A 56494-nucleotide genomic window follows, 5' to 3' on the forward strand; every position below is an offset into this window, starting at 1 on the left:
CCTTGAGGTCGGCGTCGGCGTGCCACAGGCTGACCGCCTCGGCCCCGACACTCCGCGCCGCCCGGGCGGCGTCGACGCCGTGGTGGTGCCGGGAGGGTTCTCCTATGGCGACTACCTGCGGGCGGGGGCGATCGCCCGGTTCGCCCCAGTGATGGGTGAAGTGGTGGCCGCCGCGAATCGCGGCATGCCAGTCTTGGGCATTTGCAACGGATTTCAGGTGCTCTGCGAGGCCGGGCTGCTTCCCGGGGCGCTGACCCGCAACATCGGGCTGCACTTCGTCTGCCGCGATGTGTGGTTGCGGGTGGCGTCGATCTCGACGGCCTGGACGTCGCGTTTCCAGTGGGGTGCTGAGCTGCTGGTGCCGCTGAAGTCCGGCGAGGGCCGCTACGTGGCCCCCGACGATGTGCTCGACGAGCTGGAAGGGGAGGGCCGGGTCGTATTCCGCTACCTCGACAACCCCAACGGCTCCCTGCACGACATCGCCGGAGTCAGCTCCGCCAACGGCCGTGTCGTCGGACTGATGCCGCACCCCGAGCACGCCATCGAAGCGTTGACTGGCCCCTCCGACGACGGCTTGGGCCTGTTCTATTCGGCGCTGGACGCGGTGCTTTCGGTCTAGGCGGAAATCCCTGCGGCTGACCGTAATTCGGCGAATGCTGCGCTGATGGCGTCGGTCGCTTCGTGTGGGTCGTCGAACGTCTGATCGTCGGTGAGCACGGCGACGCCGAGCTGGTCGACGTAGCTCCACACGGTGATATTGACCGGGGCGCCCGGCGACAAGACCCCGGTTGAGTAGATCTCGCTGACCGCCGCGCCGCCGAAGTGCCCGCGCTCACGCGGGCCCACCACGCTGGAGACAGCGACGTTCATCAGCTTGTTCGGCGCGTCGCGCCGCCCCAGCCACCGGAAAGCGGCCGGGGCAGCGGCGGTCGGCAGGTAGGCCATTAGTCGCCCGTAGAGCTGCGGGCCGAGGATCTCGTGGTCTTCCTTGGCAATTCGAGTTGCCAATGCCACCAGCCGCGCCCGGTCGGCGGCATCGGCAACGTGTACCGGCAACGAGATCATCAGGCCGCTGATCTCATTGCCGGTGATGCGGTCCGACTTGTCGGTCGCCGTCGGTACGGACGCGATGATCGGCCGGTCGGCCGCGCCGTCATACGCCAACAGCAGCGTGCGCAGGCCGCCGGCGGCGGTCGCAAGGATCAGGTCGTTGATGGTGATGCCCAGCGCCTTGGCCGTCGCCTTGGCGTCGGCCAGCGGCAGCGTCGTGCTGGCGAACCGCCGCTGAGGCGAGACGACGTGGTTCAAGAACGTCGGCGGGGCGTCGAACGCATCGGCCAGGTCCGGGTGGTCACCGCGTTGTTTGGACCGGCGGCGCACTCGCGTCAGCCCTACGGCGGCGTCCCTGACCAGCCCCGGCAGTTCGGCGATTTGCCGGGCATGGTCGCGGGCCGCGGCGCGCAGCAGGTCGGCGGTCGAAGCGGTGACGCCCGTTTCGTCGTTGTCGCGTTCGTCGGTTGGCCCGTCCTCGAGATCCATGGCGCGGGACAGCAGGTTGACGGACGCCACGCCGTCGGCCAGCGCGTGGTGAATCTTGCCGACGAGGGCGAATCGCCCACCGGCCAGCCCCTCGGCGAAGTGAAACTCCCACAGCGGCCGGCTGCGGTCCAGCGGCGTCGAGGCGACCTGGCCGATCACCTGGTCGAGCTCTCGCCGGCCGCCCGGCGGGGGCACCTGCACGCGCCGCAGGTGGTAATCGAGGTCGACCTCGCAGTTCTCCTGCCACATCGGGTGATGAAGCTGCCAGGGGATGTCGACGAGCTGGTAGCGCAACGGTTCCAGCAGGTGCAGCCGGCGACGAACGTGACGGCGGAACGCCTCGAAGCCGAACTCGGCTTCGGCGGGGTCGATGACCGCCACTTTCAACGTGTGGGTGTGCAGATTGGGCGTCTCGCTGTAGAGCAGCATGGCGTCCATGCCGTTGAGCCTCTTCAACCGCCACCCCGCCGTGGAATCAGCTTGTGCTGTCGCGACTTTCGCATGGCGTCTCGCCTTCAGTCATCGGACGTCAGCCGAGGATGGGGAGTCGGCGCTGACCGGCGAGTCGCTTGAGCGCCGATTCCATGACCGCGCGCACGTGCGCGTCGACCTCGTCGATGTCGGGGTCGTCGCCGAACTGGGCGGTGACGTCGATCGGTTCGAGCACCTCGGTGACGATCTTGGCGGGTAGCGGCAGGTTTGGTGGGAAGATCACGCTCAGCCCGAACGGGAACCCGAAGCTCACCGGGAAGATATCCATGCGCGCCTTCGTCAGCCCCAATTTGCGCGCCAGCCAGTTGCCGCGGGTCAAGAAGAGTTGGGTCTCCTGGCCTCCTATCGAGACGGTGGGCACGATCGGCACCCCGGCCTCGATGGCGGTCCGCACGTAGCCGGTGCGCCCGTTGAAGTCGATGGAGTTGGCGCTGAAGGTAGGCCGGTAGGAGTCGTAGTCACCGCCCGGAAACACCAACACCACCGCGCCCGAATGCAGTGCCGCGGCAGCGTTTTCGCGGCTCGCCTCGATAACCCCGAGGCGGCGCAGCCAGCCGTCCAGGGGGCCCATGAACAGGCCGTAGTGGCCCAGGGTGTAGACGGGCCGGTCGTAACCGAACTTCTGGTAGAACGCCGGGGAGAAGATCAACACGTCCGGGGTGAGCATGCCTCCCGAGTGGTTGGACACCACCAACGCTCCGCCGGACGGCGGGACGTTGTCGAGATTGCGCACCTCGGCCCGATACCACCGCTTGATGACCGGCCCGAGGGCATTGGCGACCTGCTCGGTAAAGGCCGGATCCCACTTGGCGGTTTCGTGGTTTTCGGCCGCCTCAACACCGCTGCCCTTCATGGCTTCCCCGTTGTCGTGTTCTTGCCGTTTGGTATTGATTGCCGGTGTGACGCAGATCTCAAACCTGAGTCCCGGATTGGCATGTCCTACTCTCCGTATAAGAGAATGCCATATTCGTTCGCTGACGACGCCGGACGGTATCCGAGAAAAGCCTGTGGCTCTCGCCCGCTGACAACGGGTGGCACCGGCGCGCGAGGATCAGCCGGCGTCGCGCAGCAGTGGATGCGCCGTCGGCAGGTCGCCGGCCGGGCTCAAGTCGTAAAAGAGGTCGGTCGCGTCCGCGATCGTGCGGTCGACGAAGGCGGCGAAGTCGTCGAAGGAAACGTTCTGCCGGATCCAGTGCGACCTGCGCGCCACCACACCGATTCGCTGTGGGTCGGACGAGCCGTGCACGATCGCGGTGACTTCGCGTTCCTGGCGGTTCCAGGTGTCAGAGAAGTGCACCAACCAGGAGCGCTCGGCGGCGGGGAAGAAGCACCCCGGAGTCACGCGAATGATCAGCACGTCGCCGTGCTCGGGCGAGATCTCGAGGTGGACGTGCAGGCGCCTCGCGACGGACGTGCGGGCGCTGGTGACGAAGAAGTATTCACCGTCGTGGTGGCCACGGAAATAGCGTCGCCCGCGGGTGCGCAGGTAATGTTCGACCAAGTTTGCGCACGTGGGCTCGTTCGTCATGAAAACATGCTGCGGCCAGTGGCTTTGCGGATGCTGGGAGACAAGCCATGGGCCACCGAAGAATCTGTTGAGAATTGGCTGAGTCGAGGCGGCCGTTCAGCGCCGCTCGACAATCCCCGCACCGGGCGCCGGCATGGTCCGGGGCAGCATTACCGAGAACCGGTACCGCTCGGGACGATAGTGGAACTCCACGACCTCCAGGGGCTTGTCGTCATTGCCGTAGCTGATGCGTTCAAGCACGAGCACTGGGGAGCCCAACGGCAGATTCAACGCGCCGGCCACCTCGACGGAGGCCCCCGCCGCGTGGATCTCATAGCCGGCCCGGGCGACGGGGATGCCCAGTCGCCGCTCCCACATCGTGTAGGTGCTTTCCATCGCCCGTGCGGGTTGCGTGTCCGACACGCTCGACAGCAGCGGTTCGACGGCCTTGCCCAGTCCCGGCGGCAAGTAGGCGATCATCAGCGCCAACGGCACGTCCCCGTCGCGAAAGCGCCGGTGGATGCAAAGGACTTTGGACAAGCCGAGCGTTTCGGCTATTCGTTGCGGGGGCTCATCGACGCGATGGGACAGCACGTCGACGTGTGGAGTGATCCCGGAGCTCGCCAAGACCTCGGTGATCGTCCGCACGCCGGAGCCCAATTCTTGTCTGACCGGGTTGGTCACGAAGGTGCCCAGACCCTGGCGCCGCACCAGCCAGCCCTGGCGCTCGAGCAGTCCGACTGCGGCTCGCACGGTTACCCGGCTCAGACCGGATCGATCGATGAGCTCCCGCTCGCTGGGCAGGCGTCCGCCGCGGGGCACGCGTTGCTTGATGATCGCGGCCTTGAGCGCTTCGGCGAGCTGAGTGCTCGCGGGCACGCTGCCGCGCCTGACTCGCAGATCGGCGGACTCGAGGTCGAGCGACCGGGTGGTCATAAGACGTATTAAAACGTCTGGTGGGTGGGGCGTAAAGGCCGCTTGCCGCGCCGTTGCCGCCCACAACCGACAACAGCCGTCGGATTACTCTGGCGCCGAGCGATTTTCGGCTGCACACCACAGGAGGCTGACCGTGGCATTCGCAGTGGAACGGATTGATCATGTCGTGCTGAACTGCACAGACGTCGAGGCCACCGCCGCGTGGTACGAGCGGGTTCTGGGCATGCGGCGAGAGACGTTTGGTCCCGCTGGCCGGATCGCCCTGCGCTTCGGGGAGCAGAAACTCAACCTGCGGCCGGTCGGGGCGCTGGCCGCCGACCCCGAGTGGATTACCGGGTCGGTCGAGGCGGCCGGTTCCGAGGACCTGTGCTTCATCACCCGCAGCGGCCCGGACGAGGTCCGCGCCCACCTCGCCGACTGCGGAGTTCAGATCGTTGCGGGACCGGTCGCCAGAACCGGAGCCTTGGGACCGATGACCTCACACTACTGCCGCGACGTTGACGGGAATCTCATCGAAATCGCGGTCTACTGAAGGGGATACAACGTCGGCAGATTCACCACGATCGCCTCTTGAGTGCTGCGCGCGATGACGACCTCCGCCGGTGCGTCTGGATCAGGGTTTTCCTCCCGGTGCGGCAGGTGTGGCGGGATGAAGACGTAGTCCCCGGGCGAAGTCGAGATGCGCACCTCTTGGGCGCCGTCGTGAAAGACGAATTCCGGGTGGCCGCTGCGAACGTAGATGGCGGTCTCCGAATCGCCGTGATGGTGATTGGACGACACGGTCGACGGCATTGCGTGTGTCTCGCCCATCCAGAGCTTCTCGGCTCCGACCGACGCGCCGCTGAGCGCTGCGAACCGACGGAGTCCCTCCGATTGCGCGGTGTCGGAAGTGATGTCCGATGCCCTGACGTGATGCACCCGGTTATGGGCGGCTTCCAATGTTGTCTCGTCGAAATCGGGATGGAATCCGTCTGCGGTGGCCATACGTCAATTATGGTCCGATGCATCCCGATACGCCTCGAGGAGCCGCAGCCACAGCTCGCTGACCGTTGGGAAGCAGGGCACGGCGTGCCACAACCGCTCGATGGGCACCTGGCCGGCGACCGCGATGGTGGCGGAGTGCAGCATCTCGGTGACCCCGGGCCCAACCAGCGTGACCCCGAGCAAGTGCCCGCGATCGAGGTCCACCACCATCCGCGCCCGGCCGCTGTACCCATCGGCATAAAGCTTGGCCCCCATCACCACATCGCCGATCTGCACGTCGACCGTGCGTACCCGGTGCCCGGCCCGCTCGGCCTGCCGGGCCGTAAGGCCGACCGCGGCGGCTTCGGGAGTGGTGAAGAAGGCCTGCGGCACGGCGTAATGGTCGGCGGTGGTTGCATGCCTGCCCCAGGGTGCGGTGTCCAACGGGCTACCCGCCGCGCGCGCTCCGATCGCCGCTCCAGCAACGCGGCCCTGGTACTTGCCCTGATGGGTCAGCAAGGCCCGGTGATTGACGTCGCCCGCGGCGTAGAGCCAGCCATCTTCTATCGCCCGCACTTGGCAGGTGTCGTCGACCTCCAGCCAGTCGCCGGGTGCCAGACCGACGGTGTGTAGACCGATGTCGTCGGTGAGCGGAGCGCGGCCCGTCGCGAAAAGCACTTCGCTGACTTCCAATTCGGAGCCATCGTCCAACTCGAGGGTCACCACTCCGCCGTTGGGCCGGTGCAGCGCGCGGACCGATACTCCAATGCGGACATCCACGCCGGCATCGGCGAGGCCGCGGCCGACGAGCTCGCCAACGAAGGATTCCATCCTCGGCAGAAGGCCCGAACCTCGCGCGAGGAGGGTCACCTGGGACCCCAATCCTTGCCATGCAGTTGCCATTTCAACGCCCACGCCGCCGGCGCCCACCACCGCGAGCCGCTCGGGGACGTTGCTGCTGTCGGTGGCTTGGCGGTTGGTCCACGGCCTGGCTTCGTCGATGCCGGGCAAGTCGGGCAGGACGGGCCGGCTTCCCGTGCAGATCACGACGGCGTGCCGTGCTGTCAACACGGACGTGGCTCCGTCGGACGCGGTGACCGCGACTCGTCGCGGGCCATCCAACCGGCCATGGCCGCGCACCAGGGTGGCGCCGATGCCGCCCACCCAGTCGGCCTGGCCGGTGTCGTCCCAGTCGCTGACGTAGCGGTTACGGCGGCGGAAAACTTTGGCGGCATTGATGGGGCCGCTGACCGCCTCGCGCGCGCCGTCGACGTGGCGGGCTTCCGAGACGGCAATCACCGGACGCAGCAGGGCTTTACTGGGCACGCAGGCCCAGTAGGAACACTCGCCGCCGACGAGTTCGCGCTCGACCAGCGCGACGCTCAGGCCCGCCGCCCGGGCGCCCTCTGCGGCGTTCTGCCCGATCGGCCCGGCCCCGAGCACAATGACGTCGTAGCCGCTTTCTTCGTGTGCTGCCATCGTTGTCGTCCTCCCCGTGATGCGTCAGCTGGCGACGAGCTTCGCGGCCAGCTGGCGCAGGTCTTTCGCCACCAGATCCGGTTGGGGCAGCCCGTCGACGGGCAGCGGCGGATTGCCGGGCCGGGTGATGAGCGCACCGCTGAAGCCGACCTTCTGGGCGCCGAGGGTATCCCACACGTGGGCGGCCACCATCATGCAGTCGGCCGGGGCCACTTCGAGCGTCTCGCACGCGTATCGGTAGACGGCGGGCGCCGGCTTGAAGGCGTGGCAGGCGTCGACGCTCAATTGCACTTCGAAGAATTCGGCCAGCCCGGAACTCTGCAGCGCCGTTGGCCCGTCCGGGTTGGGCGGTGAATTCGTCAAGGTGACCAGACGAAAACCGTTGTCACGTAGGGCGGCTAGCCCTGGCGCCGCGTCTGGGTGGGCGGGCATCGTGAGCAAGCCTGTCTTCAGGCGCTGCAGGTCATCGTCGGAGACGTCGACGTGGTGGATGACGCCCACCATGCGCAGCACGCCTTGGGCGAGGGTGGAGAAGTTCACATAGCTGTCCGCCAACGTGGCGGACATCGAGTACATGATCAGCTGGGCGAACCACTCGCGAAGCACCCGCTGATCAGCGAAAAGATCACTGAAAAGCGGTGCGAGGGAATCGATATCGACCAGTGTCTCGTTGACGTCGAAAACCAGGACTGACGGTACGCGCATGGTCACGGCTTGTCCTTTTTCAGAGTTGGAGCATCCGGCCGGAGATACCCGATCAAACACAAACAAATCAAAGCCATCCCCACAAAGGGCCACCAAAGCGCGGCCACGCCGGCCGTTGTGAAGACGCCGATCGTGATGAATGACCTCATCCGCAACAACCTGCGCATTCGATCCGTGACTTCTTCAGGAGCGGGCCGGTCGACCACTTCCCAGCACAGTGCGAGATACGTGATGTTTACGAGCACGAACACGAACGCATATGAGGCCACGGGGGCAGCGGCGAACCTACTGTCGGCGATCCACTCGGTGGTTATCGGGATGAGCGAGACCGAGAACAAATGCGCGAAGTTCGACCACACCAGCCGCGGCGTCGCCAGCTCCGCATAGCCGAACAGGTGATGATGGTTGACCCATACGATCGCGATGAACAAATAGCTGACCACATAGCTCAGGCCGGTGGGCCATAGCGGGATTAGGGCGCTGAAGCTGTGGGCGGTCGGAGGCTTGAGCTCCAGCACCAAGATCGTGATGAGCACCGCGAACACACCGTCGGAGAACGCTCCCACCCGGTCGGGACTGGATTTGCGCACAACCACTGCGCCCCCTTCAGGCTCGTTGATGGTTTCGTTCCTGCAACACCCACGCATTACCGTCGGGATCGCGGAAATCCGCAAAGCTCGCATAGTCAGTGCGGCCGCTAGCTGGGCCAGGAAGAAACCCGCCGCGCCAGCCACCGCACGTGTCCTTGTGCCGGGTGTCGCTGACCGTCACCCCGCGTCCCACAAGCTCCGCCCGGTAGCCTTCGATGTCGCAAACGACCAGGTAGAGACCTTGCAGCGAGCGATCGGGATCCGTAACAGGCACGACGACAACTTCGAGGGAAGCCTTCATGGGATCCCCGCGGTTGGTGTCTTCCCTAAGACCTCATCTGTGTCCAATCCGCGGTCGATGCCGTGGGGAATGACGGTCTGGCCTGGCTCGAGTTCAAGCTGTTCGCCGTCGAGGTAGACATCAATCTTATCCGGCTCGAAGGAAACCCAGTTCGCCACCCGCCTCACCTCGCGCCATGCGCTGAGGTAGGACCACGCCGCGCGTTTCCGGTCGCCGATATCGTAATAGGAGCAGATACCTTTGTAGGGGCAAAAGGTTTGCGTCTCAACAATTTCGAGAGCAGACTCGTCAATATCCTCGCGGGGCACATACCAGCGTGGCGCAAATCCTGACTCATAAAGCGCCAGCGGGTGCTGGGTATCGGCGATCACCCTGTCACCAGCACGAACAATCAGATGCCGTGCCGTGGAACGGATGTCGATGCGATGATAGGCGTCCGCGGCATGCCCGACGATGCGCTCGTCCTCTTCGTAAAAGGCGTCCATGGCGCGCCAGGCAAACGCGAGACGCCCGTCGAGGTCCGATGCATAGGGCGGCAGACAAGTATGCCGCCAAGCTGCGTGGCTGGCCTCCCGCTCCGCGACCTTGATGGTGAACCACTGCGTGCCACCAAGGTCCTGATGCTCTGTGACGCGATCCTCGGCCAACACGATGCCCGCCTCGATGTCGCCGAGCGGGAAGTAGGCGACCGGATAGCGACCCGGCTCGTGCAACAGAACCACGTTCTCGCTGTCAGCGATCCACCTGTCCGCGAATTGCACTCGCATTCGCCTTCGCAGCGGCTCGGCGTACAGCAGTCGTCGTGGTAACGGCTGCTCGGTCAGGAATCGTCCCGCTGATCCGGTCGCAAGCGGACCTTGCTGCCATGCCAGCCCCATCGTCTAGTCCCTTCCCCGCGAATTTCTTTGCTGGAACAGGCTTCTCTTATTGCATCACCACGACCATCTTGCCGCCGGCCTCCCCTGATTCCATCACGCGGTGCGCCTCGCGGATCTCGTCGAAGGCGAAGACGCGGGACGGCGTGGCCTCCAGCGTGCCGTCGGCGACCTGGCGTGCGATGTCTTGCAGGGGGACATCCGAGAGCGGAAAGCCGGGTGTCCCGAACACGAAGCTGCCGAAGAAGTTCCAGTTGACCCCGCTTGGCATGCGCAACAGCGGGTTGAAATTCCCGATCGGGTCCAGCCCGCCCAGCCATCCCGCCAGGCAGGCCGTTCCCTCGCGGCGCAGCATGTCGAGGGAATCCAGGATGGTGCTGTTGCCGACCAAGTCCAGGACGACATCGACCTGTTTGGCCTCCAGGAGATGGTCGGCCAGGTCGCGCCTTTCCAATTCGACGCGCGATGCGCCGAGCTCCTCGAGCATGGGAAACCGGCCGTGACTTCGCGCGGTGGCGATGACGCGCGAGCCGGCGGCGACGGCCATCTTGAGCGCGGCCTGCCCGAGCGACGAGGTCGCGCCGCGCAGGACCAGCGTCTGTCCCGACCTCAGGCCGAGGTTGCGGAAGAGGCATGTCCAAGCGACCGCGTAGGTTTCGGGCAGCGCGGCCAACTGTGCCCAGGGCAGCTCGGATTCGATGGCGGCGACGTTCGCCGCGCGCACGCGGGTGTACTGCGCGTAGCTGCCATTGATGGTTCGGCCGAGGCCGCCCATCAGCGCCGCCACTTTTGCGCCCACGCGGAACTCACCGCTCGGGCACGAGTCGACGATGCCGACGCATTCGATGCCGCTGACCTCCGCGGCTTCGGCCCATTCGCCCCGGCGCATGTGCAGCTCGGCGTGATTGATGCCGAAGGCCTTGACTTCGATCACCACTTCGCCGTCCTTGGGCAACGGCTTTGGGATGTCGGTGTAGACCAGGCTGTCCAGGCCGCCGAATCCCTCCAGGATGATCGCCCGCATGGTTTCCCCGCCGGGCCGCTCACGGACTACGGCGGGTGCGGAGGGTAGCTCAGGTGCATTGGTGGTGGACACGTGGCGCTCCTCCCAAATATCCAGCGGGGGCGTGGGGATATCGGCGCGCCACCAGAACCGGTGAGCTGCCGCAGACCTCACTGGGCCAACCAACCCAATTATTATGGGCTAGCTATCCCATTCTGTCCAGAGAAGCGGTGCGCTTACTTGGATCGGGACGTGCCGCGGCGCCGCGTCGAGGTGGCTCGGCTCGCGCGCGTCTGCGCTGTGAAGGAGCGGACGTAGTCGACGCCGGCGTTGACGGCGGCCCGCAGTGGTTCCCCATCCCCGGTGGCGTACGTCAGCATGGCGCCGCCTTGGTGGGCGACAACCAACGACACCGCCAGGTGCCGCGGATCGGCGTCGGGGCGCAGGTCGCCGCGCCGGCGCATCGCCATAAGACCGGTCTCGAACAGCTCAATCCACTGGTCATAACCTCTGGAGAGATCGTCGTGAATTTCGTCGTCGGCGTCGATCAGCTCGCCCGCCAAGGAGCCGTAGACGCAACCGCCGACGCGGTAGACGGCGTCTATGTCGGCGACGCAGGCGTCGGCCCAGGCCTGCAGGGCGTCGACGCTGTCCAGGGCGCCGAGCGGTGGCTGGGTGTGAAATGCCCGCACGTCTTCGCGGCGGGCGGCAACGACCTGACGGGTCAGCTCGCGTTTGTCGCGGAAGTAGTGCGCGATCTGTGAGCCGCCCACTCCGGCCGCGCGCCGTACCTGGTCGATGCTGGTGTTGGCGACGCCACGCTCGAACGTGAGCCGCGCGGCTGCATCAACGATCCGTGCGCGCGTCGCCAGTCCCTTGCGGGTGAATCGTCCCGGGCTTTCGGCATTCACGTGGCGGCCCTCGCGCGGCGCCGGGTACGCCGCGCCGGTCGCGGGGTTCGCTCGTCCGGATCGGTTGCGAAGGTGCGCAGGTAGTTGATCGCGAAGCGCACCGCGTCGGCGTGCGGCCATTCCGCCCGGTAGGTGAATGCCAAAGTGCCTCCGCCCTGATGGGCGGCGACGATGACCATCGCCAATCGTCGAGGGTCGGCGTTCGCGACCAAGGCGCCGCCATCCTTCATCCGCTGGATCGCTGCCTGGAGCAGATCGACCCACTGCCAATAGCCCGCCGCCAGCGTTTCACGCGTCGCGTGGTCGGACTTCGCCAGCTGGGCGGCAAGCGCGTGGTAGGTGGGTGTGCCGAAATATCCGATGCGCCTGAGGTATCGCATGTTGAGGTCGATCCACCGCTCGAAGTCTCCGAAAGAAGCCAGGCCACCCAGCTGGGGCTGCCGGTGGAAGTCGAGCACCACGCCGATCTGACGCCTGAGGACCGCGCGAATGAGCGCGCTCTTGTCGGCGAAGTAGTGGGCCAGCTGCGAACCGCTGACCGATGCCGCCTTGCGGACGTTTTCCATGTTCGCCGCGGACAGGCCCTCGGTGACGATCAGCTGGGCGGCCGCTTCCACGATGCGGTCCCGGGTGGCGCGCCCCTTGGCGGTCAACCGTTGTTCGTCTTGAACATCGGAATGGGCCATTGCGTCAGGCTAACCCGCGAGCCTTGGGAACTATGGGATATCCAACCCATTGATCCCGGAACCGGTCAGGCGGTCATGTCAACCTTGGTTAGGAAGCCGCGAATCAGCGCGGCGACGTCGTCCAGTGCGGACTCCAGCAGGAAGTGGCCGCCCTCAAGCAGGCGGATCTCGGCATCCGGCAGGTCGTCGGCGAACGCCTCGGCGCCGGCGGGACCAAAGATCTCGTCGCCGCGGCCCCACACCGCCAGCAGCGGTACCTGGCTGGCGCGCAAGTATTCGTGCAACACCGGGTAGAGCGGCGCGTTGGTTGCATAGTCCCGCAACAATTTCAGCTGCACCAGGTCGTTGCCCGGCCGCGATATGAGCGCGTAATCGTGGTGCCACGATTCGGGGTCGACGAGGGTCTCGTCGGCAACGCCGGTGACGTATTGCCATCGAGTGGCATCCAGCGTGAGGAACTGCCGGACCGCGGCCTCCGTCTCCTGCGTTTGTTCGCGTTGGTATGCGCGCACGATCTTCCAGAAGCTGTCGACGAATCCCGCGTCGTAGCCGTTGCCGTTCTGGGTGATGATCGCGGTGATCACCGACGGGTCGCGCAGCGCCAGCCGCCAGCCGATCGGCGCGCCGTAGTCCTGGACGTACATCGCGTACCGGTCGACGTCGACGGCGCGCAGCAATGCGGCAGTGAGGTCGGTCAGCGCGTCGAAGGTGTAGTCGAACTCCTGGACGGACGGCGCGTCGGAAAGCCCGAAGCCCAGGTGATCCGGTGCGATGACGTGGTAGCGGTCGGCGAGCATCGGGATCAGATGGCGGAACATGTAGGAGCTGGTGGGAAACCCGTGCAAAAGCACCAGGGCGGGATGGTTCGGGTCGCCCGCGTGCCGGAAGAACAGCCGGTGACCGCCGACGGTGGCGTAACGATGATGGACAGCCGGCATTGTTTTCCTCCTCGGATTCGCCCTCAAACAGCACGCGGCACCGGGCACACGTTCAGGAATCCACTGTCGCGCCGTTTTGGGTTGTGTCGCCCAGTATGCACCTGAGCGGGCACCGCGCAACAGTCCCACCTCCTGTTGCCCTCCGGCACGGAGCGGCATATTCTGGGCCGGCCGTCCCACTGGCGAAGCCCGGAGGTGAATAGTGGGCAAGCTGGTTTCGGTGAACGTCGGCCGCCCCAAGAACGTTCAGTGGCATCACAAGACCGTGTACACCGGGATCTGGAAAACACCGGTCGAGGGGCCGGTCATGGTGCGTCGTCTGAACATCGACGGCGACGGTCAGGGTGATCTCGGCGGCCACGGCGGCGAGCAGCGCGCCGTCATGGTGTATCAGACCGAGTCATATGACTTCTGGAAGAAATACCTGGGCCGCGACGACCTCGTGCCGGGCCACTTCGGGGAGAACTTCACCATCAGCGGGCTGCCCGACGACGAGGTGTGCATCGGTGACCGCTACCAAATCGGTGAAGCCGAGTTCGAGGTCACCCAGCCCCGCGTCACCTGCTTTCGGGTCGGAATGCGCCTCGACGAACCAAGGATGCCGAACCTCCTTGTCTCCCAACGCCGGCCGGGATTTTACTTTCGGGTGATTTCCGAAGGACAGGTGCGTGCCGGCGATGACGTCGTGCGTACGCGCCGTGGTCGCCACGAGCTCAGCGTCGCCGACGTCGATGCGCTGTTGTACTTGCCGGACCGCGACCTCGAGCTACTCCACAAGATTGTCGACGTCCCCGCGCTCAGCCCGGGCTGGCAGCAGTCGTTCCGGGACATGCTCGCCTCACCGCAGGGACCGGCGTCCGAGCCTCCGACCGTGATACCGGCGTGGGATGGGTTTCGGCCCTTACGGGTTAGGGGAGTGCGCCGGGAAAGCCCACAGGTGATGTCCATCGAACTGGAAGCCGAGGACCGTTCCGCGCTACCGGCGCCGCTGCCAGGGCAATATCTGACGGTGCGAATCCCCGGCGCGGGAGCCCCGGCGCCGCTGCGTAGTTACTCCCTCTCCGGGGACCCCGCCGCGGGGTACTACCGCATCAGCGTCAAGCGGGAAGAGCACGGACTGGTCAGCTCGTGGCTGCACTTGCACGTTCAGCCGGGCTCGGTCGTCGAGGCCGCCGCCCCGCGCGGAGAGTTTTGCCTCGTCGACGGCGGCGGCCCGGTGCTGCTGATGTCGGCGGGAATCGGCATCACACCCGTCTTGGCCATGCTGCACACGCTCGCCGAGGCCTGCAGCAGGCGCGACATCTGGTGGCTGCACACCACCCGTAACCGCGAAATGCAAGCTTTCGCAACCGAAGTCGCCAGCTTGATCAAATCTCTGCCGAGTGCTCGGCAGTCGGTGTTCTACACACAGACCCAAGGCCGTTTGGACCGCCCGGCCATCGCGGCGCTAGGTATCCCGGCCAATGCCACGGCATACCTGTGCGGCCCAACCCAGTTCATGAGCGACATGCGCGACGCACTCACCGCGGAGGGCCTGGCTCCTGAGCGGATCCACAGCGAGCTATTCGGCGCCCTGCCGTCGATCAATCCGGGTATCGTCGACGGCGCTCCTCGCACGCCGCCGCACCCGCCGGCCGGACTTGCGGGAACGGGCCCGTCGATCACCTTCGCGCGCAGCGGCCTAACGGTCAACTGGTCATCCCAATTCGGGAGCATCCTCGAGTTGGCCGAAGCTTGCGACGTGCCCACCCGGTTCTCCTGCCGCAGCGGCGTGTGTCATGTGTGCGTCACCGGAGTTGTCGCCGGCAGGGCCAGTTACGTGCAGCCGCCGCTGGAGCCGCCCGAGCAGGGGACCATACTCATCTGCTCGGCGGCCCCGGAGACCGAGCTGGTGCTGGACCTGTAGCGAAAACCGTTGCGTCAGGCGGTGATCGCGCGTTGACCGCCGCTCACGGGCACCACAGCGCCGTTGACATAACTGGCGTCGGGAGAGCTGAGAAAGACGATTGCGCTCGCGATTTCACTCGGCTCGGCGGGCCGGCCGATCGCGGTGCTGGCCGCCACCGCCTCCAGCATGCCGGGTGTCGCGGTGGTGCCGGGGGTGTCGGTTGGTCCCGGCGCGATCGCGTTCACCCGCACTCCGGACCGGCCGAACTCGTCCGCCCAGACACGCGTCAGCAGCTCCAGGCCGGCCTTGGTAGCGCCATAGATGCCCGCGCCGCTGGCCGGCACCGACGCCGCGACGGTGCTCACGTTGACCACCGCGCCACCGCCGCGCTCCATCATCCCCGGCGCCAATTGCTGGACCAAAATGTAAGGGGCGCGCAGGTTCACATTCACGTGCTCGTCGAAGGCGGCGTCATCCGTCTCCACGGTGGTTCCGAATTTGTAGATTCCGGCATTGTTGATCAAGATGTCGACCGGCCCCGCCTCGGCCGCCAGGCGGCGCACGTCGTCGGGGTCATTGAGGTCGGCCGCGACGAAACGGGCTCTCCCGCCGGCATTTTCGATCTCGCGGACGGTCTTCGCGCCGCGTTCGGCGTCGCGGCCGTGTACCACGACCTCAACCCCGCGTTCCGCGAGCTGGAGCGCGATTTCCTTGCCGATACCGGACGTGGCCCCGGTCACCAGCGCGGTGGAGCCGGCCATCGTTGCTGCCATCGGATCCTGCCTCCAGGTGAGAAGTTCACTTGCCTCACCGACAGCAGCCGCATCCCGGCTTTTATTCCTAGGAGCTCAGCGGGACCGCCGCCTCGGCGGTGTAGCACAGGAATGTCAGCGTCTCCTGCAGATACAGCCGCACGGTGTCCGCATCATGGCTCGTGTAGCCGATCGACACATCGGTCCCGAGTTGCAGATCGAAGTCACCGCCGCGGGTGGTAAGCACGAAAGCACCGTCGATGGCCGGCGCCCAGATGATGTCTCCCGGAACCAGCCGGTCGATGTGCTCGAGGATCGGATATCCGTGTTCGGTGGTCTCGCTGACCTTCGTATAGACATCGGCGGACAGCAACACCGAGTAGGGGCCGTCGACCCCGGCCAGCCGCAATTCGGAGATCGCCTGCGTGATGACATCCGGAATTTCGCGAGGATCGGCCGGCAAGGTCAACGGCTTGTTCGAGCTGGCGGAGCGGATGCCCTCGATCGATGCGGCGGCGTAACCCTCGAAGATCGCCCGGTCTTCCACAAACGCCAACTTCTTGGCGGCCTCCTTGACCGGGTCCCAGTCGGAGTCCTGCGCACCACGCTCGACATTGTCGATCTCGTAACGTGAGAGAGTGAACGGAACCCGCAGCCGGACAAGGGGTTTGCTCGCCCGCAGGTGAGCCTCCACGCCGTCAGACGGTGCCGCCACGTCGATCAGGCGGCCGGTGCTGACCGCCGCGGTGACCGGACCGCCGGGGCCGCTGACGTCGACTACCCGGCGCCCGGCGACATGGCGTTTGAATGTCCGGGTCGCCTCCGTTTCGATTTCGTCCCAAGCGGCTTCGGTGACCGGTGCCAGGTCGCGGTAGAGGTTGTTCATGAAGGGGTTCCTTTCAGGCTGCCGATCGAAAGTGAGCCGTCTTGTGCAACAGACGTTTCCACCACCGGCGCTGCCGGCAGTGGCGGTGGATCATCAAGGAAGTCCACGGTGGGGGAGAAGAACAAGCCACCGGTGACCGCGGTGGAGAACTCGAGGATGTGGTCGGTGTTTCCGGGTGGATCACCGAGAAACATGTTGCTCAGCATCTGTTCGGTGACGCGCGGCGTGCGGGAATAGCCGATGAAGTAGGTCCCGTACTCGCCCTTGCCGAGTTCGCCGAACGGCATGTTGTGCCGGACGATCTTCAGCTCGGTGCCGTCGTCGTCAGTGATGACGTTGAGGGCGATGTGGGCGTTGGCCGGCTTTTGGTCGTCGTCGAGTTCGAGGTTCTCCAGTTTGGTCCGGCCGATCACCAACTCCTGCTCGCTGACCGACAGGGCGTTCCACGATGACATTTCGTGCAGATACTTCTGCACGTGTACGTAGCACGAGCCCTCGAATTCGGAATCCTCGGCGCCGATGGCAGTGGCGCTGACGGCCAAGGGGCCGTCGGGGTTTTCGGTGCCATCGACGAAGCCCAACAGGTCGCGGTTGTCGAAATAGCGGAATCCGTGTACCTCGTCGACGACGGTGACGGCACCGGCCATCGACCTCAGGATGCGGTCGGCCAATTCGAAACACACGTCCAAGCTTTCGGCCCGGATGTGGAACAGCAGATCCCCGGGCGTGGCTGGGGCGGTGTGCCGCGGGCCTTCCAGTTCGACGAACGGGTGCAACTCGGCGGGACGCGGACCGGAGAACAAGCGATCCCAGGCTCGCGAGCCGATGGAGGTGATGGCGGACAACCGTTTCGGCGGCTCGCGGAAGCCGATCGCGCGCACCAGGCCGGAAATGTCGGGCAGCGCGTCGTGCACCGTCGCTTCTCCGCCGTCGTCGATGGTCACTACCAGGAAGACCGCCGCAGGCGTCAACGGCTCGAGGATCGGCTGCGGCTGGACGGGAGGCACATGGGCGACCCTAGCGTGGCGACGGCGAGCGCAGGAAGTGCGCGAGCAAGGAGCCGCGCAATCGGACCTAACGTGAACTCCGTTGTCGTCGACAGCCATGATGTTGGACATGTCGGCCAACGCCGCAGGCCTCTGCGATTTCATCGACGCCTCTCCGTCGCCGTTTCACGTTTGTGCCACGGTGGCGGCGCGGCTGACCGCCGCCGGATACACCGAACTGAGCGAGGCCCAACGCTGGCCGGACGAACCGGGTCGCTACTTCACCGTGCGGGCCGGCTCGCTGGTCGCCTGGAATTCCGACGGGCCCGACGGCCCGTTCCGGATCGTCGGCGCACACACCGACAGCCCTAACCTGCGGGTCAAGCAGCATCCGGATCGGCTGGTCGCCGGTTGGCGCGTCGTGGCGCTGGAACCGTACGGCGGGGCATGGCTCAACTCCTGGCTGGACCGCGACCTGGGCATCAGCGGACGGTTATCGGTGCACTCGAATCAGGGCACGGGGATCGAGCACCGGCTGGTCCGGATAGACGAGCCGATCCTGCGGGTACCCCAGCTGGCCATCCACCTCGCCGAGGACCGCAAATCGCTGACGTTGGACCCCCAGCGACACGTCAACGCGGTCTGGGGCGCTGGCGCCGAAGCTAGGTCGTTCATCGACTTCGTCGCGGAACGCGCCGGGGTGACGCCGACCAGCGTGCTGGCGGCCGACCTCATGACCCACGACGTGACCCCGTCGACGGTGATCGGCGCCGACGGCGACCTGCTCAGCGCCCCCCGGCTGGACAACCAGGCCAGCTGTTATGCCGGGATGGAGGCTCTGCTGGCCGCCGAGCCGCGTGGCGTCCTGCCCGTGCTGGTGGTCTTCGACCACGAGGAAGTCGGTTCGTCTTCGGATCACGGTGCGCAGTCCAACCTATTGAGCACCGTCCTCGAGCGGATCGTGCTCGCCGCCGGCGGCACCCGGGAGGACTTCCTGCGTCGGCTGCCCGAGTCATTGCTGGCCTCGGCGGACATGGCGCACGCCACCCACCCCAACTATCCGGAGCGGCACGAGCCCGGCCATCTCATCGAGGTCAACGCCGGGCCGGTGCTCAAGGTGCACCCAAACCTGCGTTATGCCACCGACGGGCGCACGGCCGCGCCCTTCGCGCTCGCCTGTCACCAGGCCGGGGTCGCCCTGCAGCGTTACGAGCACCGCGCTGACCTGCCCTGTGGGTCGACGATCGGGCCGCTGGCCTCGGCCCGGACTGGTATCCCCACCGTCGACATCGGCGCCGCACAGCTCGCGATGCACTCCGCGCGCGAGTTGATGGGCGCCCACGACGTAGCGACCTACTCTGCGGCGATGCGCGCGTTCCTTTCGCCTGAATCATTCTAAGGTTTCCGAGGCCTAGACGGCGGCGGGGTGGGCGATCAGGGTGAGTGCGAAGGTCGCGGCGTTGAGCGTGAGCAGGAACCCCGCGAAGACGAACTGACCGGAAATATCGTTGGCGAGTACATGTGTGTACATCGCGCAGATGAAGAAGATAATTAGCCCGGCCGCCGCCGCGACGCCGATTGCCGGAATCCAGAGTCCGGCCACAAGCCCAAGCGCGCCTAGGGTTTTCAAGGTGCCGATGGGAAATCTCAGCCAGGACAGGGGAACCCCGGCCCGTCTCATCGGCGGAATGATGGGCGCGAAATGGAGCAGCGCGCTCACGCCCGAAAATCCGTCGAGGGCAATGGCGATTATCGTCACGACAAGGTACGCGGTGTGCATGTTGGTGGCTTCCGGGGATGGTCGACCGATAGTGGAATCGTCCGGCGTTAGCTCGCCGGAATGGGGTCTAGTCGAAACACGGCGATCCGGCCGGCCAGCGCCTCGACCTCTTCGGGATGGCCGTGACGCACCAGGCCCGAGCGCTTCAAGAAGGCGACACCGACCGGCACCTCGTTCGGGTATTCCCGCAACACCGGGCGGGCCTGCTCGGCGGCCAGCTCAGTTATCCTGACGCGTTGCACCTTTCGGCCCTTGCGGAGCGTCCCGGCGCCGGCTGCGCGTGCATTGCGTGCCCAATCGGCACCGGGGAATCCGGCCACGGCAAAAAGCTGTCCATCCAGCCTAAAGGGTGTCATGGGCGTGCTGCGCGCCTTCCCGGTTTTGCGGCCGGGCACCGTCAACACCATGGGCGGTCCCGTGGGTACCCCGAGCTTTTGCATCGCGATCATGAACTTGTTCATCGGCTTCAGCCAGCGGGGCGGCGTCGGGTTGGACATCATTTCTCCTTGGTGTATTCCGTTGCGGTGAGCGTGGAATCGGCTGTGACGGGACACCGCCGGGGTAGCAACCGACGCCCACTCGCAGCTCGTAATTCAAGGACGGTTCGGCAGCGCCGAAAGTTACAACTGCGTGCGTAACTTTTCGCAGCGTCGTCTCGTCGTCATTCCTGAGCCCGGATGTCCGACGCCATGACGAAGGAGAACCATGACAGCCGCCAAACTGTATGCCGCGGTGACCCTTAACCGAGCGGGTGTGCCGCGATGACGGCGGATAACTCGGACGGCCGACGCTGGCCCCGGGTAGTCGCCCCTGCTACCAGCGCCACATTGGCGATCCTGGCGGTCGCTCAGGCCGCATTCGCCGGCAGTTTCCTGGGCGGGCAGTACGACGCACTGATGCTGCACTCGATCGGCGCCAGGGTGACCACGATGCTCTCCGTCGTGCAGGTGGTTGCGCTCGTGGTCGTCAGCAGAACAGGCGGGCCGCGGTGGCCGATAGCGGTCGGTACGCTCGTGACAATTCTTTTCGTTGCCGAGTTCGCCTCGGGCGAATTGCGGCTGACGGGCCTGCACGTTCCGCTCGGGGTTCTGCTCATTGCTGGAATCGTGCAGCTGACCGCATCGGTTTGGCGTCTGCCGCTGACCGCACACCCTCTCGCGGAACAGCAGGATGTGGCTCGGTGAATCGGCGCAGCGCGTTGCGGTTGGGCGCCGCCGCGGCAGGGATCAGCGTCGTGGGCGCCAGCTGGCCAATGTCGCACGCACTGCTGGGCTCCGCCGAGTCGGGGCGGCTGATTCGCAGTGAGCCCAAACTGCCCGCCCCCTATCAAGTCCCGCTGCCGATCCCGGAACAATTGACGCCAGTCAGCACCGATGCTCACACCGATTACTACGAGATCACACAGCAGGTCACACAGTTGCGCATCCTGCCCGAGATGACCACTGCGGCATGGACTTACAACACGAGCTTCCCGGGCCCCACCATTGCGTCACGGACCGGCCGACGCACCGTCGTGCGGCACCGCAACGGTCTGCCGGTGCCAGTGGTGGTACATCTGCATGGCGGGCACACCCCGCCAGACCACGATGGATATCCGACCGATTTCATCTTGCCGCAGGGTCAACCCGCCGCGATGGACATGGCACGCAACAGCGTTGTCGGACAACGTGAATACGTTTATCCGATGGATCAGCGGGCCGCAACGTTGTGGTACCACGATCACCGCATGGGCTACACCGGTGCCGCGGTGTGGCGCGGGCTAGCCGGATTTCACCTGGTTCATGACGACGAGGAAGATGCGTTGCCGCTGCCTCGCGGCTCTCGGGATATCCCGCTGATGATCACCGATCGTGCGTTCGCCGCCGATGGCTCGTTTCGCTACCCGGCCGCTGAGTCCGGTGGGGTGACCGGCGACTACATGAACGGCGTCCTGGGTGACGTCATCCTCGTCAACGGTGCGCCATGGCCGGTGCTGCAAACCGATCCGGCCCGCTATCGCCTGCGGCTACTCAACGCATCCAATGCCCGTCGCTACCGGCTGCAATTGGACCCGCAGCCGCCCGGAGGGTCGGCGCTGGTGCAAATCGGCAGTGATGGGGGATTGCTCGCGCGGCCGGTAAGCCATGACTTCATCGACATCGCTCCGGCCGAACGCTTCGAGGTCGCGGTCGACTTCGGCCGCTACCAAAGCGGAACACGCGTGCGTCTACTCAACCTGTTGGGTGCCGGAAGCGCCGCCGAGGTTATGCGGTTCGACATCGTCGGCACCGACCGTGCCGATGATTCGGCGATCCCCGACCGGCTCAGCACAAGCGCCCCCCTAAGCCGAGAGCAAGTGGTGGGCACTCGGACCTTCCTCTTCCGCCTAGGCAGAAGAGGGGTATGGACGATCAACGACCTGCCATATGAACCGGGCCGGCCGCTGGCGCGCCCGAGGATCGGCACGACGGAAATCTGGCGGTTCATCACCGAGTTCCACCATCCCGTTCATGTGCACCTGAACTCCTTCCAAGTGCTGTCCCGCAACAACCGCGCACCCGGACGTTTCGATATGGGCTGGAAAGACACCGTCGACGTCCGCCCGGCCGAGGCGGTGGAAGTCCTCACCCGATTCACCGACTACGCCGGCTCGTACCTTCTGCATTGCCACAACCTCGAGCACGAGGACATGGCCATGATGGCCGACTTCCTGACCATCGCTTAACCGCCGGATTACCGCGGCGATCCGCGCAGTCCTTTCACCCGAGTCACTCCGAGGCCTAAGGTCTGGCGGTATGGCGCTCAACGTGGAGATGATCACTTTCGACTGCAGCGACCCCGCGATGCTGGCCGGATGGTGGGCCGAGCAGTTCGGGGGTACGACGCAGGAGTTGCTCGCCGACGAGTTCACCGCGGTGAGCTTGTCGGAAGGGCCCCGGCTCGGATTCCAGAAGGTGCCCGATCCCACGCCCGGGAAGAACCGGGTGCACCTCGACTTCGGTGCCGCCGACGTTGACGCCGAGGTCTCCCGGCTGACGGCCGGCGGGGCCACGGAGGTCGGCCGGCACACATTCGGCGACAATTTTCGCTGGGTGGTGCTGGCCGACCCGGAGGGCAACGTCTTCTGCGTCGTCGGGCAATAGCCACGCGGCGCCCCACGGCGATGGCGGCGTCGCCCTAGACTGTCTGGCGTGACTGTCTCCGGGACGAGCGCCCGCACCCAGGCGACCGACACCGTCGAGCACGCCGCTGCCAGCCCCGACCAGCCGCAGCCGTTCGCCGAGCTGGGCCTCAAAGAGGACGAGTACGAGCGGATCCGCGAGATCCTGGGCCGCAGACCCACCGACACCGAGCTGGCGATGTACTCGGTGATGTGGAGCGAGCACTGCTCGTACAAGTCGTCGAAGGTTCATTTGCGCTACTTCGGCGAGACCACCACCGACGCCATGCGTGCGGGCATGCTGGCCGGGATCGGCGAAAACGCGGGCGTGGTCGACATCGGTGACGGCTGGGCGGTCACCTTCAAAGTGGAGTCGCACAACCACCCGTCCTATGTCGAGCCCTACCAGGGTGCGGCGACCGGCGTGGGCGGCATCGTCCGCGACATCATGGCCATGGGCGCGCGGCCGGTCGCGGTGATGGACCAGCTTCGGTTCGGCGCCGCCGACGCCCCCGACACGCGCCGGGTGGTCGACGGGGTGGTCCGCGGCATCGGCGGCTATGGCAACTCGCTCGGGTTGCCCAACATCGGCGGCGAGACGGTCTTCGATGCGTGCTACGCCGGCAATCCGTTGGTAAACGCGTTGTGCGTCGGCGTGTTACGCCAGGAAGACCTGCACCTGGCGTTCGCCTCTGGCACCGGAAACAAGATCATCCTGTTCGGCGCGCGCACCGGCCTCGACGGCATCGGTGGGGTATCGGTGCTGGCGTCGGAAACCTTCGACAGCGAAGGGTCCCGCAAGAAGCTCCCGTCGGTGCAAGTGGGCGACCCCTTCATGGAGAAGGTGCTCATCGAGTGCTGCCTCGAGCTCTACGCGGGCGGCTTGGTGATCGGCATCCAGGATCTGGGCGGGGCCGGATTATCCTGTGCCACATCGGAATTAGCATCGGCCGGGGACGGCGGGATGGCGATCGAGCTCGATGCCGTCCCGTTGCGGGCCAAGGACATGACGCCCGCGGAGGTGCTCTGCAGCGAGTCGCAGGAGCGGATGTGCGCGGTGGTGGCGCCGGAGAACGTGGACGCCTTCCTGGCGGTCTGCCGCAAATGGGAGGTGCTGGCCACGGTGATCGGCGAGGTCACCGACGGCGACCGATTGCGGATCACCTGGCGCGGCGAAACGATCGTCGACGTGCCGCCGCGCACCGTGGCGCACGAGGGCCCGGTGTACCAGCGGCCGCTCGCGCGGCCCGAATCGCAGGACGCCCTGAACGCCGACCGGTCCACCGGCCTGCCGCGGCCAACGACCGGGCAGGAGCTGCGCGCGACTCTGCTTGCACTGCTGGGCAGCCCGCACCTGTGCAGCCGTGCCTTCATCACCGAGCAGTACGACCGCTATGTGCGCGGCAACACCGTGCTGGCCGAGCACGCCGATGGCGGCGTGCTCCGTGTCGACGAAACCACCGGCCGCGGCATCGCTTTGTCGACTGACGCGTCGGGGCGCTACACGCTGCTCGACCCCTACGTCGGAGCCCAACTCGCGCTGGCCGAGGCCTACCGCAACGTCGCCGTCACCGGCGCCACCCCCGTCGCGGTGACAAACTGCCTCAATTTCGGCTCTCCGGAGGATCCCGGGGTGATGTGGCAGTTCTCTCAGGCGGTGCGGGGGCTGGCCGATGGTTGTGCGGCCCTTGGCATTCCGGTTACCGGCGGCAACGTCAGCTTCTACAACCAGACTGGGTCGGCGGCGATTCTGCCCACGCCGGTAGTCGGCGTGCTCGGTGTGCTCGACGATGTCGGCCGGCGCATCCCAACCGGTCTGGGCGGCGAACCGGGCCAGGCCCTGATGCTGCTGGGTGATACGCACGATGAACTCGACGGTTCCATCTGGGCGCAGGTGACGGCCGACCACCTGGGTGGGGTGCCGCCCGCGGTGGACCTGGCACGCGAAAGATTATTGGCCGAGGTGCTGACCGCGGCCTCTCGCGACGGACTGGTGTCCGCGGCGCACGACCTGTCCGAGGGCGGGCTTGCGCAGGCGATCGTGGAGGCGGCCCTGGCGGGCGAAACCGGTTGCCGCATCGTGCTTCCCGAGGGTACCGATCCGTTCGTCACGTTGTTTTCCGAGTCGGCGGGCCGGGTCTTGGTGGCGGTGCCGCGCACCGAGGAGAGCCGGTTCCGGGCGATGTGTGAGGCGCGCGGGCTGCCCGCGGTGCGCATCGGCGTCGTCGATCAGGACTCGGACGCGGTGGAGGTTCAGGGCCTATTCACCGTGTCGCTGGAGGAACTGCGCGAGACGTCCGAGGCAGTGCTGCCCCGCCTCTTCGGATGAGACCCAGCAGCGAACCCTGATGGGCCGAACCGGTTTTCGCCGGGCGCAAGCGTTCTCTTTGGCCGCCGCCCTGGTTGGCTGGAGCTTCTTGGGCCCGCGACTGCCCCCGGCGTGGCGCGCCGCGGTCCAGGCCGGCGCGGCCGGCCTGCTGGTGCTGGTGACGCGTGCTCCGCTGGGTCTATCTCCGCCGCGGCTGTGGACGGGGCTGCGGCTTGGGTCGGCGGCCGGAGCGGCGGCGGCAAGCGTGATCGCGGCGACGACGGCGGTGCCGTTGGTGCGGGCATCGATGGCCGAGCGGGAACCGCCCGGATCGGTGCCCGGCTGGTTGCTGCTGCGCATCCCCGTCGGGACCGTCTGGGCCGAGGAGGCCGCGTTCCGCGCCGCGCTGACCGCCGCCGCTTCCGGGGCGTGCGGCCGGTCGGGTGGAATGTTATTGCAAGCGGCGTGCTTTGGGCTCTCCCACGTCGCGGATGCGAGGTCGGCGGGCGACCCGGTGGTGGGCACCGTATTGGTGACGGGCATCGCGGGCTGGTTATTCGGTTGGCTGGCAGACCGTTCCGGCAGCCTCGCCGCGCCCATGTTGGTGCATTTGGCCATCAACGAGGCCGGCGCGATCGCCGCGCTGGGCGTGCGGCGTCACGGGTTGATGGTGTAGTCGCCCAGCTGCCGACCCCACACATGCTCGACGAAAAGTGGTGAGCCGAGTTCGAAGTGGTTGTAGGGGGCCATGCTTGCGCCGGTGTCCATCACCAGAAACGGCGCCGGCCACAACTGCCGAGTGATGGTCTGCCAACAGCCAGGCAGACCGCCGGGACCGCCTCTGGCGTTGGTCCGGGGCAGATTCTCCGGCCAGATGTAGGGATTGGGCGCCCCGGCGATTGCGCCCGCGGCGTGGGCGCCCAACGAGTAGCCGTTGTCGCCGAGGGCGTTGTGGATCTTGGGTCCGACTTCGTTGAAATTCCGAATGGTGCAAAAGATTTCCGGACTGTACTCGTCGAGCAGCTGGCTGGAGCTGACCAGATCGGCGGCCCCCCGCGCCAGGTACGGCCCGCCGCGACCGAATACGTCGGCGCCCGCGCCGCCCAGTCCGGCCGCCGCCAGCAGCGCCGCGTCCAGGTCGGCTTGCTGGCGGTTGAGCGTCCGCGCCGTGGTCACCGCGTGGTCGAGCGCGTCCCACAAGTCCGGCGAGGCGTTGGCGTACGTGTCACCGAGCGCGGCCAACCGCTGGACGTCAACGCGGATTTCGCGCATCTGGGGATTCACGTCGTCGAGGATCGTGTTGCCGTTGACCACAGCGGCGCCGAACTTGTCGCCCAATCCCGTCAGGGCTTGCGCGGCCGCGCTGAGCGTCAGATTCACCTTGACCGGGTCGACTTTCTCCGCGATCGAGATGAGTGTCTCGAACACGGTGTTGAATTCGGTCGTCACGGACCTCGCATCGATCACGGTCGACGGTGTGATCGCTTGGGCTGCGGGCTGAGACGGCGAGTTCAACGCGACGTATTTGTTGCCGAATACCGTGGTCGCCTTGATGGCGGCCGCCACGTTGGCCGGGATCATCGCGACGTACCGGGGGGTGATGTCCAGGACCACCTTGGCGGCCGGCTTGCCGTCGCGGGTGATCTCGGAGATGCTCGCCACCCGGCCGATCTGCACTCCGTTGTAGGTGACCTTGGATCCCGGATCCATCACCAGCCCGGCCCGGGTGGCGACCATGGTGAGCTTCGTCGTCGGCGTGAGGTCGCCACGGAACTGCAAGTACAGGAGCGACCCGGCCAAACCCATGATGATGACCGTCACGAGGCCGACGGTCTTGTACGGTGGCCCGCGCCGCAAGCGACGACGCTCCATGAGTTTGAGACCCTAGGGTATGGCCGCCCGTGAAAAGGCCGATCCGGCAAAGACTCGGCAGGCCGTGTTGGCGGTGGCGGATTGGTTGCGCGACGAATCCCTGCCGGGGCCCGACCGCGAGGGGCTGGCCGCGGCCGTCCGGCTCACCGCCCGCACTCTGGCCGCCGTGGCGCCCGGCGCCAGCGTCGAGGTGCGTATCCCGCCGTTTGTGGCGGTGCAATGCGTCGCCGGGCCGAGGCACACCCGGGGCACGCCTCCCAACGTGGTGGAGACCGATCCGCGGACGTGGCTGTTGCTGGCGACCGGGATGCTGTCCTTCCAGGACGCGAAGGACGCCGGTGCGCTGAGCCTTTCCGGCGCTCGGGCGGGTGAGATCGAACACTGTCTGCCCTTGTTCGGTGTCGGCTGAATGACAACTCTGAACTGCAGGTTTAGGGTCGGCTGCGGGAATTTTCGCCGCCCAACACGCGCTGTTAATTCGCGGTCGCGGGCGTCGGACCCGTAGACTCCGTTTCGTCACCAATCGTTCCCCAGGGAGCCGCCCAATCGTGACCGCCGGAGAACCTGAGCAGGACCTGAACTCGCCTCGTGAAGAGTGTGGTGTCTTTGGGGTTTGGGCCCCGGGCGAGGACGTCGCAAAACTCACCTATTACGGCTTGTACGCCCTGCAGCATCGCGGGCAGGAAGCCGCGGGTATCGCCGTCGCCGACGGATCGCAGGTCCTCGTCTTCAAAGACTTGGGCCTGGTCAGCCAGGTGTTCGACGAGCAGACGCTCGCGGCGATGCCGGGCCATGTGGCCATCGGGCATTGCCGCTACTCCACCACGGGCGACACCACTTGGGAGAACGCGCAACCGGTGTTCCGCAACACCGCCGCCGGCACCGGCGTCGCTCTGGGGCACAACGGAAACCTGGTCAACACCGCTGAGCTTGCCGCCCGCGCCCGCGACGCGGGCCTGATCGCCCGGCGCGCCCCCGCCCCGGCCACGACGGACTCCGACATCTTGGGCGCGCTGCTGGCCCACGGCGCGGCCGATTCCACGCTGGAGCAGGCGGCCCTGGATCTGCTGCCAACCGTGCGCGGCGCGTTCTGCCTGACGTTCATGGACGAGAACACGCTGTATGCGTGCCGCGATCCGCATGGGGTGCGGCCACTTTCACTCGGACGGCTGGATCGCGGCTGGGTGGTGGCCTCCGAAACGGCAGCCCTCGACATCGTCGGCGCGTCGTTCGTGCGCGACATCGAGCCGGGCGAGCTGCTCGCGATCGATGCCGACGGGGTGCGCTCCACGCGTTTCGCCAACCCCACCCCCAAGGGCTGCGTCTTCGAATACGTCTACCTGGCGCGTCCGGACAGCACGATCGCCGGCCGGTCCGTGCACGCCACCCGGGTGGAGATCGGTCGCCGGCTGGCCCGCGAATGCCCGGTCGACGCCGACCTGGTGATCGGGGTCCCGGAGTCGGGTACCCCCGCCGCGGTGGGATACGCGCAGGAGTCCGGCATCCCGTACGGACAGGGCTTGATGAAGAACGCCTACGTCGGGCGGACCTTCATCCAGCCGTCCCAGACCATCCGCCAGCTCGGTATCCGGTTGAAGCTCAACCCACTTCGCGAGGTCATCCGAGGCAAGCGGCTCATCGTCGTCGACGACTCGATCGTGCGCGGGAACACCCAGCGCGCGCTGCTGCGCATGCTGCGCGAGGCCGGCGCCGTCGAAGTCCACGTGCGTATCGCGTCGCCGCCGGTGAAGTGGCCCTGCTTCTATGGCATCGACTTCCCGTCGCCGGCCGAACTGATCGCCAACGCCGTGCAGGACAAAGAGGAGATTCTCGAGGCGGTGCGGCACGCCATCGGCGCGGACACCCTCGGCTACATCTCGCTGCGCGGCCTGGTGGCGGCCTCCGAACAACCCGCGTCGCGGCTCTGCACCGCCTGCTTCGACGGCAAGTATCCGATCGAACTGCCCGAGGAGACTGCCTTGGGCAAGAACGTCATCGAGCACATGCTCACCAATGCCGCCCGCGGAGCCGGTCTCGACGATCTGGCACCCGACGAAGTGCCGATCGTCCACTGAGGGACGTCCGGCGCGCCCCTTCCAAGACGTTTGATAACGGCGGTCGGCGGCGCCCGGTAGCCTTTATCGCGATGACGGATCCCGGAAAAAGCCCCGGACGAAGCCCGGGCACCCACGGCATCACCTACGCGTCGGCCGGGGTGGACATTGAGGCCGGCGACCGCGCCGTTGAAATGTTCAAGCCGCTGGCGACGAAGGCCACCAGGCCCGAGGTGCGGGGCGGCCTAGGTGGGTTCGCCGGACTGTTCGCGTTGCGCAACGATTACCGCGAACCGCTGCTGGCGGCGTCCACCGACGGTGTCGGAACCAAACTGGCGGTCGCCCAGGCGATGGACAAGCACGACACCGTCGGCCTGGACCTGGTTGCGATGGTGGTCGACGACCTCGTGGTCTGCGGCGCCGAGCCGCTGTTCCTGCAGGACTACATCGCGGTGGGCCGGACCGTGCCCGAACGCCTCAGCGCGATCGTGGCGGGTATCGCCGAGGGGTGCGTGCGCGCCGGCTGCGCGCTGCTCGGCGGCGAAACGGCCGAGCACCCCGGCCTGATGGAACCGGACCACTACGACATCTCGGCGACCGGTATCGGCGTCGTCGAGGCCGACGACGTGTTGGGTCCCGAACGCGTCAAACCCGGCGACACCATCATCGCGATGGGCTCCTCCGGCCTGCATTCCAACGGCTACTCTCTGGCCCGCACGGTGCTGCTCGAGATCGACCGGATGAACTTGGCGGGTTATGTGGAGGAGTTCGGCCGCACGCTGGGCGAAGAGCTCTTGGAACCCACCCGGATCTACGCCAAAGACTGCCTGGCGTTGACCGCCGAAACCCATGTCCGCACGTTCTGCCATGTCACCGGCGGCGGATTGGCCGGCAATCTGCAACGCGTCATCCCGCACGGCCTGGTCGCCGAGATCGACCGCGGGACCTGGACGCCAGCACCGGTGTTCGCCATGATCGCCCAGCGTGGCCGGGTGACGCGCGAGGAGATGGAGAAGACGTTCAACATGGGCGTGGGCATGGTCGCCGTCGTCGCCCCGGAGGACACCGACCGGGCCCTGGCCATCTTGACGGCCCGCCACCTGGACTGCTGGGTGTTGGGAACCGTCTGCAAAGGCGGTAAAGAGGGCCCGCGGGCAAAGCTCGTCGGGCAGCACCCGAGATTCTAAAAGCCGGGAGCCGGGCTAGCGCCGTGCCGAAGCGGATGGCACCGGCGCAGTGGTGCTGGTCTTAGCGACGCCAGTCGTCGCTGTCTGCCCAGGAGTCGGCGACGCCGTCGTCCTCCAGGTCGGTGGAGTCGTCGGCACCCGTTCCTGCCAGCTCTTGCTGAAGCCGCTGGAAGTCGGTCTGCGGGGAACTGTATTTGAGTTCTCGAGCAACCTTGGTCTGCTTTGCCTTAGCCCGGCCGCGGCCCATGGGGGAACCCCCTCGCGCAATAACGGAGCGGCCTAACGAGTAGGCGGCTCCGATCTCCTGGTGTCGTTATTGTCCTGCTGACAGTTTACCGTGCCTTACGGTCGGGTGTCGGTCCCCCCTGCCGCTGTGGCGGACGTCATTCACAATTATCTCGCACCGCCCCGCAAGCGTTCAACGGCCAGCCGTCCCGCGCCGATCTGCTCTGCGGCCGGCAGCGAATCCGGGTCGATCACCGCAGCCACCGAAGCCTGCGGGCCGGTCGCCAGTTCCGTGTCGGCGGGCACCCCGCGTTTGAGTAGCGCCAGGGCCACCGGCCCGAGGTCCACGTGGTCCACCACGGTGCCAAGGCGACCGACCGCGCGACCGCCGGCGAGCACCGGGTCACCCGTCGAGGGCCGCTCGACCGAACCGTCGAGGTGCAACAACACCAGCATCCTGGGCGGTTTACCGAGGTTATGCACCCGCGCGACTGTCTCTTGCCCCCGATAACAGCCCTTGTCCAGGTGGACGGCGCCCCCGCCGGGACCGCCGATCCACCCCACCTCGTGCGGAATCGTGCGCTCATCGGTGTCGACGCCCAATCGCGGGCGCAGCGCCGCCACCCGGTGCGCTTCGTACGCCCACACCCCCGCAGGTCGCAGGCCCGCCTGCACCAAACGTTCCTGCCAGCCCGCGGACTGGCCGCGCGGGACCACCAAATCCAGTTCGATCTGGCCGGCGGGACCGCCGGGCATCCGTCGCAGAAAGCCCCCGCCGGCCACCGGGATCGCCGTCAGCTCGGCGGGCAGGGCGTCCACGCCGAGCGTGTCGAGCACCGCCCGGTCGCACAGGCGCGGCCCCAACAGCGAAAGCACCGCCATGTCGGCGGCAGCCGGGGTGACATCAGACCAGAAGACCATCTTGCGCAGGTATTCCAGCAGCGGTTCGCCGCGCCAGGGTTCGGTATCCAGGTAGGTGGTGCCGCCGAGTTCGGTTTGGACCCAGTGGTCCTCGACGCGGCCCTGACCGTCGAGGCTGAGGTTCTGCGTGCTGGCGCCCTCGGCGAGGTCGCTGACGTGCTGAGTGGAGATGCTGTGCAGCCACTTCTGGCGATCGCTACCGGTCAGGGTGAGGACGGCGCGGTGCGAGCGGTCCACCACGACCGCAGCGGTTTCGGCCGCGCGCTGCTCGCCCAGGGGATCGCCGTAATGCCAGACGGCGCCCGCGTCGGGTCCGGCATCGGGCGCGGGGACTGGATTCATGTGCGCCGCTCCTCTCCCCCGCAAGCGGGAGGTACCCCCACATCGCTAGGCTCCGCATCGTCGCCGGCGCGATTCACACGTCAACTCTACGGATTAGCCGCGACCGCGTCGCCGAGCGTGCGGCTGGCCGCACACCCGCCGCCGAGCGTGCGGCGGGCCGCACACCCGCGGCTAGGCTTTACCTCCATGGCAGGCCAGGCGGGTGTGATCGTCACGCTGGACGGCGCGATTCATCCGCCGGACGCGCCTCTGCTGCACGCCGACGACTTGGCGGCGGTTCGCGGCGACGGCATCTTCGAGACGCTGCTGGTTCGCGACGGCAGACCCTGCCTGGTCGAGTCCCATCTGCAGCGGCTGACCCAGTCGGCGAGGCTGATGGACCTGCCCGAGCCCGACCTGCCGAGCTGGCGCGATGCGATCGACCTGGCCACTCGGCAGTGGGTCGCGGACACCGCTGACGAAGGCGCGATGCGGCTGATCTACAGCCGCGGCCGGGAGGGCGGGACGACGCCGACCACCTACGTGATGGTCAACGCCGTCCCCGAACGAGTGACGGCGGTCCGGCGCGAGGGCCTGGCCGCGATGACGTTGGACCGTGGACTGCCCGCCGCCGGCGCCGACGCGATGCCGTGGCTGCTCGCCGGCGCCAAGACCCTGTCCTATGCGGTCAACATGGCCGCCCTGCGTCATGCCGCCCGGCAAGGCGCCGGCGACGTCATCTTCGTCAGCTCGGACGGCTACATCCTGGAAGGACCGCGCTCGACGGTGGTGATCGCAACGGAGGCCGGTGGGGACCTGTGCCTGCTGACACCGCCGCCGTGGTATCCGATTTTGCGTGGCACCACGCAGCAGGCCCTCTTCGAGGTGGCGCGGACCAAGGGCTACGACTGCGACTACCGCGCGTTGCGGCTTGCCGATCTCAATGCGGCGCAGGGGATCTGGCTGGTCTCGAGTATGACGTTGGCTGCCCGCGTACACACGCTCGACGGTCGGCCGCTGCCCCGGTCTCCGCTGGCCGCCGAATTCGCCGCACTGGTCGACTCGGCGATCGTCAGTGATCGCTAAGCGCTGAATTGTGTTGTCGGCTTGCGGAATCCCGGGTACGGTCGGCCGTACACAAGAAGGGAGGTGGTCCGCGAAATTGATAGCTTCATGGACATGTGAGGTGGCTGCGCGCTAGCAGCAGTGGCTTTCGAAGAGCCGGCGATTTACGCGCGCTGGCGAATTCCCCGTAGCCACCCGGCCCCCGAGCTTCCGGTCTGTCCAACCAGGAGCCTTGCTCGGGGGCCGCTCCATGTCACGACACCGGAGAGCCGTGCGCGTTCACTTCACGTTGGCGGCCATCGCATCGGCGATCTGACCGCCTTGGTCCTGGATGCCCACTTCGCAGGCCATGACGTCGAGCACAACATCAGCTACCGCGCTCAGCACGCGCTCGCAGGATGCACGGCTGGGATCTCCCGGCTTGCGCGACAGGGTAATTCTTGACGGAGCCTCGACCACGTTCCCGAAGGTCCAGTTGGCCTTGTTATTGAACCGCACGGTTAAGCCATTGCAAGCCTTCCATTTCTGGGTCGATGCCTTCAGGAAATCATTGGCTTCCGCTGCGCTTTTGAAGCTGACCGCGGCTTGGTAAACGCGGTAGCTGCTGTCCGCCGTATCCAAGCCCTGCCCGCTGACTCCCGTCGGCGTGAAGCCTTGGTAGGCGGACTGCCGAATCGGATCGAACGCGGCGAAGCAAGCCGGATTTGACAAGTTCTCGTCCGGACGTAGCCGCGTGGTCGTCTCGCTGCTCGCGATTTCCAGGGTTTGTGGCGCTGCCATGATGGTGGTCACCTGCCCAGCGTCGAGCAAAAGCGAGTCCAGCCGCGCGTTCGGCTCCGGCGCGGGCGCCGCCTGCCCGGGCGCCCCCTGTGGGGGCGCTACCGTGGCCGCCCCCGTCGCCGTAGCACGTGTCCCGGCCGGTGCCTTCTTCGAAGTTGACCCCTGGCTCATGACGACAACCCCCACCACGATTGCGACGACGACCGCGAGGGCGGCTCCGCCGATGATGACCAGCCGCCTCTTGGAACCACCGCCGGCCGCGGCAGGGACCGCGGTCGCGGTTGATGCGCCGCCTGGTGTCGTCGCAGTGGCCGTGCCTTCCGAAAAGGTCTTCGGCGCCTGCGCCTTGGCGTCGGGTGTCGTCGGCGACTCTTCCTGGTCAGAGTCGATCGACGCCAGCACATTGTCGATGTCGTTTCGGGTGCGGTAGGTGACGTCGTGGCGCAGACGCAGCATCCGCAACAGTTGGGCGATGTCGCTGCGGGCGCTCGGGTCGTCGCCGTCCTCATCGAGTCCGGATCTGAGTTCGACCAACAATTGGAGCTGCTGCTGCGGGCTGAGCTCCTTCTCGGCAAGCATGTCGCCCAACCGTGTTATGTAGCCGAACGGGACGGGCGGCTCGTCGGGCAGCGGATCGGGCAAGGGGTGGGGCTTAGCGGTGAGCGAGTGCACGGCGGTGACCAGTTGAATGCCGGCGTCAACAGTCGGATTCCGGTAGTCGATGATCTGCAATGCGGCAAGCGGATTCACGCGCATGCTGCCTATATCGCCGATGCGAACCGGAAGGATCGGCTTGTTCAAAGCCTGCGCGTAGCGCAGCTCGGACTGACTGGGTTTCGACTGTAACCAATTGCTTGAGAGCGCGACGAGGAACAGGTCGCAGGCACGGATCTGCTCGAGGATCTTGGCCCACCAGGAGTCGCCGCCGCCTAGCTCTTGGTCGAACCACACTTGCTGTTGGGCGCGGCGAAGGGCGGCCGCCAGGGCATCGACCGTTGACCTGTCCTGGCTCGAGTAGCTGAGAAACAGCGCCATCACAGTCTCCTAAGGTGAGGCCGAGCGAACCAAGTTGGCCATAGCCCGCATGCGACCTTCCACATGCGCCGATACCGTATCAGTGCTAGACCCTTTCGGGATGGCCAATTCAGCGCCATTCGAGTCGATTGCGCCCTCGACGCTTATCGCTCGTCGCCATTCAAAATATGGCTTTCTTGGGTGGGGTGGAATTCGGCGTAGCGCCGCCCGAATTCTTCGGCGGGAACGGGCCATTGTTCGCCGGTCTCCCCGCGTACGATCCAGTCGCCCTCGGCGGCGATGGTGGGGCCCTCCAGGGTGTTGACCGTTTCACCAGCGTGCGCGGGACGTGCCTGAACGCAGCCCCTGCGTTGCCATTTCCCGTCAATTGCCGGTTCATACGTGTCGCGGAAAATGGCGTCGCGCACGGACCAGATCTTTCCGTCTTCCTGGAGCGCCCAGTCGCCGGCGTCGGCGCGCATGGTGTGCCCGGAATCCGACGTCCACGTCCACGGGGCGTCGCGTTGTTCCGCGCTGACCGTCCCGACCCGAGTGAAGGATTGCCACATCGGGCGCGACCGGAAGCCCAGCTGGCGCAGGCTCCACAAAGTACCCGCCAAGCTCTGCACCGCGGTATTGAGCAAGTCCGGCGTGCTTTCCACCACCGACCAGTCGACCAGCTTGTCGTGGATCTTTCGTGAATCATCGCGAGGCGAACCGTATTTCCAGCCGTTGTGGCGGTAATAGCGACACCAGTCCTCGTGCTCAGCCCGCGCCATGCTCATCGCGGAATCCCGGTCGAAACCCATCAGAGCAAGCTGCTCCAATGGCGGCAATCCCACCATGTCGTTCCCGGAAAGCTGCGCCGGTGGGCTGCCCCACGTATTCCAGGTGTGCCCCGCGATGTTTTCCACCATCCACAGCGCGTTGCGTACCTGACGTCGGTTGGACCCGCGGTAGAACTCATTGAGGTCGGCCCACGGCATCGCGGCCGGGGACCGCGGACCCCCCGGGTCGATCGTCGAGACATAGCGCTCGTGAATCAGCCTCGCCGCACGCTCCCAAGCATCCTGGACCCGGCCCTCACGACTGTCGAGCACCAGCGAGTACGACTGCAGCATTCCTACGACCCGGATCGCGTCGTCAGCGAGGTTGGTGTTGAGATCCGATGCGTAAACGGGCATCTCGGGGAAGCGCGCAGCCAGCCTACTTGCCATCGCTGCCTGAGTGTCGACCAAAATCACCGCGCTGGTCTTAGGGTCGGCATCGCCAATCAAACGCAGCATGGTGGGTACCGTTGCTGCCTCCGATACCGCATCGATCGCCGGTCCATCCGACATGAAGCCGGCCTGCTGGCGATGAAAGTCGTGATCCCGCAAGTAGTCGTCGGCGTCGCGTTCGACGAGTGTGAGCGCCGGTAGCGGGAGCGCATCCGGCGGCGTATAGAAGTCACGCTCGAGGGCGCGGCGGGTCAGGTCCGCGCACAAAGCCAAGGTTAATTGCGAAGTGCCGCATACGAATACCCGCTGAATTGTCTGGGCGTCGATGATGCTGTCGAGGAGCCTGGCTGCGGTCACCTCGTACTTTCCGATCACGTCGGCCGCCCATCGGGTGTCCGATCCACCGAATTGCTGGGCGCGCCACGCTTCGGCCAACCACGGGTCGTCCATGCGCACGATGAGCGGCAACCGCTGCTTGTGACCGACCTCGGCGAGCCGACGACCGATCAGGTCAAGCCACAACAGATTGATCGCCGGATCGGGCGCCATCAAGTAGAGCCGTGCGAGGTGGCGCCACAGTCGCAGCGACACAAGGGTGGACGGCGTGCTGAAATCGACCAGCACCACTCGGGCACCCTGCCTGCGGGCCCGCTGTACGTGGTCGTCACCCGCGTTGGTGATCACCACCAAGGTGTTGCGACGGTCCAACGTCTCCGCGATCCCGCTGATCATCGCCTGGGTCTCGTCGTCAATGCCCACGATGACAGTGACGGAGTCTGCGAGGTTCGCCCGTAATCGGTCCACCTGGGACCGAAAGGCCGCGATAACAACGCCACCCAATCCAGTGAAGATCGCGGCCAGGGCGGTCACCCGTGCCACCTCCAAGGCGATTGGGGTGGGCACAGGGCAGGGTTGTCCGCTCAGCGAGAAATCACCGGTGCTGCCCTTGACTAACGAGGCGGTAGCCATCAGCGGGGTGAACAGCGCCGGGTGGTTTGCATCGTGGCAAGACCAAAAGGAGCTGAGGCCGAGTATGGCGGTCAAACCGATCAGGGCCGCGATAACGGTGAACGAGATACCTGTTGCGCGGCCGCCGCCCGTCGATCGGAACGCCATGACGAATAACGCCAGGATCGCCAAGGTCACCAACAGCGTCGGCCCCGAGCCGGGCTGACCGAACCACCTCAACCACGCCGGCAATGCGTCCCTGCTCACAGGCCGCAGCGCCAAGAGGCACAGATAGCCAAGGAGAAGCAGGCCGGCAACGGACGCGATACGGCGGACAGGAGGGGACGTCGTCACACTACGACGCATCCGCCGACCTCCTCAGATCGTGGTTGCACGCACATGATGACACTGGAGACGACCGCTTGGAGGCTGAATGAGCTGGGCGGTTACCCGGCGTACCGCGAGAGCCGCGCCGAAAGGTGGGGAACGAGGCCGCCGTCGGCGTCCACCCGTTCCTCGACATAGGCCAGGTCGCCGCCCTCGACGATCCCGTAGAGCCGTTTGGCACCGCCGACCAGCACACCCGATCGGCTGCGGGCCAGCGCATCGGTCACCAGCTCCCACGACGACTGGGTACGGGGCCGTCCGTAGAACAGTTCCACGTACCCGGCCGAGTGGGCCAACAGCAACTCGATGGCCTGAGACTCGGTGGGGTCGTCGGGATCGCTGACAAAGCGCCAGAAGCCCGTTTCGCGCAAGCCGTGTGCCTGGTAATCGCCCGTCTCGTCGAGCCGCCACGAGCGGGATTCCCAGTTCAGGTAGTCGCCGCCGTCGTGCGAGACCACAATCTGCTGGCCGAAACGGTAATCCCCGTCGTGTCCGCGGCCCTCGCCTTCTCCGCGCCACACACCGACGAGCGGCAGCAGCGCCAGCAGTGCGTCATGCAGGTTGGCGCCTTCGCGCAGGTTGGCGGTGTCGGCGGGAAGCGGCAGGTCGTCGAAGGCGGGAATGTTGCGGCCGGCGGTCAGCTTGGCGCGCTCAGCGGCGGCGGCCACCGCGCGATCGCCGGAGCTCGCAGAAGAACCCAGGTCGTCAGCGGTCACGATTCGTCGGTGATGAGCCGGTACAGCGTGTAGAGCGCGAACCATGAGATCACCACGACGGCGACGACCAGCATGATCTCGAAGAAGAGCACCACGGGGACAAGTCTATTCGCCGCGGGAGATCCCGGTCAGGGCAGCCGGGGTCTCAGGCGATCTTGACGTCCACCTCGTGGATGCCCGCGCCCGACGGGGTCACCACGGCGTTCCCGTTGCCGGCCGCCGACAACGCCCGCAGCGTCCAGGACCCCGGCGCCGCGAAGAATCGGAAGTCGCCCGTGGCCGACGCGACGACCTCGGCGGTGAACTCGTCCGACGAGTCGAGCAAGCGGACGAACGCGCCACCCACCGCCTGGCCGTCGCTGTCCACGACCCGGCCGGTGATCACCGTTTCCTTTTCCAAGTCGACGCTGGCGGGCAACGTCACTCCTTGCTTCGGGGCAGAGCACATATCAGCTTCCCAACTCAATCGGGGCACCCACCAGGGAGCCGTATTCCGTCCAACTTCCGTCGTAGTTCTTGACGTTTTTGTGGCCGAGTAATTCCCGGAGCACGAACCAGGTGTGCGACGAACGCTCTCCGATGCGGCAGTACGCGATCGTTTCCTTGGTGCCGTCCAGTCCGGCGTCGGCGTAGAGCTTGGCCAACTCCTCGTCGGATTTGAAGGTTCCGTCCTCGTTGGCGGCCTTGCTCCACGGCACGTTGATCGCTCCGGGGATATGGCCGGGACGCTGGCTCTGCTCCTGCGGCAGATGCGCCGGCGCCAGGATCTTGCCGGAGAACTCGTCGGGTGAGCGCACGTCGACCAGGTTCTTGGCGTTGATGGCAGCGATGACCTCGTCGCGGAAAGCCCGGATGCTGTTGTCCGGGGCGGCGGCGGTGTAAGAGGTTGCGGGCCGGGTGACCGTGTCGCTGGACAGTGCACGCCCATCGAGTTCCCACTTCTTACGGCCGCCGTCGAGCAGCTTGACCTTGTCATGGCCGTACAGCTTGAAGTACCAGTAGGCGTAGGCGGCGAACCAGTTGTTGTTGCCGCCGTAAAGGATCACGGTGTCGTCGTTGGAGATGCCGCGTTCGCTGAGCAGTTTCGAGAATTGCTGCGCATCGACGAAGTCCCGCTTCACCGGGTCCTGCAAGTCGGAACGCCAGTCCAGCCTGATCGCGCCGGGGATGTGGCCGGTGTCGTATGCGCTGGTGTCCTCGTCGACTTCGACGAAGACGACACCGGCTGCGTCGAGATTGCTCTCGGCCCAGTCCGCGGAGACCAGGACGTCGGAGCGTGCCATGCGGGGGATCCTTTCGATCGCTTTCTATGAACAGGTCATGTGGTGCGCGCGGCTCCTCGGAAACGCGCAACCAGTGGGTAGAGCTGGCAACCCAGGCAGATGCCGAAGGCGGCGTTCAGGAACGCGGCGACCAGCGCCCCGGCGGTGGCGATGACGCCGACCAAGAAGGCGCCCGCGGCGAACGCGACGGCACCCACGAGCGCAAAGATCAAGCCGACGAGTTGGGCGAACTTCAGCGGTGCGACCGGTTCGCGCTCGGTGACGGGGCCGATCCGGGGTGCAACGACGAGGGCGAATATCCGCCCATAGGGATGCTTGCGCGGGCCGCCCGCGGCGCCGATGGCGAAGACAATGGCCTGCACCCCCAGAATGACCGCCGCCGCCAGCGGACTCGCGGCGGACACGGCAAGCGTGAGCACCAGGACCGCGGTGGTCACCCAGGCGGCGAACCTGGGGCCGCGCACGTCGACGGTGTCCGGCTGGGTGTTGGTGTTGCTGATCGGCACGGTACTACTCCTGAATACGCCTGCTGCTGAGGGAACGAACGACGGGAGACGGGCCACGGTAACGTTCCGGGGCTGCTCCGAGTGCGGCGCGAAAGTGCGCGGCGACTCAGCAGCTACAGCGACAGCAACAGCCCGCGGTGCGGCACAGATCGACTGCGCGGCGTTGGGTGAGCAGGGGCTCAATGCGGGCTAGCACGTCGGCAAGCTTACCGAATGACGTTCAGTGATCAAATCCAGCGGCGGTCGCCCCGCGGACCGCAAGCCGTCGGCGATGGCGGGGTCACGACTGCTTGAAGCCGTCCAGATCGACGGTCACTCCATAACTGATGCCCTCGATGATCACGTCTGAGCCGCGCGCGCCCTCGGTCTTCGGTGCCACCCCGAACGGGAGCCGCTGGTTGGGCACCCTGGTGGTGAAGGCGCGCAGCACCGCATCCCGCTTGTCATCCGGAACGGCTTGATCCGCGGTGTCCGCCCCGGTCAGGACGCCGGTCGGAGTGATCACCAGCGTCGACTGGTCGTCCGGGGCGATGGAAAGGTCCACCGAGACGCTGACCCGGTGCTCGAAGTTGGCCGAGTGCGGGGTGCCGCTGAACACCAGACCGTGGCTGTCGGAGATGCCCGACGCGGTGACGCCGCCGGTGGCGGTATTGGTCTCCTTCGGCGGCGCCTCGACCATCAGGTCGCTGATGCCCAGATAGCGGCCCAGGTGGGTCGAGCCGATGATGATGCGGCTCTCCAGTTTGCCCACCGGCAGCTTCGCGGCGGGTTCGATCAGCCAAGACGTGTGGGTCAGGTCGACCGCGTACATGGTGGCTTCGAGGGTGGCCTTGCCGACCGTTGCATGGTCGACGGCGTTGGCTTTGATCTCCACCTGGTTGTAGTGGTGGCGCATCGCCTGCGGGATGAAGGGAAACGCCACGATGGCCACGAACGGCTCGGACCTCAGATTGGCCGCCTTGCGCACGCTGCAGGACAGCCGGTATTCGGCGTAGATGCTGCTTCCGTAGTCGACAACAACGGCACCGACCACAACAGCGGCCAGCGCGATCGCCACGGCCACCACCCCGATCAGGACCTTGCGCACCCGCATATTGTCGCGTAGCCCCCTGCGCGCCGTGCCGCGGACCACCCGGGTGGCGGGGCTCACACTGCATCGTCACCACGCAAAAATGGCAGGTGGCAAGTTATCGTTAGGTGGCCTGGCAACTAACGCGTCGTTGCGTTGCGAATTGTGGAAGATGCCGTTCCCCCGAGCTGGAGGGGCTAGTTGGAGCTATTACTGCTGACCTCGGAGCTGCATCCCGACCCGGTCCTGCCGTCGTTGTCGCTGCTTCCCCACACCGTCCGCACGGCACCGGCGGAGCCGTCCTCGTTGCTCGAGGCTGGGACTGCGGACGCCGTGCTGGTGGACGCGCGCACCGATTTGTCGTCGGCCCGTGGCCTTTGCCGGCTGTTGAGCACCGCGGGCCGGTCGGTCCCCGTCTTGGCTGTCGTGAGTGAAGGTGGTCTGGTGGCGGTCAGCGCCGACTGGGGGCTGGACGAGATCCTGCTGCCGAGCACCGGGCCCGCCGAGATCGACGCCAGGCTGCGGCTGGTGGTCGGGCGCCGCGGCGGGCTGGCCGACCAGGAAAGCGCCGGCAAGGTGAGCCTGGGTGAGCTGGTGATCGACGAGGGCACCTACACCGCGAGACTGCGGGGCCGCCCGCTCGACCTGACCTACAAAGAGTTCGAGTTGCTCAAGTACCTCGCCCAGCATGCCGGGCGGGTATTCACCCGCGCGCAGCTCCTGCACGAAGTCTGGGGATACGACTTCTTCGGCGGCACCCGCACCGTGGATGTCCACGTGCGTCGGCTGCGCGCCAAACTCGGCCCCGAATACGAGGCATTGATCGGCACCGTCCGCAACGTCGGCTACAAAGCCGTCCGGCCTGCACGTGGCCGCGCCCCGATCGCCGACGCCACTGACGACGAAGCCGCCGCCGACGTCGAGTCCGACTCGGAGGAAATGCAAGAACCCCTGGGCGACCCGTTGCGCAGTCAGTGACCGCGCCCGAGTGGCGCTCGGCGCTGACCGCGGACGAGCAGCGGCAAGTGCGCGAACTAGTCACGGCGACAACGGAATTCGATGGGGTGGCGCCCGTCGGTGAACAGGTGCTGCGCGAGCTCGCGCACGATCGCACCGGGCATCTGCTCATCACCGAGACCGACGGGACCGTCGGTTACCTCAATCTCTCGCACGACGCAGAAGCCGCGATGGCGGAACTCGTCGTGCATCCGCGGGTCCGCCGGCACGGCTTCGGGACGGCGCTGGCGCGTGCGGCCCTGGCCGAGACCGGCGGACGGAACCGGTTCTGGGCGCACGGCACACTCGAGCCGGCCCGGGCCACCGCCGACGCGCTGGGCCTCGTCCCGGTACGCGAATTGCTGCAGATGCGCCGCACGCTGCGTGACACCCACGACTTGGTCCGGCCCGTTCCCGGCGTGCGGGTCCGCACCTACGCGGGAACGGCCGACGACGCTGAACTGCTGCGAGTCAACAACGCCGCCTTCGCCGACCATCCCGAACAGGGCGGCTGGACCGAAACGCAGCTGGCCGAGCGGCGCAACGAGCCGTGGTTCGACCCGGACGGCTTGTTCCTCGCTTTCGGCGTCTCCGAAACCGATCAGCCGGGCAAGCTGCTGGGCTTCCATTGGACCAAGGTGCATCCCGATCAACCCGGCCTGGGGGAGGTCTACGTCGTGGGCGTCGACCCGTCGGCGCAGGGGCGGGGTCTGGGACAGATGCTGACGGCCATCGGGATCGGGTCGTTGGCGCAGCGGCTGGCCGGGGCGGCCGAACCGACCGTGCTGCTCTACGTGGAGTCGGACAACGTCGCCGCGGTGCGCACCTACCAGCGCCTGGGCTTCACCACCTACAGCGTGGACACCGCCTACGCCGTCGCCTCCGACTGACGGACGCGTGGGCGCGAACCGAATGCGCGGGATGCGGCAGCGCATATTTTCGCGACGACCTGGCAACCTGTTGGGAGATGGCCGGCGAGGCACACGCGGGCCCGTAGGGGGCAGGAAGCTAGATCGGTGAGGCTCGACAGGGGTGGTGGCAGAGCGCTGGCGGTGCTGGCGGTGGTGGTCGCAGTCGGTATCGGCGCATTGACCGGCTGTGGCAGCGACCAGAACCACCGCGACGCTTCGGCGGCAGCCGTCTCCGGGCCCACCGGCACGGCGGGATGCAGCGGCAAAAACAAGCTGACGGCGGAAGGCTCGACGGCCCAACAAAACGCGATGGCGTTGTTCAACCAGGTCTGGGGCCAGTACTGCCCGGGCAAGAGCGTGTCGTACAACCCGACCGGTTCGGGCGCCGGCCGCGAGCAGTTCATCGCCGGCCACGTCGACTTCGCGGGCGCCGACTCGCCGCTGGCCTCCGATCAGATCGGTCCGGCCGCCGCACGATGCGATGGAAACCCGGCGTGGGACTTGCCGCTGGTGTTCGGGCCGATCGCGTTGGTCTACAACCTGGCCGGAGTGCCGGCATTGGTGGTGAGCAGTGACGCGTTGGCCAAGATCTTCAGCGGACGGATCACCGCCTGGAATGACCCCATCCTGGCGGCCCTCAATCCCGGCGTCGTGCTGCCCGATACCAAGATCGCACCGATCTACCGGACGGACTCGTCGGGAACGACCGACAACATGCAGAAATATCTGACGGCCGCCGCGCCGCAGAGCTGGACCAAAGGCGTGGGCACCGAATTTCAGGGCGGGGTGGGCGAAGGCGCCATGAAGTCGGCCGGCGTCGTCCAGGCCGTGCGGGCGACGCCGGGCGCGATCGGATACGTCGAGAAGGGCTTCGCCGACCAGGGCGGTATGCCGTACGCCCAGATCGCCACCAATAAGGGCGTCGCGGTCCCGCTCACCAACGAGACGGCCGGGAATGCGGTGAAGGCTGCCAACTTCGTGGCCGACGGCAACGACCTGGTGCTGGACCTCAACTCGATGTACCGCTCCCAGGAACCGAGTGTCTATCCGCTGGTCCTGGCGACGTACGAGATCGTGTGTTCGAAGGGCTCCGACCCGGACACCTCCGGCGCGATCAAGTCGTTCCTCACGGTCGCCGCCGGCAGCGGGCAGACCGAGCTTCCCTCGGCCGGCTATGTCCCGCTGCCCGATAGGGTCAAAGAGCGACTGGTTGCCGCGATCAACGCTCTGCAGTGACCAATCGGCCCCGCGCTTAAGGAGCGAGTGAACTGTGCTGGGATCACAGTGACTACGCCAAACCCGATCGACGCCGGCTCGGGCGCGACCGTTGCCGCGCCGTTCCCGGAGGCGCCGACGATACCGATCAACCCATGGGGTGATGCGCGCCCCCACGTCGGGGATCGCGCGTTCCGTTGGCTGGCCAAGAGCTCAGGCTTGCTGATCGTCGTCGTCATCGGTGCAATCGGCGGCTTCCTGCTGCTGTGGGCCATCCCGGCCCTGAGGCGCGATCGGGAGAACTTCTTCAGCTACGGCGGCAACTGGATCACCACCGACACCTCGGCCATGCACTTCGGCATCTCCGACCTGCTGAAGGTCACCATGTTCGTGTCGGCGTTCGCGTTGATCCTGGCCATGCCCGTCGCGCTGGGCGTCGCCATCTTCGTCACGCAGTACTCGCCGCGCCGGGCCGCCGCCTCCTTGGCCTACGCTGTCGATCTGCTGGCGGGGGTGCCGTCCATCATCTACGGCGTGTGGGGCCTGCATGTGCTGGCGCCGCAACTGCGACCCGTGGCCACCTGGCTGAACCACTCCCTGGGCTGGTGCTTCCTGTTCGCCGACGGCAACGCGTCGGTGGCCGGCGGCGGCACCATCTTCACCGGCGGCATCGTCCTGGCGGTGATGATCCTGCCGATCATCACCGCCGTCACCCGCGAGGTGTTCGTCCAGACACCGCAGGATCAGGTCGAGGCCGCGCTGGCCCTCGGCGCCACCCGTTGGGAGGTGGTGAAGACGATCGTGCTGCCGTTCGGGCGGTCGGGATACATCAGCGCAGCGGTGCTGGGACTGGGCCGCGCGATGGGCGAGACGGTCGCGCTGCTGATCATCTTGCGCGGAACCCAGGCGGCGTTCGGCTGGTCGCTGTTCGACGGCGGCTCCACCGTCGCGACCAAGATCGCGGGGACCGTGGCGCAATTCAACGACCAATACAAGGCCGGCGCGTACATCGCGGCGGGGCTGGCGCTGTTCGTGCTCACCTTCCTGGTCGATGCCCTGGCGCGCGGCGCCGCCTCCAGAACCAGATGGGGCGCCGGGCGATGACCTCGATGTTGGACCGCCCGCTGAAGCCGCGCACGTTCGCTCGGCCGAGCCGGCGCCGCCGGGTCGCGGATCATGTTGCGATGGTGCTTGTTTCGCTGTCGATGGTGATTGCGGTGACGCCCCTTCTGTTGGTGCTCTACTCGGTGATCGCCAAGGGCTTCAAGGCGATCGCGTCGACCGTTTGGTGGACTCACTCGCAAGCGGGCATGACGGCCTTCGTGGCCGGCGGCGGCGCCTATCACGCGATCGTCGGCACCGTGTTGCAAGGAGTGGTATGCGCGCTGATCTCCATCCCGATCGGCCTCATGCTCGCCATCTATCTGGCCGAATATGGGGGCGGCACCCCGCTGGGGAGGCTGGCCACGTTCATGGTGGACGTCCTGAGCGGAGTGCCCTCGATTGTGGCGGCGTTGTTCGTTTACGCGCTGTTCGTGGCGACGTTGGGCCTTCCTCGCTCCCAGTTCGCGGTGTCCCTCGCGCTGGTCCTGTTGATGCTGCCGGTGATCGTGCGAGCCACCGAGGAGATGCTGCGGATCGTCCCGGTTGACCTTCGCGAGGCCAGTTATGCGCTGGGAATCCCGAAGTGGAAGACGATCGTCAGGGTCGTGCTTCCCACCGGGGTGTCCGGCATCATCACCGGCATCATGCTGGCGGTGGCCAGGGTGATGGGCGAGACGGCCCCATTGCTGATTCTCGTCGGTTACTCGCAATCTATGAGCTTCGACATCTTCAGTGGATTCATGGGGACGCTACCCGGCATGATGTACAACCAGACCAGCGCCGGCGCCGGCGTGAACCCGGTCCCCACGGATCGGTTGTGGGGTGCCGCCCTAACCCTCATCCTGGTGATCGCCACCCTCAACATCGGGGCCCGAGTGACAGCGAAGTTTCTTGGCGCCAGAAAGTCATAGGCAGGAGCACTAAGTGGCAAAGCGGTTGGACCTCAAAGCCGTCAACATCTACTACGGTTCGTTTCACGCGGTAGGGGATGTGACGCTGTCCATCCTGCCCCGCAGTGTGACCGCGTTCATCGGCCCGTCCGGCTGCGGCAAGACGACGGTGCTGCGCACGCTCAACCGGATGCACGAGGTGGTCCCCGGCGGCCGGGTTGAGGGCAGCGTGCTCCTCGACGACGAGGACATCTACGGCGCCGGGGTCGACCCGGTCGGCGTGCGCCGGGCGATCGGAATGGTGTTCCAGCGGCCGAACCCGTTCCCCGCCATGTCGATTCGCGACAACGTGGTGGCGGGTTTGAAGCTGCAGGGCGTGCGCAATCGCAAGGTGCTCGACGAGACCGCTGAATACTCGCTGCGCGGCGCGAACCTGTGGGACGAGGTCAAGGACCGGTTGGACAGGCCGGGCGGCGGATTATCCGGCGGCCAGCAGCAGCGGTTGTGCATCGCGCGGGCGATCGCCGTGCAGCCCGACGTGCTGCTCATGGACGAGCCGTGCTCCGCGCTGGACCCGATCTCGACGATGGCCATCGAGGAGCTGATCAGCGAGCTGAAGCAGGACTACACGATCGTCATCGTCACCCACAACATGCAGCAGGCGGCGCGAGTCAGCGACTACACCGCGTTCTTCAACCTGGAAGCCGTCGGAAAACCGGGGCGGTTGATCGAGGTCGACGACACCGAGAAGATCTTCTCCAACCCGAGCCAGAAGGCGACAGAGGATTACATCTCCGGCCGCTTCGGCTAGCCCGGCCCCGGTTTCGCTTACTGCGAGGTGGGTTTCGTTTCTTCTTCGGGCAGCTTGCCGGTCGCCTGGAAGATGACGCGCCTGGCCACTTCGACCGCGTGGTCGGCGAAGCGCTCGTAGAACCGGCCCAGGAGCGTCACGTCGACGGCGGCCGCCACACCGTACTTCCATTCGCGGTCCATCAGCACCGAGAACAAATGGCGGTGCAGGTCGTCCATGGCGTCGTCCTCTTCGCGGATCCGGGCGGCTTTCTCCGGATCGCGTGACATCACCACTTCTTGCGCGCTGTTCCCCAATTCGACTGCAACCCTGCCCATTTCGGCGAAGTAGCCATTGACCTCTTCGGGCAGCGCGTGCTGAGGATGCCGACGTCGGGCGATCTTCGCGACGTGCAGGGCCAGCGCGCCCATCCGGTCGATGTCGGCCACCATTTGAATAGCGCTCACGATGGACCGCAGATCACCGGCGACCGGCGCCTGCAAGGCCAGTAGCACGAAGGCGCTTTCCTCGGCTCGGGCGCTGAGGGTGGCGATCTTCTCGTGGTCCGAGATCACCTGTTCGGCCAGCACCAGATCGGCCTGCAGCAGGGCTTGGGTGGCCCGCTCCATGGCGATGCCCGCCAGCCCGCACATCTCGCCGAGCCGCTCGGATAACTCCGAGAGTTGCTCGTGGTAGGCGGTCCGCATATCGCCAAGCCTACGTTCTCGGCTGAGAAAAAGAGCGGTGGAGCGCCGCCAAAGGCGCTTACTCGCAGGTGGTGTCGGCGGCGTTGGTGACGGTCAGGTCCTCGGGCAGCTTGGCCGGCGCGCTGCCCGAGCCGCGTTCGATCTGCAAGCTGATCGACGAGCCGCTCGGTTGGGGAGTGGCGACCGACTTGAAGTCGGGTCCGAGCACCACCTGAACGACCTGCCCGTAGCCGGACACTCGCTGCACCTTCGCATTGGCGAAGGAAGACGCCACGGTCGCCGCCGCCTGCTCGTTGCCGGGCGAGAACAACACCGTCGTCGTGTTCACTGAGCTCGGGTAGTCGTCCGGCGTCATCACGTTGAAGCCGTCCCGCTTGAGCTGGGTGGTCGCGGTGGCCGCGAGGCCGCTCTGGGTCGTCGCGTTGGAGACGCGCACCGTGACATCACCGGGTGTGGTCGTGGTGACCTGCTCATGCCGGGCCTCGGGCGCCGCGGTAGGGGCGGGTGCCTTCTTGGTGGCGGGTGCCTTCGTCTGCCCGCCGGACTTGTCGTCAGAGGTCCCGAGATTCTTTGCGTTCTGGTCGTTTTCCTCGGGCAGCGGATCGTCGTTGATGATGGCGTCGAACAGCGCCCGCATGTCGGCCATGCGCGGCGGTTCGTCGCCGTTCTGGTCGGTGACGCCGGTCGGCACGGTGACGAACGTGACGTGCCCGGCCGCCATGCCTTGCAACGACTGACCGAGTTGGATCAAATCCTTCGACTGCACGTTGTCGACGACGGTGTCGCTGATGAACATGTTGACGACATTGTTGAGCTTGTTCAGGTCGAGCAGCGTGTCCTCGGAGATCAGCGAGCGCAGCAGCGAGGACAGGAATAGCTGCTGGCGTTTGATGCGGCCGTAGTCTCCGTTGGTTTCGGTGGTGACCTGACGGGCTCGCACGTAATTCAGTGCGGTCGAGCCGTCCAGGACCTGGCGGCCGCCGTGGTCGAGCACGGTGCCCAGCTCGTAGTCGTGCAGCGCGGTTTTCGAGCACACCTCCACACCGCCCAGCGCGTCGACCATTTTGGCGAACCCCGCGAAGTCGACGGCGATGAAGCGGTTGATGCTCAGACCGGATAGCTTCTGGATCTCCTTGACCAGACACTTCGGGCCGCCGAAGGCGAATGCCGAGTTCAGTTTGGTCTCGGTGTAGATCATCTTCGGACCCCAGGATTTGGTCTTTGCGTCGTAGAGGGGCCCGTACTTACCCGTCTCCGGGTTCCACGCCTCGCACTGCATCGGGGTGATCGCCAGGTCGCGCGGGAACGACACCGCCACCACGCGTTTGCGGTTTGCCGGAATGTTGACCAGCATCACGGTGTCCGACCGGGCGCCGTCCGCGTCGTCGGTGTTACCGGCGCCCATGTTGGCGTTGTCGCCGGCGCGCGAGTCGAGGCCGACGATCAGGAAATCTTCGTCCCCGTACTGGCCGTTGCGGTCGCGGATGTCGCTGGAGTCCTGCTCGAGAGCGTTGATCGTGTTGAGCCGGGCATTCTTCGACGTACTCCATTGCCACGCCCCGCCGGTCATGGCCAGGGTAAGCGCCGCGAGCACCGCGGCCACCGCGCGCGCGGCCAGCAGCATCGGCCGGCGGCGGCGCCGGGGCGTCCGCCGCTGGGCGTCCGAATCTTCGCCGGATACGGGTCCCTGGCCGCTCGGATATTCGGCGGCGTCGAGGTCGGGGAGCTCCGAGACCGCGTCGAGCGAATAGGCCAGGTCCTCGATCACCTGGGTTTTCTGCAGCTCCACCGGCAGGTCCGATTCGGCTTGGGCCGGTTCGATGGCGGGTTCGACGTCCGGCTCGGCGCGGCGGTGAGTGGACCGGCCGGTCGAAGGGGCACCGAGTTTCGCGATCAGGTCGGCGACGCTGACTCCGCCCGCCGTATGGGATCCGGATTCTTCGTCGTCGGCGGCCCGGGATTGGATGGGCTCGACCGCACTCTCGGTCTGCCAGAGGTGCCGACTGTAGTCAGCCGGCGGCTCGGAGAACCGCTCCCAGGGGGCGGCGCCAAGCGCAGCGCGTCGGGCGTCGCGAGTGGCGTCGTCCTCGGCGTCACTCATGTCTTACCGGCCTCCGAAGCTCTGATGCGGATGTCAGCGTATCCGTGCGCAATGTCGGCCCAGCGCCTGGCGTATCCGCGCAGCGGTCATGCCACCCGTGGGTCGCACTCCTTTGTCGCGCTCGGGCGGCGGCGCGTTACCGATCCGCCGCAGCAACGCGCAATGCAGCAAGGTCCACATCGTACTGAGTTATCTGCCCGGACGCGATTTCGCGCGGTCGATCAGCCTCCGGAGTGCATCACGTCGGCGCCGGCCGGCACAGTGCAGTCGTCCGGGTCGGTGAGCCAGCCTTCGGGCAGTGCCACCCGCGCGGGTGAGCCCTGCCGGCCCCGGGGGCCGCTCGCTGCGTCCGGGAAGGGCACGGTGCCGTCCAATTGGCTTAGCAGCGAATCGAGTTCGTCGAGCGTCTTGACCATCGCCAGCGCTCGGCGCAGCTCCGAGCCGGCCGGGAAGCCGTGCAGGTACCAGCCGATGTGCTTGCGGATGTCGCGCATCCCCTTGTCCTCGCCGAAGTGCGCGGCCAGCAACTGCCCGTGCCGGCGGACGATGCCCGCTACCTCGCCCAACGTGGGCGGCACGGGGGCCGGGCTGTCGGTGAATGCGGCCGACAGTTCGGCGAAGAGCCAGGGCCGGCCCAGGCAGCCGCGTCCGATCACGACGCCGTCGCATCCCGTGCTGGCCATCATCGTCAGGGCGTCGCTGGCGTCGTAGATGTCACCGTTGCCCAGCACCGGGATCGTCCGCACGTGCTGCTTGAGCAGGGCGATCTGCTCCCAGTCTGCGGTGCCCGAGTAGCGCTGCGCCGCCGTGCGGGCGTGCAGCGCGACCGCGGCGGCACCCTCCATTTCGGCGATGCGGCCGGCATCGAGATGCGTGTGGTGCTCGTCATCGATGCCGACGCGGAATTTGACGGTCACCGGGATGTCGGTGCCTTCGGTTGCGCGCACGGCCGCCCCGACGATCTGCCCGAACAGCCGCCGCTTGTACGGCAACGCGGCCCCGCCGCCGCGTTTGGTGACCTTGGGCACCGGACAGCCGAAATTCATGTCGATGTGGTCGGCCAAGCCCTCGTCGGCGATCATCTTGGCCGCGGCGTACGTGGTCGCCGGATCGACCGTGTAGAGCTGCAACGAGCGTGGCGACTCGTCCGGCGCGAAGGTGGTCATGTGCATGGTGACCGGATGCCGCTCGACGAGCGCGCGCGCCGTCACCATCTCGCAGACATAGAGCCCGCTGACGGTGCCGACCTTCGACTGCTCGAGTTCACGACACAGCGTCCGAAACGCGACGTTGGTTACGCCCGCCATCGGTGCCAGCACCACCGGGCTGGCGAGCGTGATGGGCCCGATGCGCACCGCGTGGTTACCGCCGGCTCATGGTCAGCGTGCCCGCGGTCTGGTGCAGCTCGAGCGCGGTGGTCCTCTTGCCGGTGCGCGCTTCCCGGTCGAGCTGACGCTGCTTCGAGATCTCGAACTTCTCGCAGGTTTGCTCAAGCTCCTTGATCAGCAGCGCAAGGTCGTCGCGCATTGCGGCCGCCTCTCCGGTGAAGTCCTCACGCTCGAAGATGCGCCACTTCTTCAGCACCGGCATGACCACGTCGTCGAGGTGGATGCGCGGGTCGTACACGCCGCCCACGGCGATGAGGACGGCCTTCCGGCGGAACTCGGGTACCTGGTAGCCCGGCATCTGGAAGTTGCGCAGCACCTTGTGCAGCGACTTCATCGCCTGGTTGGGGGCCGCGGTGAACCCGGCGTCGCTGACATCGCGGTAGAAGATCATGTGCAGGTTTTCGTCGGCCGAGATCTTGGCCAGCAGCTGGTCGGCGATCGTCTCGTTGCACGCCTTGCCCGTGTTGCGGTGGGAGATCCGGGTGGCCAGCTCCTGGAACGTCACGTAGATGACCGAGTCGAACAGGCTCTCGGCAAACAGGTCGGCTCGAATCTGCTGGTTCTGGCCCGGGCTGAAGCCCCGGTTCACCACCTCGATGCGCAGCTTCTCCAGCTCGATCGGATCCACGGCGCGGGTCACCACCAGGTAATCGCGCAGCGCGATCCCGTGCCGGTTCTCCTCGGCCGTCCACCGGTTGACCCACTGGCCCCAGGGGCCGTCCAGGCCGAAGTTCATCGCGATCTCGCGATGGTACGAAGGGAGGTTGTCTTCCGTCATCAGGTTCTGCACCATCGCCACCTGGGCGAGGTCGGACAGCTTGCTCTGCTCAGGTTCCCAGTCCTGACCCCCGAGCGCGTAGAAGTTCTTGCCGTCCGACCACGGGATGTAGTCGTGCGGGTTCCAGTCCTTATGCATGCTCTCGTGCCGGTTGAGGTAGGTCTCGACGAACGGCTCGAGCTCGTGCAGCAGCTGTAGGTGTGTCAGCTCGGCTGACATAAGGCCTCCAGTTATCTGTGTCGACGGGTAGCAGTCAATATATCTGTGTACATCAGTAGCATCAAGCTGCCCGGCCGCCCCCGCGGTAACGGTTAGATCCCATATTTTGCGCTTCTCGCGGCCAACAAGTTCATCTTTTACGAGTTGCCGGCGCGGCGCGGCCGATAAACAGGTTGGTCGCACTTACCCCAGGTCGGGGGCGGGCACGTACGGGGCCGCCGTGATGTAGAGGATGTCGACGCAGTAGTCGATGAATTGTTTGCGCGTCGCGCCGAGCCGGCCGTTCAGATACGCGGTGAACAGGCTGGACAGGCCGCCGACCAAGCTGGTGGCGATCATCTTCTGCAGCACGGGATCGCCGATCCGCGACAACTTGCGCTGCAGCAGTTCGATGAAGTTGGGCATCCACTCCGCACCCGAGCGCGTCAATACCGGCTCGACCGCCGGTGCCAGCAACAACACGCGCCCGCGGACCGGGTCGTCGACCATCAGCTCGACGAACCTCTCGACGGCCTCCCGCGGGGTATTCGCGGAGGTGAGTGTGTTCATTGCGCGCGTACATACGTCGTCGTAGACCGCGCGCACGAATTCGTCTCGATCCGAGAAGCTTTCGTAGAAGTAGCGTTCGGTCAACGCGGCCTTGCGGCACACGGCACGCACGGTCAACGCCGGTCGGCTGTCGCTGCCGAGCAATTGCACCCCGGCGGCGATGAGGTCGTCGCGGCGGAGGGCAAGGCGATCCCCCAAGGGGACGCCGGTCCAACGGCCCCGTCGTTGACCGGACTGCACATCGCTCCTAAGCTTGAAACTGACAACGCATGTAGTCAGTTTTGCAGATACCTACAGGAACCCAATAGTGCCTCAACATACGTCCGGACCCCGTCCGCTGACCAGCGACGTCGTGCGCGACGCTGCAACCACGGCGGACTCGTCGGCCGGTGTAGCCGGCGGCTGCCCGGTGTCGCCCCTCGGTTACGACGCGCCACCAGTCCCGCTCGGCCCCGAATCGCTGACCTGGCGGTACTTCGGCGACTGGCGCGGCATGCTGCAGGGCCCGTTCGCGGGATCCATGCAGAACATGCACCCGCAGTTGGGCGCCGCTGTGGAGCAACACTCGACGTTCTTCCGGGAACCGTTGCCGCGGGTGATGCGGTCGCTGTACCCGATCGGTGGGGTGGTCTTCGACGGAGACCGGGCTCCGACGACGGGTGCCGAGGTCCGCGACTACCACACCGACATCAAGGGCGTGGATGACCAAGGGCGTCGGTACCACGCGCTCAATCCCGACGTCTTTTATTGGGCACACAGCACGTTCTTCATGGGCACAATCCTGGTGGCCGAACGGTTCGGCGGCGGTCTGACCGAAGCCCAAAAGCGCCAACTCTTCGACGAACACATTCAGTGGTACCGGATGTACGGCATGAGCATGCGTCCGGTGCCGAAGACCTGGGAAGAGTTTCAGGTCTACTGGGACCACATGTGTCGCAACGTGTTAGAGGACAATTACGCGACGCGGGCAGTGCTCGATCTGACCATATATGACAAGCTGCCGATCGCTCCGTGGCTCCCGGATTGGCTGTGGGGCGGCCTGACCAAGCTGTCACGGCCGTTCTTCGTCTGGCTTACCGTCGGCTTCTATCACCCGGCCGTTCGCGAACGGTTGGGCTTTCAGTGGACCGACCGCGACGAGTGGTTGCACCGACGCTTCGGCAACATGGTGCGGCTGATCTTCGCCGTTGTGCCGCCCAGGTACCGCAAGCACCCGCGAGCCCGTGCCGGCCTCGACCGCGCATCCGGGCGCATCCCGGCCGACGCGCCGCTGCCGCAGACGCCGGCACGCAATCTGCCGCCGCTGGACAAGCGCGGCGATCCCATGCACTACTGCCCTGGGGTTTAGCGCCCTCTAGTGCGGGTGACCGTGCACATCCTCCAGACCCGCCTGGTGCACGTGCTGATGGCTGTGCTCGGTGCCGTCGGCGTGGCCGTGGGAGTGCTCGTGCTGGACGTGGTCGTGCTCGTGCGCGGTGTGCGTGTGCGTGTGCGCATGAGTGACGTCGCCGTGCTCGTGTTCGTGCGCGTGCGGCGTGTCATGGGTGTGCTGCTCGGTCATGGTGTGCTCCTTGGGTCAAAAGCGTTGTGCCGATCCCTTATTCACTTGGTGCCGCTGTCCCGCCGGCCCGGCAAGGGCGCTGATTCGGCGACGGCCTTCAGCCCGCCGTCCGTGCGGTGATGACCGGGCACGCCCGGACCCGCATGCTCGGCGTTGAAGACCGCGTCCATGACGAGCTGACGGACGTGGTCGTTCTCGAGGCTGTAGAAGATGGTCGTTCCCTCCCGGCGGGTGCGGACGAGGCGCGCCATTCGCAGCTTCGCCAGATGCTGGGAGACCGACGGCGCCGGCTTACCCACGTGCTCGGCGAGTTCGTTGACCGACATCTCGCGGTCGGTCAGCGACCAGAGCACCTGCACGCGGGTGGCGTCGGCCAGCATCCGGAAGACCTCGACCACCAGACTCGCCTGATCGTCCGGCAGCCGGCCTTCGCTACTACCTGCATGCATACGCAAATAATATTCAAGTTCGGCGGCGCTGCCAACGGCTGCCTTCTCAGGGTGACGGGACGACCGTGGACCGGCGCTGACCCCCGTTGCGCTCGTTCCAGAGCCGGTAGACGTCCACCGCGCCTTCTTGCGGCTGGTAGCGCATGGGCAGGCGCCGCCGGTCCCAACTCTTGGCGAATTCGTCGTAGAAGGTGGACACCTCGAAGTACTTGCGGTCGTCGAGGTAGTACCGCTCGTAGGCCTCGCGGGTGATGAGGAAGACGACTTCCTTGGGTGAGCAGTAATACAGCGAGCCGAGGCACATCGGACACGGATGGGCCATCACGTAAATCGTGCAGTCGACCAGGTGCTCGGTGCCCAGCTTCATACACGCCTCCCGGATGGCCAGGATTTCCGCGTGGGCGGTCGGGTCGCTCGTCTGTGCCACTTTGTTGGCGCTCTCGGCGAGGACTTCGGAGTCTTTGACGATCACGGTCGCGAACGGCCGACCGCCCTCCGCGACGTTGCGCCGGGCCAGGTCGATCGTCCGCTGGGCGAAGTCGGTCATAGGCCGGAGGGTAGTCCCGCGGGCTTTGAGGATCAGTCCTGCGATACTGACTAGGTTGTCTATTTAATTTGGTCGGGATGAGGAGCACCATGGCGCGCACCGATCGTGATCGTTGGGATCTGGCGACGAGCGTCGGTGCGACGGCGACGATGGTCGCCGCCCAGCGGGCCCTGTCCTCCGACGCGAAGCTGATCGACGACCCCTATGCGGCGCCGCTCGTGCGCGCCGTCGGGATCGACGTCTACGTCCGGCTGGTGAACGGCGAGATCCCGGCCGGTGGGGCTTCCGAGTTCGATCCGCACCGGATGGCGCGGGGGATGGCGTGTCGCACAAGGTTTTACGACGACTTCTTCCTGGACGCAACGCGGAGCGGAATCGGCCAGGCGGTGATCCTCGCGTCGGGGCTGGATGCGCGCGCCTACCGCCTGCCGTGGCCGGCGGGCACCGTCGTCTACGAGGTCGACATGCCGGAGGTCATCGAGTTCAAGACTCTGACTCTGGACGATCTGGGCGCCGTGCCGACCGCCGAGCGGCGCACCGTGGCCGTCGATCTGCGTGACGATTGGGCCACGGCGTTGCGCGATGCCGGATTCGATCCGCAGGTCCCCTCCGCGTGGAGCGCCGAGGGTCTGTTGGTGTATCTGCCCGAGGCGGCCCAGGACGCGTTGTTCGACAACATCACCGCGCTGAGCGCCCCCGGCAGCCGCCTGGCCTTCGACTTCGTGCCTGACACCGCCATTTTCGCCGACCCGCGCTGGCGGGCGCACCACGACCGGATGAGCGAGCTCGGCTTCGAGGTCGACTTCAACGACCTCGTCTATCACGGCGAGCGCAGCCACATCGTCGACCACCTCGACCAGCGCGGCTGGCGGACCTCGTCGCAGACGGTCGCGGAACTGCACGCGGCCAACGGCTTTGTCTACGCCGACGATGAGGTCGCCCAAGCCTTTGCCGATGTCACCTACAGCAGCGCGGTGCTCGGGCGCTGAGCGCCGATCGACGCGGCCAACTAGCCGCTTTGGTGCCCCCACTAGGACTCGAACCTAGGACCTGCGGATTAAAAGTCCGTAGCTCTACCAACTGAGCTATAGGGGCCGCGGAGATTCAGGATACTTGGGCCCGAAAGCCGGCTCGTTTGAGGATTGGGCACACAGTGACCTAAGCTGACGTGGCTCCTAACGAAACCACGTTGCGAGTACCCCGGAGTGATTCGGTTCTGGCCCCCATCGTCTAGTGGCCTAGGACGCCGCCCTTTCACGGCGGTAGCACGGGTTCGAATCCCGTTGGGGGTACGCGACGCGGTGACGCGGAGCAGCAGCAAGGCCCTGTGGCGCAGTTGGTTAGCGCGCCGCCCTGTCACGGCGGAGGTCGCGGGTTCGAGTCCCGTCAGGGTCGCCAACTCGGCGAGGCACTACATGCCTTCCGGCCAGGTAGCTCAGTCGGTACGAGCGTCCGCCTGAAAAGCGGAAGGTCGGCGGTTCGATCCCGCCCCTGGCCACCAGTCTTGAGGACAGGGAATTGTCCTTTAAGCCACCGCGTTGAATCCGGCACGCTCTCGGTGCCGGGACTGCTAACCCACATACTTGGCGGTGTCACGGGCCGTCGGCGCTTGCGTCCGCAGGATTGCTCGATGGGCGGACCCTGACCTCGTGGCCGGGCATCCGCGACGACCTGGTAAAGGTCGGCGCCACCTGGCTCGACCGGGAGGTGGTGCGCGACCGGAACGTCGTCCCGAGTCGGGCGCCACAGGACACACCATCGTCTTGGCCGACTGGACGGATAAAGATTCGTTCCACCCGTACCCGTATGCGCGCTGCGACGGTGAGCAGCAAACATCATGCTTGCTGGGCTGCAGCGCGGGTACTCGTCTGAGCACGATGACAGTGAAATCCGACCTGCGCACTGATGAAATCGACTCATGTGTGCGCGTTTACGGGACGCGGGTCCACAATCTGCGTGGTGTCGACGTCGTAGCGCCCCGCGACGCGCTGGTCGCGTTCACCGGGATCTCCGGATCCGGCAAATCGTCATTGGCGTTCGGGACCATCTATGCCGAG

Annotated in this window: 60 protein-coding genes and 4 tRNA genes (1 of these 64 cut by a window edge); 26 read left to right on the forward strand and 38 right to left on the reverse strand. The window is 66.4% G+C overall.

Annotated features, from left to right (window positions below; translation table 11 throughout):
* Positions 1–619 (forward strand): phosphoribosylformylglycinamidine synthase subunit PurQ (purQ, locus tag A5756_RS22975; RefSeq protein ID WP_369828739.1); only part of this gene is annotated, 619 nt, incomplete at its 5' end.
* Here purQ and A5756_RS22980 read toward each other — a convergent pair.
* The 4 genes from A5756_RS22980 to A5756_RS22995 form a co-directional block, all read right to left on the reverse strand.
* Positions 616–1995 (reverse strand): wax ester/triacylglycerol synthase family O-acyltransferase, encoded by a 1380-nt coding sequence (locus tag A5756_RS22980; protein ID WP_197505817.1) that lies wholly within the window; start codon positions 1993–1995, stop codon positions 616–618. The genes purQ and A5756_RS22980 overlap by 4 nt on opposite strands.
* A gap of 73 nt (positions 1996–2068) precedes the next feature.
* A complete protein-coding gene (locus tag A5756_RS22985; protein ID WP_066957849.1) occupies positions 2069–2884 on the reverse strand; it encodes a lysophospholipid acyltransferase family protein in 816 nt (271 codons plus the stop codon).
* Between the two features lie 198 nt (positions 2885–3082).
* On the reverse strand, positions 3083–3559 hold the full coding sequence (locus tag A5756_RS22990) for a hypothetical protein (protein ID WP_066957851.1): 477 nt from the start codon (positions 3557–3559) through the stop codon (positions 3083–3085).
* Between the two features lie 96 nt (positions 3560–3655).
* Positions 3656–4474, reverse strand: a complete 819-nt coding sequence (locus tag A5756_RS22995) for a GntR family transcriptional regulator (protein WP_066957854.1) — start codon at positions 4472–4474, stop codon at positions 3656–3658.
* Positions 4475–4607: 133 nt separating this feature from the next.
* Between A5756_RS22995 and A5756_RS23000 the strand changes: the two genes are divergently transcribed.
* Positions 4608–5006, forward strand: coding sequence for a VOC family protein (locus tag A5756_RS23000; RefSeq protein WP_066957856.1), 399 nt, complete (start codon positions 4608–4610; stop codon positions 5004–5006).
* On the opposite strand, the gene A5756_RS23005 is transcribed toward A5756_RS23000, so the two are convergent.
* The 9 genes from A5756_RS23005 to A5756_RS23045 form a co-directional block, all read right to left on the reverse strand.
* Complete coding sequence (locus A5756_RS23005) at positions 5000–5458, reverse strand: cupin domain-containing protein (protein ID WP_066957859.1); 459 nt, start codon at positions 5456–5458, stop codon at positions 5000–5002. The two genes, A5756_RS23000 and A5756_RS23005, sit on opposite strands and share 7 nt — an antisense overlap.
* Positions 5459–5461: 3 nt before the next feature.
* Entirely contained in the window at positions 5462–6916 is a 1455-nt protein-coding gene (locus A5756_RS23010) for an NAD(P)/FAD-dependent oxidoreductase (RefSeq protein ID WP_066957861.1), read from the reverse strand.
* Between the two features lie 24 nt (positions 6917–6940).
* Positions 6941–7621 (reverse strand): haloacid dehalogenase type II, encoded by a 681-nt coding sequence (locus A5756_RS23015; RefSeq protein WP_066957864.1) that lies wholly within the window; start codon positions 7619–7621, stop codon positions 6941–6943.
* A gap of 2 nt (positions 7622–7623) precedes the next feature.
* A complete protein-coding gene (locus A5756_RS23020; RefSeq protein ID WP_231989200.1) occupies positions 7624–8355 on the reverse strand; it encodes a TMEM175 family protein in 732 nt (243 codons plus the stop codon).
* Between the two features lie 153 nt (positions 8356–8508).
* Entirely contained in the window at positions 8509–9390 is an 882-nt protein-coding gene (locus tag A5756_RS23025; protein ID WP_066957866.1) for a DUF427 domain-containing protein, read from the reverse strand.
* 46 nt (positions 9391–9436) lie between these two features.
* Positions 9437–10483, reverse strand: a complete 1047-nt coding sequence (locus A5756_RS23030; RefSeq protein WP_066957868.1) for a zinc-binding alcohol dehydrogenase family protein — start codon at positions 10481–10483, stop codon at positions 9437–9439.
* A 143-nt stretch (positions 10484–10626) separates the two neighbouring features.
* Positions 10627–11301 (reverse strand): TetR/AcrR family transcriptional regulator, encoded by a 675-nt coding sequence (locus A5756_RS26580; protein WP_066957869.1) that lies wholly within the window; start codon positions 11299–11301, stop codon positions 10627–10629.
* Entirely contained in the window at positions 11298–11987 is a 690-nt protein-coding gene (locus tag A5756_RS26585; RefSeq protein ID WP_066957871.1) for a TetR/AcrR family transcriptional regulator, read from the reverse strand. The genes A5756_RS26580 and A5756_RS26585 overlap by 4 nt, the downstream gene beginning before the upstream one ends.
* A gap of 65 nt (positions 11988–12052) precedes the next feature.
* Positions 12053–12925: an alpha/beta fold hydrolase gene (locus tag A5756_RS23045; protein ID WP_066957873.1), complete on the reverse strand. Its 873-nt coding sequence runs from the start codon at positions 12923–12925 to the stop codon at positions 12053–12055.
* A 202-nt stretch (positions 12926–13127) separates the two neighbouring features.
* Here A5756_RS23045 and A5756_RS23050 point away from each other — a divergent pair, with 202 nt between their 5' ends.
* Positions 13128–14831, forward strand: a complete 1704-nt coding sequence (locus A5756_RS23050) for an MOSC and FAD-binding oxidoreductase domain-containing protein (protein ID WP_066957875.1) — start codon at positions 13128–13130, stop codon at positions 14829–14831.
* 14 nt (positions 14832–14845) lie between these two features.
* Here the strand turns inward: A5756_RS23050 and A5756_RS23055 are convergent, their stop codons facing one another.
* From A5756_RS23055 to A5756_RS23065, 3 genes are all read right to left on the reverse strand, one after another.
* Positions 14846–15586: an SDR family NAD(P)-dependent oxidoreductase gene (locus A5756_RS23055; RefSeq protein ID WP_066957877.1), complete on the reverse strand. Its 741-nt coding sequence runs from the start codon at positions 15584–15586 to the stop codon at positions 14846–14848.
* A gap of 67 nt (positions 15587–15653) precedes the next feature.
* Positions 15654–16451, reverse strand: coding sequence for a family 1 encapsulin nanocompartment shell protein (locus A5756_RS23060; RefSeq protein WP_066957878.1), 798 nt, complete (start codon positions 16449–16451; stop codon positions 15654–15656).
* Entirely contained in the window at positions 16448–17458 is a 1011-nt protein-coding gene (locus A5756_RS23065) for a Dyp-type peroxidase (protein WP_066957880.1), read from the reverse strand. The genes A5756_RS23060 and A5756_RS23065 overlap by 4 nt, the downstream gene beginning before the upstream one ends.
* 109 nt (positions 17459–17567) lie before the next feature.
* On the opposite strand from A5756_RS23065, the gene A5756_RS23070 reads away from it, so the two are divergent.
* Positions 17568–18836, forward strand: coding sequence for a M18 family aminopeptidase (locus A5756_RS23070; protein WP_082948073.1), 1269 nt, complete (start codon positions 17568–17570; stop codon positions 18834–18836).
* 12 nt (positions 18837–18848) lie between these two features.
* Here the strand turns inward: A5756_RS23070 and A5756_RS23075 are convergent, their stop codons facing one another.
* The gene (locus tag A5756_RS23075; RefSeq protein ID WP_066957883.1) at positions 18849–19217 is read right to left on the reverse strand and encodes a DoxX family protein; all 369 of its coding nucleotides are present in this window, start codon (positions 19215–19217) and stop codon (positions 18849–18851) included.
* Between the two features lie 47 nt (positions 19218–19264).
* A complete protein-coding gene (locus tag A5756_RS23080) occupies positions 19265–19714 on the reverse strand; it encodes a nitroreductase family deazaflavin-dependent oxidoreductase (RefSeq protein ID WP_066958056.1) in 450 nt (149 codons plus the stop codon).
* A gap of 330 nt (positions 19715–20044) precedes the next feature.
* Between A5756_RS23080 and A5756_RS23085 the strand changes: the two genes are divergently transcribed.
* The 5 genes from A5756_RS23085 to A5756_RS23105 all read left to right on the forward strand — a co-directional run bounded on the left by A5756_RS23085 (position 20045) and on the right by A5756_RS23105 (position 25340).
* Entirely contained in the window at positions 20045–20401 is a 357-nt protein-coding gene (locus A5756_RS23085; protein ID WP_066957885.1) for a hypothetical protein, read from the forward strand.
* Positions 20398–21921: a multicopper oxidase family protein gene (locus tag A5756_RS23090; RefSeq protein WP_066957887.1), complete on the forward strand. Its 1524-nt coding sequence runs from the start codon at positions 20398–20400 to the stop codon at positions 21919–21921. The genes A5756_RS23085 and A5756_RS23090 overlap by 4 nt, the downstream gene beginning before the upstream one ends.
* 70 nt (positions 21922–21991) lie before the next feature.
* Positions 21992–22339 carry a VOC family protein gene (locus tag A5756_RS23095; RefSeq protein WP_066957889.1) on the forward strand — a complete coding sequence of 116 codons (348 nt, stop codon included), beginning with the start codon at positions 21992–21994 and terminating at the stop codon, positions 22337–22339.
* A 48-nt stretch (positions 22340–22387) separates the two neighbouring features.
* Entirely contained in the window at positions 22388–24685 is a 2298-nt protein-coding gene (purL, locus tag A5756_RS23100; protein ID WP_066957891.1) for a phosphoribosylformylglycinamidine synthase subunit PurL, read from the forward strand.
* 19 nt (positions 24686–24704) lie between these two features.
* On the forward strand, positions 24705–25340 hold the full coding sequence (locus A5756_RS23105; RefSeq protein ID WP_066957893.1) for a CPBP family intramembrane glutamic endopeptidase: 636 nt from the start codon (positions 24705–24707) through the stop codon (positions 25338–25340).
* Here A5756_RS23105 and A5756_RS23110 read toward each other — a convergent pair.
* The gene (locus A5756_RS23110) at positions 25322–26536 is read right to left on the reverse strand and encodes an MCE family protein (RefSeq protein ID WP_066957896.1); all 1215 of its coding nucleotides are present in this window, start codon (positions 26534–26536) and stop codon (positions 25322–25324) included. The genes A5756_RS23105 and A5756_RS23110 overlap by 19 nt on opposite strands.
* 19 nt (positions 26537–26555) lie before the next feature.
* Between A5756_RS23110 and A5756_RS23115 the strand changes: the two genes are divergently transcribed.
* From A5756_RS23115 to purM, 3 genes are all read left to right on the forward strand, one after another.
* Entirely contained in the window at positions 26556–26945 is a 390-nt protein-coding gene (locus A5756_RS23115; protein WP_066957898.1) for a sterol carrier family protein, read from the forward strand.
* 139 nt (positions 26946–27084) lie between these two features.
* Positions 27085–28611 (forward strand): amidophosphoribosyltransferase, encoded by a 1527-nt coding sequence (purF, locus tag A5756_RS23120; protein WP_066957900.1) that lies wholly within the window; start codon positions 27085–27087, stop codon positions 28609–28611.
* Positions 28612–28682: 71 nt separating this feature from the next.
* Entirely contained in the window at positions 28683–29777 is a 1095-nt protein-coding gene (purM, locus tag A5756_RS23125; protein ID WP_066957902.1) for a phosphoribosylformylglycinamidine cyclo-ligase, read from the forward strand.
* 61 nt (positions 29778–29838) lie between these two features.
* Here purM and A5756_RS23130 read toward each other — a convergent pair whose 3' ends face one another.
* Both A5756_RS23130 and A5756_RS23135 read right to left on the reverse strand, forming a co-directional pair.
* Entirely contained in the window at positions 29839–30024 is a 186-nt protein-coding gene (locus tag A5756_RS23130) for a DUF3073 domain-containing protein (RefSeq protein ID WP_066957904.1), read from the reverse strand.
* Positions 30025–30170: 146 nt separating this feature from the next.
* A complete protein-coding gene (locus A5756_RS23135) occupies positions 30171–31265 on the reverse strand; it encodes a folate-binding protein YgfZ (RefSeq protein ID WP_066957906.1) in 1095 nt (364 codons plus the stop codon).
* A 204-nt stretch (positions 31266–31469) separates the two neighbouring features.
* Between A5756_RS23135 and A5756_RS23140 the strand changes: the two genes are divergently transcribed.
* Positions 31470–32330 (forward strand): aminodeoxychorismate lyase, encoded by an 861-nt coding sequence (locus A5756_RS23140; protein ID WP_156659782.1) that lies wholly within the window; start codon positions 31470–31472, stop codon positions 32328–32330.
* A 258-nt stretch (positions 32331–32588) separates the two neighbouring features.
* Here A5756_RS23140 and A5756_RS23145 read toward each other — a convergent pair whose 3' ends face one another.
* From A5756_RS23145 to lmeA, 8 genes are all read right to left on the reverse strand, one after another.
* The gene (locus A5756_RS23145; protein WP_066957910.1) at positions 32589–34124 is read right to left on the reverse strand and encodes a sensor domain-containing protein; all 1536 of its coding nucleotides are present in this window, start codon (positions 34122–34124) and stop codon (positions 32589–32591) included.
* 143 nt (positions 34125–34267) lie between these two features.
* Positions 34268–36538, reverse strand: coding sequence for a hypothetical protein (locus A5756_RS23150; protein WP_232005393.1), 2271 nt, complete (start codon positions 36536–36538; stop codon positions 34268–34270).
* Between the two features lie 179 nt (positions 36539–36717).
* Entirely contained in the window at positions 36718–37374 is a 657-nt protein-coding gene (locus A5756_RS23155) for an FABP family protein (protein ID WP_066957915.1), read from the reverse strand.
* A 145-nt stretch (positions 37375–37519) separates the two neighbouring features.
* Positions 37520–37822, reverse strand: a complete 303-nt coding sequence (locus tag A5756_RS23160) for a DUF1416 domain-containing protein (RefSeq protein ID WP_003877205.1) — start codon at positions 37820–37822, stop codon at positions 37520–37522.
* 1 nt (position 37823) lies between these two features.
* Complete coding sequence (locus tag A5756_RS23165; protein WP_066957917.1) at positions 37824–38657, reverse strand: sulfurtransferase; 834 nt, start codon at positions 38655–38657, stop codon at positions 37824–37826.
* 35 nt (positions 38658–38692) lie between these two features.
* Positions 38693–39163, reverse strand: a complete 471-nt coding sequence (locus A5756_RS23170) for a DUF4395 domain-containing protein (protein WP_066957919.1) — start codon at positions 39161–39163, stop codon at positions 38693–38695.
* A 106-nt stretch (positions 39164–39269) separates the two neighbouring features.
* A complete protein-coding gene (locus A5756_RS26750; RefSeq protein WP_369816355.1) occupies positions 39270–39359 on the reverse strand; it encodes an Ms5788A family Cys-rich leader peptide in 90 nt (29 codons plus the stop codon).
* 84 nt (positions 39360–39443) lie between these two features.
* Positions 39444–40256, reverse strand: coding sequence for a mannan chain length control protein LmeA (gene lmeA / locus A5756_RS23175; protein WP_066957921.1), 813 nt, complete (start codon positions 40254–40256; stop codon positions 39444–39446).
* Between the two features lie 177 nt (positions 40257–40433).
* Between lmeA and A5756_RS23180 the strand changes: the two genes are divergently transcribed.
* The 6 genes from A5756_RS23180 (at position 40434) to pstB (ending at position 46159) form a co-directional block, all read left to right on the forward strand.
* Positions 40434–41210: a response regulator transcription factor gene (locus tag A5756_RS23180; RefSeq protein WP_066957923.1), complete on the forward strand. Its 777-nt coding sequence runs from the start codon at positions 40434–40436 to the stop codon at positions 41208–41210.
* Entirely contained in the window at positions 41207–42118 is a 912-nt protein-coding gene (mshD, locus tag A5756_RS23185) for a mycothiol synthase (RefSeq protein ID WP_066957925.1), read from the forward strand. The genes A5756_RS23180 and mshD overlap by 4 nt, the downstream gene beginning before the upstream one ends.
* Positions 42119–42244: 126 nt before the next feature.
* Positions 42245–43375, forward strand: a complete 1131-nt coding sequence (gene pstS / locus A5756_RS23190; RefSeq protein ID WP_066957927.1) for a phosphate ABC transporter substrate-binding protein PstS — start codon at positions 42245–42247, stop codon at positions 43373–43375.
* 48 nt (positions 43376–43423) lie between these two features.
* Positions 43424–44458 carry a phosphate ABC transporter permease subunit PstC gene (pstC, locus tag A5756_RS23195; protein WP_369828740.1) on the forward strand — a complete coding sequence of 345 codons (1035 nt, stop codon included), beginning with the start codon at positions 43424–43426 and terminating at the stop codon, positions 44456–44458.
* Complete coding sequence (gene pstA, locus A5756_RS23200) at positions 44455–45369, forward strand: phosphate ABC transporter permease PstA (protein WP_066958061.1); 915 nt, start codon at positions 44455–44457, stop codon at positions 45367–45369. The genes pstC and pstA overlap by 4 nt, the downstream gene beginning before the upstream one ends.
* Positions 45370–45382: 13 nt before the next feature.
* Positions 45383–46159 (forward strand): phosphate ABC transporter ATP-binding protein PstB, encoded by a 777-nt coding sequence (gene pstB, locus A5756_RS23205; protein WP_046186002.1) that lies wholly within the window; start codon positions 45383–45385, stop codon positions 46157–46159.
* 17 nt (positions 46160–46176) lie between these two features.
* Here the strand turns inward: pstB and phoU are convergent, their stop codons facing one another.
* The 5 genes from phoU to A5756_RS23230 all read right to left on the reverse strand — a co-directional run bounded on the left by phoU (position 46177) and on the right by A5756_RS23230 (position 52120).
* A complete protein-coding gene (phoU, locus tag A5756_RS23210; RefSeq protein WP_066957929.1) occupies positions 46177–46845 on the reverse strand; it encodes a phosphate signaling complex protein PhoU in 669 nt (222 codons plus the stop codon).
* A gap of 58 nt (positions 46846–46903) precedes the next feature.
* Positions 46904–48946, reverse strand: a complete 2043-nt coding sequence (locus A5756_RS23215; protein ID WP_066957931.1) for an LCP family protein — start codon at positions 48944–48946, stop codon at positions 46904–46906.
* A gap of 221 nt (positions 48947–49167) precedes the next feature.
* Positions 49168–50301 (reverse strand): tRNA dihydrouridine synthase DusB, encoded by a 1134-nt coding sequence (dusB, locus tag A5756_RS23220; protein ID WP_066957933.1) that lies wholly within the window; start codon positions 50299–50301, stop codon positions 49168–49170.
* 7 nt (positions 50302–50308) lie between these two features.
* The gene (locus tag A5756_RS23225) at positions 50309–51331 is read right to left on the reverse strand and encodes an acyl-ACP desaturase (protein ID WP_066957935.1); all 1023 of its coding nucleotides are present in this window, start codon (positions 51329–51331) and stop codon (positions 50309–50311) included.
* Positions 51332–51514: 183 nt separating this feature from the next.
* On the reverse strand, positions 51515–52120 hold the full coding sequence (locus tag A5756_RS23230) for a TetR/AcrR family transcriptional regulator (RefSeq protein WP_066957937.1): 606 nt from the start codon (positions 52118–52120) through the stop codon (positions 51515–51517).
* 67 nt (positions 52121–52187) lie between these two features.
* On the opposite strand from A5756_RS23230, the gene A5756_RS23235 reads away from it, so the two are divergent.
* Positions 52188–53228, forward strand: coding sequence for an oxygenase MpaB family protein (locus A5756_RS23235; RefSeq protein WP_082960075.1), 1041 nt, complete (start codon positions 52188–52190; stop codon positions 53226–53228).
* Between the two features lie 6 nt (positions 53229–53234).
* Here the strand turns inward: A5756_RS23235 and A5756_RS23240 are convergent, their stop codons facing one another.
* Genes A5756_RS23240 through A5756_RS23250 form a run of 3 tightly spaced genes read right to left on the reverse strand, consistent with a single transcriptional unit; the run spans position 53235 to position 54437 of the window.
* On the reverse strand, positions 53235–53441 hold the full coding sequence (locus tag A5756_RS23240) for a zinc transporter Slc39a7 (protein ID WP_066957939.1): 207 nt from the start codon (positions 53439–53441) through the stop codon (positions 53235–53237).
* A gap of 41 nt (positions 53442–53482) precedes the next feature.
* Positions 53483–53890: a metalloregulator ArsR/SmtB family transcription factor gene (locus A5756_RS23245; protein WP_082960076.1), complete on the reverse strand. Its 408-nt coding sequence runs from the start codon at positions 53888–53890 to the stop codon at positions 53483–53485.
* 46 nt (positions 53891–53936) lie between these two features.
* On the reverse strand, positions 53937–54437 hold the full coding sequence (locus A5756_RS23250; protein ID WP_066957941.1) for a nucleoside deaminase: 501 nt from the start codon (positions 54435–54437) through the stop codon (positions 53937–53939).
* A gap of 89 nt (positions 54438–54526) precedes the next feature.
* Between A5756_RS23250 and A5756_RS23255 the strand changes: the two genes are divergently transcribed.
* A complete protein-coding gene (locus A5756_RS23255; RefSeq protein ID WP_066957944.1) occupies positions 54527–55426 on the forward strand; it encodes a class I SAM-dependent methyltransferase in 900 nt (299 codons plus the stop codon).
* A gap of 30 nt (positions 55427–55456) precedes the next feature.
* Here A5756_RS23255 and A5756_RS23260 read toward each other — a convergent pair.
* Positions 55457–55532, reverse strand: a tRNA-Lys gene (locus A5756_RS23260).
* A gap of 124 nt (positions 55533–55656) precedes the next feature.
* Between A5756_RS23260 and A5756_RS23265 the strand changes: the two genes are divergently transcribed.
* From A5756_RS23265 to A5756_RS23280, 5 genes are all read left to right on the forward strand, one after another.
* A tRNA-Glu gene (locus A5756_RS23265) sits at positions 55657–55729 on the forward strand.
* 29 nt (positions 55730–55758) lie between these two features.
* A tRNA-Asp gene (locus A5756_RS23270) sits at positions 55759–55835 on the forward strand.
* A gap of 26 nt (positions 55836–55861) precedes the next feature.
* Positions 55862–55938: transfer RNA gene (locus A5756_RS23275), tRNA-Phe, on the forward strand.
* A gap of 41 nt (positions 55939–55979) precedes the next feature.
* Positions 55980–56309 (forward strand): DJ-1/PfpI family protein, encoded by a 330-nt coding sequence (locus A5756_RS25695; RefSeq protein WP_082960077.1) that lies wholly within the window; start codon positions 55980–55982, stop codon positions 56307–56309.
* Positions 56310–56314: 5 nt separating this feature from the next.
* On the forward strand, positions 56315–56494 hold the start of the coding sequence (locus A5756_RS23280) for an excinuclease ABC subunit UvrA (RefSeq protein ID WP_066957946.1). Its footprint extends 2367 nt past the window's final position; 180 of the gene's 2547 nt are visible here — the first part of the coding sequence; its start codon is at positions 56315–56317; the stop codon falls past the right edge of the window.

Source organism: Mycobacterium sp. 852002-53434_SCH5985345, assembly GCF_001667155.1.
Taxonomy (GTDB): domain Bacteria; phylum Actinomycetota; class Actinomycetes; order Mycobacteriales; family Mycobacteriaceae; genus Mycobacterium.

What these genes read in the sequence shown, in the direction of transcription:
- pstA (WP_066958061.1), top strand. Translation starts at nt 44,455, where the DNA reads ATGACCTCGATGTTGGACCGCCCGCTGAAGCCGCGCACGTTCGCTCGG.
- A5756_RS23160 (WP_003877205.1), bottom strand. Translation starts at nt 37,822, where the DNA reads ATGTGCTCTGCCCCGAAGCAAGGAGTGACGTTGCCCGCCAGCGTCGAC.
- A5756_RS23015 (WP_066957864.1), bottom strand. Translation starts at nt 7,621, where the DNA reads ATGCGCGTACCGTCAGTCCTGGTTTTCGACGTCAACGAGACACTGGTC.
- A5756_RS23255 (WP_066957944.1), top strand. Translation starts at nt 54,527, where the DNA reads ATGGCGCGCACCGATCGTGATCGTTGGGATCTGGCGACGAGCGTCGGT.
- A5756_RS23075 (WP_066957883.1), bottom strand. Translation starts at nt 19,217, where the DNA reads ATGCACACCGCGTACCTTGTCGTGACGATAATCGCCATTGCCCTCGAC.
- A5756_RS22995 (WP_066957854.1), bottom strand. Translation starts at nt 4,474, where the DNA reads ATGACCACCCGGTCGCTCGACCTCGAGTCCGCCGATCTGCGAGTCAGG.
- A5756_RS23105 (WP_066957893.1), top strand. Translation starts at nt 24,705, where the DNA reads ATGGGCCGAACCGGTTTTCGCCGGGCGCAAGCGTTCTCTTTGGCCGCC.
- A5756_RS23135 (WP_066957906.1), bottom strand. Translation starts at nt 31,265, where the DNA reads ATGAATCCAGTCCCCGCGCCCGATGCCGGACCCGACGCGGGCGCCGTC.
- A5756_RS23145 (WP_066957910.1), bottom strand. Translation starts at nt 34,124, where the DNA reads ATGGCGCTGTTTCTCAGCTACTCGAGCCAGGACAGGTCAACGGTCGAT.
- A5756_RS26585 (WP_066957871.1), bottom strand. Translation starts at nt 11,987, where the DNA reads ATGGCCCATTCCGATGTTCAAGACGAACAACGGTTGACCGCCAAGGGG.
- A5756_RS22985 (WP_066957849.1), bottom strand. Translation starts at nt 2,884, where the DNA reads ATGAAGGGCAGCGGTGTTGAGGCGGCCGAAAACCACGAAACCGCCAAG.
- A5756_RS23025 (WP_066957866.1), bottom strand. Translation starts at nt 9,390, where the DNA reads ATGGGGCTGGCATGGCAGCAAGGTCCGCTTGCGACCGGATCAGCGGGA.
- A5756_RS22990 (WP_066957851.1), bottom strand. Translation starts at nt 3,559, where the DNA reads ATGACGAACGAGCCCACGTGCGCAAACTTGGTCGAACATTACCTGCGC.
- A5756_RS23215 (WP_066957931.1), bottom strand. Translation starts at nt 48,946, where the DNA reads ATGAGTGACGCCGAGGACGACGCCACTCGCGACGCCCGACGCGCTGCG.
- A5756_RS23250 (WP_066957941.1), bottom strand. Translation starts at nt 54,437, where the DNA reads ATGACCGACTTCGCCCAGCGGACGATCGACCTGGCCCGGCGCAACGTC.
- purM (WP_066957902.1), top strand. Translation starts at nt 28,683, where the DNA reads ATGACGGATCCCGGAAAAAGCCCCGGACGAAGCCCGGGCACCCACGGC.
- A5756_RS23130 (WP_066957904.1), bottom strand. Translation starts at nt 30,024, where the DNA reads ATGGGCCGCGGCCGGGCTAAGGCAAAGCAGACCAAGGTTGCTCGAGAA.
- A5756_RS23070 (WP_082948073.1), top strand. Translation starts at nt 17,568, where the DNA reads ATGTCGGCCAACGCCGCAGGCCTCTGCGATTTCATCGACGCCTCTCCG.
- A5756_RS23060 (WP_066957878.1), bottom strand. Translation starts at nt 16,451, where the DNA reads ATGAACAACCTCTACCGCGACCTGGCACCGGTCACCGAAGCCGCTTGG.
- A5756_RS23080 (WP_066958056.1), bottom strand. Translation starts at nt 19,714, where the DNA reads ATGTCCAACCCGACGCCGCCCCGCTGGCTGAAGCCGATGAACAAGTTC.
- A5756_RS23165 (WP_066957917.1), bottom strand. Translation starts at nt 38,657, where the DNA reads ATGGCACGCTCCGACGTCCTGGTCTCCGCGGACTGGGCCGAGAGCAAT.
- A5756_RS23095 (WP_066957889.1), top strand. Translation starts at nt 21,992, where the DNA reads ATGGCGCTCAACGTGGAGATGATCACTTTCGACTGCAGCGACCCCGCG.
- A5756_RS23010 (WP_066957861.1), bottom strand. Translation starts at nt 6,916, where the DNA reads ATGGCAGCACACGAAGAAAGCGGCTACGACGTCATTGTGCTCGGGGCC.
- A5756_RS23240 (WP_066957939.1), bottom strand. Translation starts at nt 53,441, where the DNA reads ATGACCGAGCAGCACACCCATGACACGCCGCACGCGCACGAACACGAG.
- A5756_RS23005 (WP_066957859.1), bottom strand. Translation starts at nt 5,458, where the DNA reads ATGGCCACCGCAGACGGATTCCATCCCGATTTCGACGAGACAACATTG.
- A5756_RS23225 (WP_066957935.1), bottom strand. Translation starts at nt 51,331, where the DNA reads ATGTCAGCCGAGCTGACACACCTACAGCTGCTGCACGAGCTCGAGCCG.
- A5756_RS23110 (WP_066957896.1), bottom strand. Translation starts at nt 26,536, where the DNA reads ATGGAGCGTCGTCGCTTGCGGCGCGGGCCACCGTACAAGACCGTCGGC.
- A5756_RS23115 (WP_066957898.1), top strand. Translation starts at nt 26,556, where the DNA reads ATGGCCGCCCGTGAAAAGGCCGATCCGGCAAAGACTCGGCAGGCCGTG.
- A5756_RS23245 (WP_082960076.1), bottom strand. Translation starts at nt 53,890, where the DNA reads ATGCATGCAGGTAGTAGCGAAGGCCGGCTGCCGGACGATCAGGCGAGT.
- lmeA (WP_066957921.1), bottom strand. Translation starts at nt 40,256, where the DNA reads ATGCGGGTGCGCAAGGTCCTGATCGGGGTGGTGGCCGTGGCGATCGCG.
- phoU (WP_066957929.1), bottom strand. Translation starts at nt 46,845, where the DNA reads ATGCGGACCGCCTACCACGAGCAACTCTCGGAGTTATCCGAGCGGCTC.
- A5756_RS23055 (WP_066957877.1), bottom strand. Translation starts at nt 15,586, where the DNA reads ATGGCAGCAACGATGGCCGGCTCCACCGCGCTGGTGACCGGGGCCACG.
- A5756_RS23045 (WP_066957873.1), bottom strand. Translation starts at nt 12,925, where the DNA reads ATGCCGGCTGTCCATCATCGTTACGCCACCGTCGGCGGTCACCGGCTG.